Origin of the sequence: Bradyrhizobium sp. 134 (genome assembly GCF_023074155.1) — a bacterium.
Classification (GTDB): Bacteria; Pseudomonadota; Alphaproteobacteria; order Rhizobiales; family Xanthobacteraceae; genus Bradyrhizobium.
This window is the reverse complement of sequence record NZ_JADPKX010000074.1, coordinates 342,875-398,045: the sequence shown is the minus strand read 5'-3', so window position 1 is coordinate 398,045 and position 55,171 is coordinate 342,875. Positions and strand designations below refer to the sequence as shown.

General features: G+C 64.9%; 55 protein-coding genes, 1 other RNA gene and 1 riboswitch (2 of these 57 cut by a window edge). Of the genes, 29 read left to right on the top strand and 27 right to left on the bottom strand.

What is annotated here, in order from left to right:
• From IVA75_RS32060 to IVA75_RS32045, 4 genes are all read right to left on the bottom strand, one after another.
• Positions 1-562: the 5' portion of a thiazole synthase gene (locus IVA75_RS32060; protein ID WP_247287939.1), read on the bottom strand. Its footprint begins 221 nt before the window's first position; 562 of the gene's 783 nt are visible here — the first part of the coding sequence; the start codon lies at positions 560-562; its stop codon lies beyond the left edge, outside the window.
• Between the two features lie 151 nt (positions 563-713).
• Entirely contained in the window at positions 714-911 is a 198-nt protein-coding gene (thiS, locus tag IVA75_RS32055; protein WP_135175802.1) for a sulfur carrier protein ThiS, read from the bottom strand.
• Positions 902-1,921 (bottom strand): FAD-dependent oxidoreductase, encoded by a 1,020-nt coding sequence (locus tag IVA75_RS32050; RefSeq protein ID WP_247287940.1) that lies wholly within the window; start codon positions 1,919-1,921, stop codon positions 902-904. The genes thiS and IVA75_RS32050 overlap by 10 nt, the downstream gene beginning before the upstream one ends.
• Positions 1,909-2,037, bottom strand: a riboswitch (TPP riboswitch). Its footprint overlaps the gene before it by 13 nt.
• Before the next feature lie 52 nt (positions 2,038-2,089).
• The gene (locus IVA75_RS32045; protein WP_247287941.1) at positions 2,090-2,638 is read right to left on the bottom strand and encodes a lytic transglycosylase domain-containing protein; all 549 of its coding nucleotides are present in this window, start codon (positions 2,636-2,638) and stop codon (positions 2,090-2,092) included.
• Between the two features lie 245 nt (positions 2,639-2,883).
• On the opposite strand from IVA75_RS32045, the gene IVA75_RS32040 reads away from it, so the two are divergent.
• Complete coding sequence (locus IVA75_RS32040; RefSeq protein ID WP_247287942.1) at positions 2,884-3,114, top strand: hypothetical protein; 231 nt, start codon at positions 2,884-2,886, stop codon at positions 3,112-3,114.
• A gap of 294 nt (positions 3,115-3,408) precedes the next feature.
• The gene (locus tag IVA75_RS32035; protein ID WP_027570651.1) at positions 3,409-3,954 is read left to right on the top strand and encodes a PRC-barrel domain-containing protein; all 546 of its coding nucleotides are present in this window, start codon (positions 3,409-3,411) and stop codon (positions 3,952-3,954) included.
• A 176-nt stretch (positions 3,955-4,130) separates the two neighbouring features.
• On the opposite strand, the gene IVA75_RS32030 is transcribed toward IVA75_RS32035, so the two are convergent.
• From IVA75_RS32030 to IVA75_RS31990, 9 genes are all read right to left on the bottom strand, one after another.
• Positions 4,131-5,345: an ABC transporter substrate-binding protein gene (locus IVA75_RS32030; RefSeq protein WP_247287943.1), complete on the bottom strand. Its 1,215-nt coding sequence runs from the start codon at positions 5,343-5,345 to the stop codon at positions 4,131-4,133.
• Positions 5,346-5,510: 165 nt separating this feature from the next.
• Positions 5,511-6,341: an ABC transporter permease gene (locus IVA75_RS32025; protein ID WP_247287945.1), complete on the bottom strand. Its 831-nt coding sequence runs from the start codon at positions 6,339-6,341 to the stop codon at positions 5,511-5,513.
• Positions 6,338-7,600 (bottom strand): ABC transporter permease, encoded by a 1,263-nt coding sequence (locus IVA75_RS32020; protein WP_247287947.1) that lies wholly within the window; start codon positions 7,598-7,600, stop codon positions 6,338-6,340. The genes IVA75_RS32025 and IVA75_RS32020 overlap by 4 nt, the downstream gene beginning before the upstream one ends.
• 33 nt (positions 7,601-7,633) lie before the next feature.
• Positions 7,634-8,683, bottom strand: coding sequence for an ABC transporter substrate-binding protein (locus tag IVA75_RS32015; protein WP_247287949.1), 1,050 nt, complete (start codon positions 8,681-8,683; stop codon positions 7,634-7,636).
• A gap of 87 nt (positions 8,684-8,770) precedes the next feature.
• Complete coding sequence (locus tag IVA75_RS32010; protein ID WP_247287951.1) at positions 8,771-9,910, bottom strand: ABC transporter ATP-binding protein; 1,140 nt, start codon at positions 9,908-9,910, stop codon at positions 8,771-8,773.
• A gap of 134 nt (positions 9,911-10,044) precedes the next feature.
• The gene (locus IVA75_RS32005) at positions 10,045-11,613 is read right to left on the bottom strand and encodes a DUF4403 family protein (RefSeq protein ID WP_247287953.1); all 1,569 of its coding nucleotides are present in this window, start codon (positions 11,611-11,613) and stop codon (positions 10,045-10,047) included.
• Between the two features lie 57 nt (positions 11,614-11,670).
• Positions 11,671-12,321, bottom strand: coding sequence for a LysE family translocator (locus tag IVA75_RS32000; RefSeq protein WP_247287954.1), 651 nt, complete (start codon positions 12,319-12,321; stop codon positions 11,671-11,673).
• A gap of 216 nt (positions 12,322-12,537) precedes the next feature.
• A complete protein-coding gene (locus IVA75_RS31995) occupies positions 12,538-13,176 on the bottom strand; it encodes a PQQ-binding-like beta-propeller repeat protein (protein WP_247287956.1) in 639 nt (212 codons plus the stop codon).
• A 30-nt stretch (positions 13,177-13,206) separates the two neighbouring features.
• Entirely contained in the window at positions 13,207-14,427 is a 1,221-nt protein-coding gene (locus IVA75_RS31990) for a helix-turn-helix domain-containing protein (protein ID WP_247287957.1), read from the bottom strand.
• A 147-nt stretch (positions 14,428-14,574) separates the two neighbouring features.
• Between IVA75_RS31990 and IVA75_RS31985 the strand changes: the two genes are divergently transcribed.
• Entirely contained in the window at positions 14,575-15,369 is a 795-nt protein-coding gene (locus IVA75_RS31985; RefSeq protein WP_247287958.1) for a DUF899 domain-containing protein, read from the top strand.
• Entirely contained in the window at positions 15,362-15,619 is a 258-nt protein-coding gene (locus IVA75_RS31980) for a hypothetical protein (protein WP_247287959.1), read from the top strand. The genes IVA75_RS31985 and IVA75_RS31980 overlap by 8 nt, the downstream gene beginning before the upstream one ends.
• A gap of 11 nt (positions 15,620-15,630) precedes the next feature.
• On the opposite strand, the gene IVA75_RS31975 is transcribed toward IVA75_RS31980, so the two are convergent.
• Complete coding sequence (locus IVA75_RS31975) at positions 15,631-16,041, bottom strand: c-type cytochrome (protein WP_247287960.1); 411 nt, start codon at positions 16,039-16,041, stop codon at positions 15,631-15,633.
• A gap of 113 nt (positions 16,042-16,154) precedes the next feature.
• Positions 16,155-16,862, bottom strand: coding sequence for a L,D-transpeptidase (locus tag IVA75_RS31970; protein WP_247287961.1), 708 nt, complete (start codon positions 16,860-16,862; stop codon positions 16,155-16,157).
• Between the two features lie 274 nt (positions 16,863-17,136).
• On the opposite strand from IVA75_RS31970, the gene IVA75_RS31965 reads away from it, so the two are divergent.
• From IVA75_RS31965 to IVA75_RS31955, 3 genes are all read left to right on the top strand, one after another.
• A complete protein-coding gene (locus tag IVA75_RS31965; protein ID WP_247287962.1) occupies positions 17,137-18,189 on the top strand; it encodes a glycosyltransferase family 1 protein in 1,053 nt (350 codons plus the stop codon).
• Between the two features lie 35 nt (positions 18,190-18,224).
• Positions 18,225-18,914, top strand: coding sequence for a methyltransferase domain-containing protein (locus IVA75_RS31960; RefSeq protein WP_247287963.1), 690 nt, complete (start codon positions 18,225-18,227; stop codon positions 18,912-18,914).
• A 119-nt stretch (positions 18,915-19,033) separates the two neighbouring features.
• Positions 19,034-19,693: a hypothetical protein gene (locus IVA75_RS31955; RefSeq protein WP_247287964.1), complete on the top strand. Its 660-nt coding sequence runs from the start codon at positions 19,034-19,036 to the stop codon at positions 19,691-19,693.
• Between the two features lie 146 nt (positions 19,694-19,839).
• On the opposite strand, the gene IVA75_RS31950 is transcribed toward IVA75_RS31955, so the two are convergent.
• The gene (locus tag IVA75_RS31950; RefSeq protein ID WP_247287966.1) at positions 19,840-21,504 is read right to left on the bottom strand and encodes an aminotransferase class III-fold pyridoxal phosphate-dependent enzyme; all 1,665 of its coding nucleotides are present in this window, start codon (positions 21,502-21,504) and stop codon (positions 19,840-19,842) included.
• 35 nt (positions 21,505-21,539) lie between these two features.
• Here IVA75_RS31950 and asd point away from each other — a divergent pair, with 35 nt between their 5' ends.
• A complete protein-coding gene (gene asd / locus IVA75_RS31945; RefSeq protein WP_247287968.1) occupies positions 21,540-22,403 on the top strand; it encodes an archaetidylserine decarboxylase in 864 nt (287 codons plus the stop codon).
• A 67-nt stretch (positions 22,404-22,470) separates the two neighbouring features.
• Positions 22,471-23,037 (top strand): NUDIX hydrolase, encoded by a 567-nt coding sequence (locus IVA75_RS31940; protein ID WP_247287970.1) that lies wholly within the window; start codon positions 22,471-22,473, stop codon positions 23,035-23,037.
• Positions 23,038-23,193: 156 nt separating this feature from the next.
• On the opposite strand, the gene IVA75_RS31935 is transcribed toward IVA75_RS31940, so the two are convergent.
• Positions 23,194-24,657, bottom strand: coding sequence for a FecR domain-containing protein (locus tag IVA75_RS31935; protein ID WP_027570671.1), 1,464 nt, complete (start codon positions 24,655-24,657; stop codon positions 23,194-23,196).
• A 271-nt stretch (positions 24,658-24,928) separates the two neighbouring features.
• Positions 24,929-25,702 carry a DUF2147 domain-containing protein gene (locus tag IVA75_RS31930; RefSeq protein ID WP_247287971.1) on the bottom strand — a complete coding sequence of 258 codons (774 nt, stop codon included), beginning with the start codon at positions 25,700-25,702 and terminating at the stop codon, positions 24,929-24,931.
• A 195-nt stretch (positions 25,703-25,897) separates the two neighbouring features.
• Between IVA75_RS31930 and IVA75_RS31925 the strand changes: the two genes are divergently transcribed.
• Positions 25,898-26,746 (top strand): DUF2147 domain-containing protein, encoded by an 849-nt coding sequence (locus IVA75_RS31925; RefSeq protein ID WP_247287972.1) that lies wholly within the window; start codon positions 25,898-25,900, stop codon positions 26,744-26,746.
• Between the two features lie 31 nt (positions 26,747-26,777).
• Here IVA75_RS31925 and IVA75_RS31920 read toward each other — a convergent pair whose 3' ends face one another.
• Positions 26,778-27,014, bottom strand: a complete 237-nt coding sequence (locus tag IVA75_RS31920) for a hypothetical protein (RefSeq protein WP_247287973.1) — start codon at positions 27,012-27,014, stop codon at positions 26,778-26,780.
• A gap of 39 nt (positions 27,015-27,053) precedes the next feature.
• Here IVA75_RS31920 and IVA75_RS31915 point away from each other — a divergent pair, with 39 nt between their 5' ends.
• From IVA75_RS31915 to IVA75_RS31890, 6 genes are all read left to right on the top strand, one after another.
• Positions 27,054-28,244, top strand: a complete 1,191-nt coding sequence (locus tag IVA75_RS31915) for an extensin family protein (RefSeq protein WP_247287974.1) — start codon at positions 27,054-27,056, stop codon at positions 28,242-28,244.
• 318 nt (positions 28,245-28,562) lie between these two features.
• Entirely contained in the window at positions 28,563-29,861 is a 1,299-nt protein-coding gene (locus IVA75_RS31910) for a M20 family metallopeptidase (protein WP_247287975.1), read from the top strand.
• A complete protein-coding gene (locus IVA75_RS31905; protein WP_027570676.1) occupies positions 29,858-30,697 on the top strand; it encodes an ABC transporter permease subunit in 840 nt (279 codons plus the stop codon). Before IVA75_RS31910 ends, IVA75_RS31905 begins: the two co-directional genes overlap by 4 nt.
• Before the next feature lie 29 nt (positions 30,698-30,726).
• A complete protein-coding gene (locus IVA75_RS31900; RefSeq protein ID WP_247287976.1) occupies positions 30,727-31,734 on the top strand; it encodes an aliphatic sulfonate ABC transporter substrate-binding protein in 1,008 nt (335 codons plus the stop codon).
• A 61-nt stretch (positions 31,735-31,795) separates the two neighbouring features.
• Positions 31,796-33,175, top strand: a complete 1,380-nt coding sequence (locus tag IVA75_RS31895) for an amidase family protein (protein ID WP_247287977.1) — start codon at positions 31,796-31,798, stop codon at positions 33,173-33,175.
• A gap of 47 nt (positions 33,176-33,222) precedes the next feature.
• On the top strand, positions 33,223-33,951 hold the full coding sequence (locus IVA75_RS31890; protein WP_027570679.1) for a Crp/Fnr family transcriptional regulator: 729 nt from the start codon (positions 33,223-33,225) through the stop codon (positions 33,949-33,951).
• Positions 33,952-34,083: 132 nt separating this feature from the next.
• Here the strand turns inward: IVA75_RS31890 and IVA75_RS31885 are convergent, their stop codons facing one another.
• From IVA75_RS31885 to IVA75_RS31870, 4 genes are all read right to left on the bottom strand, one after another.
• Positions 34,084-34,461, bottom strand: a complete 378-nt coding sequence (locus IVA75_RS31885; RefSeq protein WP_027570680.1) for a response regulator — start codon at positions 34,459-34,461, stop codon at positions 34,084-34,086.
• A 15-nt stretch (positions 34,462-34,476) separates the two neighbouring features.
• Positions 34,477-34,911: a response regulator gene (locus IVA75_RS31880; protein WP_247287979.1), complete on the bottom strand. Its 435-nt coding sequence runs from the start codon at positions 34,909-34,911 to the stop codon at positions 34,477-34,479.
• 306 nt (positions 34,912-35,217) lie between these two features.
• Entirely contained in the window at positions 35,218-35,559 is a 342-nt protein-coding gene (locus IVA75_RS31875) for a DUF6665 family protein (protein ID WP_027570682.1), read from the bottom strand.
• A gap of 52 nt (positions 35,560-35,611) precedes the next feature.
• Entirely contained in the window at positions 35,612-36,247 is a 636-nt protein-coding gene (locus IVA75_RS31870) for a TetR/AcrR family transcriptional regulator (protein ID WP_247287981.1), read from the bottom strand.
• A 195-nt stretch (positions 36,248-36,442) separates the two neighbouring features.
• Here IVA75_RS31870 and IVA75_RS31865 point away from each other — a divergent pair, with 195 nt between their 5' ends.
• The 5 genes from IVA75_RS31865 (at position 36,443) to IVA75_RS31845 (ending at position 44,456) form a co-directional block, all read left to right on the top strand.
• Complete coding sequence (locus tag IVA75_RS31865) at positions 36,443-37,762, top strand: HlyD family secretion protein (RefSeq protein WP_247287982.1); 1,320 nt, start codon at positions 36,443-36,445, stop codon at positions 37,760-37,762.
• 25 nt (positions 37,763-37,787) lie between these two features.
• Positions 37,788-39,374, top strand: a complete 1,587-nt coding sequence (locus IVA75_RS31860; RefSeq protein WP_007613582.1) for a DHA2 family efflux MFS transporter permease subunit — start codon at positions 37,788-37,790, stop codon at positions 39,372-39,374.
• A gap of 473 nt (positions 39,375-39,847) precedes the next feature.
• Positions 39,848-41,647: an ABC transporter ATP-binding protein gene (locus IVA75_RS31855; RefSeq protein WP_247359602.1), complete on the top strand. Its 1,800-nt coding sequence runs from the start codon at positions 39,848-39,850 to the stop codon at positions 41,645-41,647.
• A gap of 64 nt (positions 41,648-41,711) precedes the next feature.
• On the top strand, positions 41,712-43,118 hold the full coding sequence (locus IVA75_RS31850; protein WP_247287984.1) for an MATE family efflux transporter: 1,407 nt from the start codon (positions 41,712-41,714) through the stop codon (positions 43,116-43,118).
• A gap of 69 nt (positions 43,119-43,187) precedes the next feature.
• Positions 43,188-44,456 (top strand): O-antigen ligase family protein, encoded by a 1,269-nt coding sequence (locus IVA75_RS31845; RefSeq protein WP_247287985.1) that lies wholly within the window; start codon positions 43,188-43,190, stop codon positions 44,454-44,456.
• Here the strand turns inward: IVA75_RS31845 and IVA75_RS31840 are convergent.
• Entirely contained in the window at positions 44,453-45,196 is a 744-nt protein-coding gene (locus tag IVA75_RS31840) for a sulfite exporter TauE/SafE family protein (protein WP_247287986.1), read from the bottom strand. The genes IVA75_RS31845 and IVA75_RS31840 overlap by 4 nt on opposite strands.
• Positions 45,197-45,427: 231 nt before the next feature.
• On the opposite strand from IVA75_RS31840, the gene IVA75_RS31835 reads away from it, so the two are divergent.
• The gene (locus IVA75_RS31835; RefSeq protein WP_247287987.1) at positions 45,428-45,688 is read left to right on the top strand and encodes a hypothetical protein; all 261 of its coding nucleotides are present in this window, start codon (positions 45,428-45,430) and stop codon (positions 45,686-45,688) included.
• Positions 45,689-45,695: 7 nt separating this feature from the next.
• Here IVA75_RS31835 and IVA75_RS31830 read toward each other — a convergent pair whose 3' ends face one another.
• Positions 45,696-47,066 carry a PLP-dependent aminotransferase family protein gene (locus IVA75_RS31830; RefSeq protein WP_247287988.1) on the bottom strand — a complete coding sequence of 457 codons (1,371 nt, stop codon included), beginning with the start codon at positions 47,064-47,066 and terminating at the stop codon, positions 45,696-45,698.
• 49 nt (positions 47,067-47,115) lie between these two features.
• On the opposite strand from IVA75_RS31830, the gene IVA75_RS31825 reads away from it, so the two are divergent.
• Entirely contained in the window at positions 47,116-47,580 is a 465-nt protein-coding gene (locus tag IVA75_RS31825) for a DUF983 domain-containing protein (protein WP_256465193.1), read from the top strand.
• Positions 47,581-47,652: 72 nt separating this feature from the next.
• On the top strand, positions 47,653-48,366 hold the full coding sequence (locus IVA75_RS31820; protein WP_247287991.1) for an alpha/beta hydrolase: 714 nt from the start codon (positions 47,653-47,655) through the stop codon (positions 48,364-48,366).
• A 112-nt stretch (positions 48,367-48,478) separates the two neighbouring features.
• Here IVA75_RS31820 and rnpB read toward each other — a convergent pair.
• An RNA gene (rnpB, locus tag IVA75_RS31815) (RNase P RNA component class A) lies at positions 48,479-48,909 on the bottom strand.
• A gap of 149 nt (positions 48,910-49,058) precedes the next feature.
• Here rnpB and IVA75_RS31810 point away from each other — a divergent pair.
• Together IVA75_RS31810 and IVA75_RS31805 are read left to right on the top strand one after the other, a co-directional pair.
• Entirely contained in the window at positions 49,059-49,412 is a 354-nt protein-coding gene (locus IVA75_RS31810) for a YciI family protein (protein WP_007600836.1), read from the top strand.
• 22 nt (positions 49,413-49,434) lie between these two features.
• The gene (locus IVA75_RS31805) at positions 49,435-50,667 is read left to right on the top strand and encodes an RNA polymerase sigma factor (RefSeq protein WP_247287992.1); all 1,233 of its coding nucleotides are present in this window, start codon (positions 49,435-49,437) and stop codon (positions 50,665-50,667) included.
• Positions 50,668-50,729: 62 nt separating this feature from the next.
• Here the strand turns inward: IVA75_RS31805 and IVA75_RS31800 are convergent, their stop codons facing one another.
• Positions 50,730-51,512, bottom strand: coding sequence for an N-acetylmuramoyl-L-alanine amidase (locus tag IVA75_RS31800; protein ID WP_035963407.1), 783 nt, complete (start codon positions 51,510-51,512; stop codon positions 50,730-50,732).
• A 523-nt stretch (positions 51,513-52,035) separates the two neighbouring features.
• On the opposite strand from IVA75_RS31800, the gene rsmH reads away from it, so the two are divergent.
• The 3 genes in view from rsmH to IVA75_RS31785 are tightly spaced (at most 3 nt apart) and all read left to right on the top strand, a layout consistent with a single transcriptional unit that may run on beyond the window.
• On the top strand, positions 52,036-53,025 hold the full coding sequence (gene rsmH, locus IVA75_RS31795) for a 16S rRNA (cytosine(1402)-N(4))-methyltransferase RsmH (RefSeq protein ID WP_247287993.1): 990 nt from the start codon (positions 52,036-52,038) through the stop codon (positions 53,023-53,025).
• 3 nt (positions 53,026-53,028) lie between these two features.
• Positions 53,029-53,421 carry a hypothetical protein gene (locus IVA75_RS31790; protein ID WP_027570696.1) on the top strand — a complete coding sequence of 131 codons (393 nt, stop codon included), beginning with the start codon at positions 53,029-53,031 and terminating at the stop codon, positions 53,419-53,421.
• A protein-coding gene (locus IVA75_RS31785) for a penicillin-binding protein 2 (protein ID WP_247287994.1) crosses the window boundary here: on the top strand, positions 53,418-55,171 show its 5' portion. 1 nt of this gene lie beyond the right edge of the window; only the first 1,754 of its 1,755 coding nucleotides appear in the window; it begins with the start codon at positions 53,418-53,420; only part of the stop codon is in view: it crosses the right edge, with 2 bases visible at positions 55,170-55,171. The genes IVA75_RS31790 and IVA75_RS31785 overlap by 4 nt, the downstream gene beginning before the upstream one ends.

The window sequence follows — 55,171 nt, the reverse complement described above, 5'->3', positions numbered from 1 at the left end:
CGCCGATGCCGGCATCGACCACCAGCGTGATATCGGGCAGCCGCTCGCGCATCAGCTTGAGCGCGTCGCGGTTGGTGATGCCTTTCGCACTGCCGATGGGCGCGGCCCACGGCATCACCACCTTGCAGCCGGCATCGACCAGGCGGTTCGCGACCGAAAGATCCTCGGTGCAATAGGGGAACACCTCAAAGCCATCCTTGATCAGGAGGCTTGCTGCTTCCACGAGTCCGACCACATCGGGTTGCAGCGTGTCGTTATCGGCGATGACTTCGAGCTTGATCCAGCTCGTGCCAAACAATTCGCGTGCGAGCTTGGCGGTGGTCACTGCCTCGCGCACGCTGCGGCAGCCGGCGGTGTTCGGCAGCACGGTGACGTCGAGCTCGCGGATCAGATTCCAGAACGCATCGCCGGTCTTGCCGCCGGCGGATTCGCGCCGCAGCGACACCGTGACGATGTTCGAGCCGGAGGCGCGGATCGCCGACTGCATGATCGCAGGCGAGGGATAGAGCGCGCTGCCGATGAGGAGGCGGGAGGGGAAGGTCTTGCCGTAGAAGGTCACCATGTCGGTGTCTCCTCGATTGACGCAGTCATCCCCGCGAAGGCGGGGATCCAGTACGCCGCGGCCGTGCGGCTGGAGCCGAGACGCCGCGGCGTACTGGATCGCCCGGTCAAGCCGGGCGATGACGGCGGAGTGTTTGGCGAGCGCACCATCTTCACCCTCCCTGCCGCGGCGTGATGATCTCGATCTCGTCGCCGGCCTTCAGCGCCGTCTCGGCCCAGCGGCTCTTCGGCACGACGTCGTAGTTGAGCGCGATCGCGAAATGGGTGCCTTCGTAGTCGAGCTCGCTGAGCAGCGCGTCGACGCTGGCCGAATTCACCTCGCGTTGCTCGCCGTTCACGATCACGCGCATTGCATCACCTCATTGTCGATCTGGCCGCGCTCGACAAAGCTCAGCGTCAGCTCGGCCAGAACAGGCGCGATCAGGAAGCCGTGGCGGTAGAGGCCGTTCACGCTGATCGTGCCGTCACGGATGCCGATGCGCGGCAGATTGTCGGGAAAGGCGGGGCGCAGGCCGGAGCCGAATTCGACGATACGGGCCTCGCCGAAGGCGGGATGAACGGCATAGGCCGCGCCCAACAGCTCCAGTGCCGAGCGCACGCTGACGCCGGTGTCCTCGGCCTCGATCGAGGTCGCGCCCAACATGAACAGATTGTCCTCGCGCGGGATCACATAGAGCGGCCAGCGCGGATGGATCAGCCGCACCGGGCGCGCGAGCTGCACCTCGGCGGTCTCGATCAGGATCATCTCGCCCTTGACGCCGCGAAGCTCCGGCTGCTCGTCGCGCGCAGAAAGGCCGCGGCAGTCGATCACGATGCCGTCGAGGCCTTGCAGATCCTGGGCGGTGACGTCGCTGTCGAACTTGATGGTGCCGCCGGCCGCAACGATGCGCTCGTGCAGTTTCGGCAGCACGCGGCGCGGCTCGACATGGCCCTCGGTCGGGAAGAACAGCGCGTCGCGGAAGCGGCCTTCGAGCGACGGCTCGAGCTCCGCAAGGCCGGCGGCATCGAGCCGGCGATGGCCTTCGGTCATCCGGGCGAAACGCTCGAAGTCGTTGCGCTCGCGCGGGTGGGCGACGACCAGCGAGCCGTTGAAAGGCGTGTCGGGCAGCTCGCGCCGCCAGATGTCGAGCGAGCGCAGGCCGAGGCGGCTGATGATGGGTTCGGAGACTTCCGCCTCGCAATAGGGCGCGAGCATGCCGCCGGCCCAATGGCTGGTGGCATCGGTCATGTCGGCGTCACCGCGCTCGTGCAGGGTGACGGCGTGTCCGGCCTGCGCGAACAGCAAGGCCTGCCAGGCGCCCGCAATGCCTGCGCCGATGATGGATACCGGGGAATCCGGTCGCTTGGTCGTCTGCAACATCCCTGTCCCTTCGCCGGCATGACCCGGATCAGGTTCAAAGGGTCACCGCGGTCCTGGGCGGATTTGCCCATTTAGCGGTATCTCAGCTCCTCCTCGGAGCACCCCTCGGAACGGCTCTAATGTATGCCAGCAGGGCTGGGTGGTCAACGCGCTTGGTGCGAACCGCGCTTACCTGGGCGCCTGCGCCCGGGCGTTGCGGACGCGCTGGGCGAGCTTCCGGTGCGGGACGCTGCCGAACATCGGCTGCGGATTGCCGTTTGGCTCGAGCCAAGGGGCGCCCATATTGGCCTCGCCCATGTTGGCGACCTGCACGGCCTCCTGCCGTTGCCGCTTTGCGGCGTAGTAATAGCCACCGGCGAAATAGCGAACGGCCCGGGCGTGATCGCCATTGGCGGCGTGATAGGCGCCGGCGAGATATTTCACGGCATAGGTGAGGTTGGTGTTGGGATCGCGCAGGCCGGCGGCGTCGCCGGTGTAACCGACCCCGCGGGCGGTCGCGAGCTTGATCTGCATCAGCCCGATGGTGCCGCCATGGCCGACCAGGCCGGGCTGGTAGCGGCTTTCGCGCATGATGACGCGATGCACCAGCGCCTCCGGCACGCCGTTGGCGCGCGCATGGGCCGCGACCATCTCGGCGTACTCCGCCTGGCCCGCGAATGCGGCCTGCGGCAACGTCAGTCCGGCCGCGAGCAGCGCGGCGACATGTAAAATTTTCATCAGATTTCCCGGAGGTCCCTGAGACTGATTGAAGGCCTGCGCCCGGCTGCCGTTTAGGCCTCCCGAACGCGGCGATGATGTGACCAAACGCCGCCGCTAATTTTTTGGCGGCGTCGAGCCGCAGTGACGACTCAATGCTGGCGCCAGAGTTCCCTCAGGCGGACAAACTCGCGACAGCAGGCCTGTCTATTCGCATGGGCGGACGAAAGCGAGTATGTCACGGCCAGCGAATCGGGAGAGGTGCCATGACAAAATCAACCATGGTCAAAGCCCACAGTGGCGACATGTCAGAACACGATTTGCCCAGAAACAACCCGTGTGCCCAATGCGGCACGCTGATCCCGAGGCCCGACTGGATCGAGCCGGGCGAAGGGCGCGTCTCCTATCTCTGGATGTGCCACGCCTGCAATTATCGCTTCGAGGCGATTGCGATCTTCGACGAGGCCGCCCTCGAGCACCCGCCGCTCGCGGCCTGAGTTTTGTTCTTCGGGCATGATCTTTGGGGCATGATCTCCGCGCAAACGCGTTCCGAGTTTGTCGCGAGGGAAAACCGCTGCACAGTTTTCCGGATCTCGCCCCATATGCGATCGCGCGCGCCGCGTGATCGTCGAGGGGAATCGTGCGCTGCAAAATGTTCCTGAGTGACTTAGGAACAAACGCACGCGGCTTCGATACTCGCGCAGCACGCGACGAAATTGCAGCACGCGCGGAACTGGGACTGATCCGAGCTGTTTTCTCCGCACGAGTTTTCTGCTGAAGGAGAGGACAATATGTTGATGAAATCGATCGCGGCCGGTCTCGCCGGTACCGCACTGCTCGCAACCGTTGCGTTCGCGCAAAATCCGACCGCCACCACCGACAAGGCGCCGGCTGCCGCCGCCTCGACGACCACCACGACCGCGTCGGGACAGTGGCGTACGTCCAAGATGGACGGCATCAAGGTCTATAACGACGCCAACGAGAACATCGGCTCGATCAACGATCTGCTGATGGACAAGAGCGGCAACATCAAGATCGCCGTGATCGGCGTCGGCGGCTTTCTCGGCCTGGGCGAGCATCTGGTTGCCGTGCCCTATGAGAAGCTGAAGTTCGTCAACGAGGCCGTCGCCTACACCGGTGCTGCCGGGAACAACCCGAACAGCGCAGCCAACCGGCCCGCGGCGACCACCACGACGGGTGCCGCGACCGGCACCGACAACAAGCCCGCGACGACAACGACCGCCACGTCCTCGTCGAAATGGTATCCGGACCACGCCGTGTTCAATGCGAGCAAGGATGAGCTGAAGAACATGCCCGAGTTCAAGTACTCGGAGTAACGCGGCTCTGAACTGCTAAACGAAGCACGCCCGGTTTTTGCCGGGCGCGCTGTCGTGTGTTTTTTCGCCTCCGGTCACTGCGAGGTGCTGTCATTGCGAGGAGCTCTTGCGACGAAGCAATCCAGGCTGCCACCGCGGAAGCATTTCTGCTTCGCTCGCAATGACGGAGAATGCCCCTAGTTTCCCTTCACCAGCGGGCAGCCGCCCTTGTCCAGCGGACGGAAGGCTTCGTCGCCGGGCACGGTGGCGATCAGCTTGTAGAGGTCCCACTCGCCCTTGGAGTCCTCGGGCTTCTTGACCTCGAACAGATACATGTCGTGGACCATGCGGCCGTCGATGCGGATCTTGCCGTTCTTGGCGAAGAAGTCGTTGACCGGCGTTTTGCGCATCTGCTCCATCACCTTCGGTGCCTCGTCGGTCTTGATGGCGTCGATCGCCTTCAAATAATGCATGGTCGCCGAATAGAGCCCCGCCTGGATCATGGTCGGCATGTGGCCGACCTTCTCGTTGAAACGCTTGGAGAACGCGCGCGTCTCCTCGTTGGTGTCCCAGTAGAACGCGTCGGTGATGATCAGGCCTTGCGTCGACTTGATGCCGAGCGAATGAACGTCGGTGATCTCCATAAGCAAGGCGATCATCTTCTGGCCGCCCTGTACCAGGCCGAACTCGGCCGCCTGTTTCAGCGCATTGGTGGTGTCGCCGCCGGCATTGGCCAGCGCGACCACCTTGGCCTTGGAAGCCTGGGCCTGGAGCAGGAACGAGGAGAAGTCCGACGAGTTGAGCGGATGGCGGACCTCGCCGAGCACCTTGCCGCCGCTCTCCTTGACGACGTTGGCGGCGTCGCGCTGCAGCGCCATGCCGAAGGCGTAGTCGGCGGTGACGAAGAACCAGGTGTCCTCGCCGCGCTTGACCATGGCCTTGCCGGCGACGTTCGACAGCGCATAGGTGTCGTAGGTCCAGTGCACCGTGTTGGGCGAGCAGGCGACGCCCGTGATATCGGATGAGCCGCCGCCGGAATTGATGTGGATCTTGTTCTTCTCGCGCGTCAGCGCCGAGATCGGCAGCGCCACCGACGAGGTCGGCACGTCGAAGATCGCGTCGACCTTGTCGTTGTCGTACCAGTTGCGGGCGATGTTGACGCCGACGTCGGGCTTGTTCTGGTGATCGGCGGAGACCACTGCGACAGGCTTGCCCGCGACCTTGGCGCCGTAATCGGCGACCGCCATCTCGACGGCAGCGAGCGAGCCTTTGCCGGTCGCGTCCGCATAGAGGCTCGACATGTCCGTGAGCACGCCGATCTTGACGACGTCGTCGGAAATCTGCGCCTGGGCGGCGCCTGACGTGGCGGCGAGAGCGAGTCCGGCCGCGACCGCGGCGATGAGTTTTTGCATTTTGTTTTTCTCCCTCAGCGTTGTTGTTTGGGCTTTGTTGCGGGAGCCGTTCTAACGACAATCGGTCGCGGGAGCAAAGCCCGGAATGCGCGAGGAGGGTTGAGAAATAAGCAGGGCGCTGCGGTGTTTTTGCCCTCTCCCCGCAAGCAGGGAGGGGGAGAAGTCTCACGCGCTGCTGCCCTTGAGCCGTTCGTTGCGTCGGCGCAAGCCTTCCAGGGTGGCGAGCAGGATGACCGAGACCGTCGTCAGGATCACCGCCGCGGCCGTGATGGTCGGGCTGATGTTCTCGCGGATGCCGCTGAACATCTCGCGCGGCAGGGTCCGCTGTTCCGGACCTGCCATGAACAGCACGATCACCACCTCGTCGAAGCTGGTCGCGAAGGCGAACAGCGCCCCCGATGCCACGCCGGGCAGGATCAGCGGCAGGATCACGCGGCGGAACGCGTCGAGCGGCGAGGCACCGAGCGAGGCGGCGGCGCGCGCCAGATTGGTGTCGAAGCTCTGCAGCGTCGCGCCGACCGTGATCACGACGAAGGGCGTCGCCAGCGCGGTGTGGGCCAGGATCAAGCCGAGATAGCTGCCGGTCAGTCCGATCGGCGCGAAGAAGAAATACAGGCCAACCGCGGTGATGACCCCGGGCACGACGACCGGCGATAGCACGAAGGCCAGCACGAGCGGCTTGAACCGGCTCTTCCACTGCGCCAGCCCCAGCGCCGCCAGCGTGCCAAGCACCATCGACAGCAGGGTCGAGGCCACACCAATGATCATGCTGTTCTTCAGCGAATTCATCCAGCGCGGCGAATTGATGAAGTCGTCATACCAGCGCAGGGAGAGGCCCGGCAGCGGATAGGTGAGGTACGAGCCCGAGCTGAAGGACAGCGGCATGATCGCAAGGATCGGCGCGATCAGGAAGATGAACACCAGCGTGGAGATCACGATGGTCGCGGTCCACGCGATACGCTGGCTCGGTGTGCGGATGGAGGAACTGTCGCTCAATTCTTCATCCCTCCCGTGACCTGCTGTCCCTGCACCAGCTTTCCATAGACGAGCGCGAGCAGAACAGTAGCGAGCAGCAGCACCGCACCCAGTGCCGACGCAAGGCCCCAATTGGCCGTCTCGGTGGTGTAGAGCGCGATGAAGTAGCTGATCATTTGATCGGCGGCGCCGCCGACGAGTGCCGGCGTGATGTAATAGCCGAGCGCCAGGATGAAGACGAGCAGGCTTCCCGCGCCGATGCCGGGCAGGGTTTGAGGCAGGTAGATCCGCAGGAAGGCGGTGAGGGGTGGTGCACCGAGCGAGGCGGCGGCACGCATGTAAGCAGGCGAGATTGCCTTCATGCTGCTGTACAGCGGCAGGATCATGAACGGCAGGAGGACGTGGGTCATGGCCACGCAGACACCGAAGCGGTTGTAGATCAGGCGCAACGGCGCATCGATGAAGCCAAGCCAGAGCAGGCTGTCGTTCACGACGCCTTTGCCCTGCAACAGAACGATCCAGGCGCAGGTGCGGACCAGCAGCGACGTCCAGAACGGCAGCAGGACGAAGATCATCAGCAGGTTCGACCGGCCGGGCGGCAGCGCCGCCAGCAGGTAGGCGACCGGGAAGCCGAGGATCAGGCAAAGTGCCGTGACGCTGAGGCTGATGAGGAAGGTGCGGGCGAACACGTCGCGGTAGATGGCCTGATCCGGCGGGGCTGCGATAATCGCGCCGTCCGCGTTCCGCGTCAGATCGAGCGCCGACAAAAGGTAGAAGCCAGTCATGGGACCACTGGCATCCTTGATCGTGGTCCAGGTGGCGCGTTCGCGCCAGGCCGGGTTGATCTTGCCGAGCGTCTCCCTGGCCGTGCCGGGCTCGGGCGCAGTCTTCAGGTTGCGTGCGGTGGTGGTCAGGATCGTGCGGAAGCCGTTCAGTGCGTAATTGAGCCGCTTGGCCGCAATCGCAATGGTGCCGGAAGCGCGCGCCGCCATGATGTCGCCCGCCAGCGCCGCGTAGGCCTTTTCGTCCGGCAGATCCCTGCCGTCCCAACTGGCGAGAGCCGCGATGGTCTGAGGCAGAACCAGACGCACCTCCCGGTCATCGACGGCGCGCCACAGCATGCCGGCGATGGGCCCAGCGAAGGTGAAGAGCAGGAAGACGAGAAGCGGCAGAATGAGTGCCAGCGCCTTGATCTGGCGCGCGCGCTCCGCCCGCCGCAATCGGCGCTTGAGCGGCACCTCGGTCGACGCATCGGCGCCGGTCAAGAGCGCATCCGTCATTCGTGTTACCTTCGGTCGAGCCCTGCGGGCGCGCTATTTCGCGGCCCATTTGTTGAAGCGCTCGGTCAGGCGGTCGATGTTCTCAAGCCAGAAGGCAACGTTGATCTCGACCGCATTCTTGATGTTGTCAGGCGCTGTCGGCAGGTCCTTCAGAACGGCAGGCGCGAGCAGGGCGGCTGCGTCCTTGTTCGAGGTGCCATAGGCAATGTTCTCCGACAGTTTCGACTGGTTCTCCGCTTTGCCGACGAAGTCCAGGAACTTGTAGGCCGCGTCCTTGTTCGGGCTGCCTTTCAGGATCACCCAAGTGTCGATGGTGAAGAGGGCTCCGTCCCACACCATGCCGAAATTCTTCTTCTCGTTCTTGTTCGCGGTGTCGATGCGGCCATTGTAGACCGAGGTCATCGCCACCTCGCCCGAGGCGAGCAATTGCGGCGGCTGGGCGCCGGCCTTCCACCAGACGATGTCGCCCTTGATGGTGTCCAGCTTCTTGAACGCGCGCTCGATGCCCTCGTCGGTCGCCAGCACCTTGTAGACGTCCTTTGGCGCGACGCCGTCGGCCATGAGGGCGATCTCCAGCGTCGTCTTCGGACCCTGACGCAGGGCACGCTTGCCCGGGATCTTTTTGGTGTCGAAGAAGTCGGTCCAGCCCTTCGGGGCCTCCTTGAGCTTGTCCTTGTCGTAGCCGAGAACGAAATCGTAGAGGATGGCGCCGACGCCGCAAGCGTTGACCGACGGCGGGATATAGGCGGCCTCGCCGCCGATCTTCGAATAATCGAGCTTTTCGAACAGGCCTTCCTCGCAGCCGACCGCCAGTTCGTCGCTCTCGACCTGAACGACGTCCCAGGTGGCGGCACCACCCTGCACCTTGGCGCGCAACACGCCGACGCCGCCGTCCCAGGACTCGTCGTTCATGGGCACACCGGCCGCTTTCTTGAACGGCTCGAAATAGACCTTCTTCTGGGCATCCTGATACGCGCCGCCCCACGACACGACGGTGAGGTCACGCGCCTGCGCGACCGTGGCCAGCGCCGCGCTGGCGGTGAGTGCCGCGGCGAACCCCAGGACAATCTTGCGCTTCAGCATGGTCTTTGTTCCTTCTTCTTCACGTGACTTGCGTTGAGCTTGGTCGGTGCAGGCCCGCCCGCGTTGGCGAGATGCTGCATGTTTGGATCAGACGGGATCGAGGGCCAGGCAGTCCTCCGGGCGGAAGGTGATGAACACGTCATCGCCGGGTGTAAGGCTGCCAGCTCTTACGTTGCCATGTCTAAGGCTGTCATGCGTCCCCGGCTGAAGCTTGACCATGAACTCCTTGTTGTCGGCTACGTCGAGCACGGCCAGCGCGTGGTCGCCGAGATAGATGGTGTTCTGCACCTTGGCTGGCAGTCGGTTGGGTTCGTCGCTGGAGGTGCCATCCGGGATAATGGCGATCCGCTCCGGCCGCACCGACAGCGAGGTCGATGCGCCCGTGCCCGATACGTTTACCGCGCGTGCGGTCACGGCGCCGCCGCCCGCCAGCGCAACGCGGCAATATTGTTTTTCGACCGTCTCGACGGTGCCGGACAGCACATTGTTCTCGCCGATGAAATGGGCGACGAAGCTGTTCACCGGATGCTCATACAGCGCGTCGGGCCTGTCGATCTGCTGCACGATGCCGTCGTTGAACACGGCGATGCGGTCCGACATCGTGAGCGCTTCACTTTGATCGTGGGTGACGTAGACGACGGTGATGCCCATCGTCTCGTGCAGTTGCTTGATCTCCAGTTGCATCTGCTCGCGCAGGCGCTTGTCCAGGGCGCCCAGCGGCTCGTCCATCAGCACGAGTTGCGGATTGAAAACCAGCGCGCGGGCCAGCGCCACGCGCTGCTGCTGGCCGCCGGATAGCTGCCCGGGCCGCCGCTGCGCCAGGGTTTCCATCTTGATCATGCGCAACGCCGCTCTCACGCGCTCCTGCGCTTCGGCCTTGTTCGTGTTGCGGACGGATAGCGGGAAGGCGATATTCTCCGCAATCGTCAGGTGCGGAAACAAGGCATAGTTCTGGAACACCATGCCGATGTCGCGCTTGTGTGGCGGCACGTTCTTGATCGGCCGGTCCGCGAGGTAGATCTCGCCCTGGGTCGGAACCTCGAAGCCGGCCAGCATCATCAGCGTGGTCGTCTTGCCCGATCCGGACGGGCCGAGCAGGGTGACGAACTCGCCCTTCCTGATGTCGAGATCGAGGTTCTTCACCACGAGGTGCTCGCCATCGTAGGTCTTTTGAATGCCGGAAAAGCGCACCAGTGCCGGCGCAGGGGGGACCGTGCCGGCTTCCATGTTGTCCTCGCGTTATCAGCTACGATGCTGTCAGGACCTCGTCTGAGGTTGTGAAGAGCAGCTTAGCATCCTCCGACCAGAATGCCAGCGGCGCAAGCGACGACGCGAACGGATCCGTTGAGGAAAGGCGCGCGCTACATTCCCGACAGCTTGGTGACATACACATTGAGCGAGCCGCCGGCTTCGGCGACGATGCGCAGCGTCTTGGAATCGAAGGCGATGTCGGCGAGAGTGAGGCTGTCGATCTTGGCATCGACCTTGAGGCCGTCCTCGTTCTTCTGGTAGTCGGCGATCGCGGCCGCGATCTTCTCACGGGCGTTGGCGGCGATCGGCTTCAGGTCGAGAGACGCCTTCTGCACCAGCGCCTGCTGCATCTGCGGCACGACCGCGCGCGCCGCCGCGCCGAGCAGGCCGAAGGCCGCCTCGGATTCCACCGCGAGCTGGATATCGGCGAGTCGCAGCGTCTGCTGCGCCTGGTCGAGCATCGGCCGGCCCCAGATATGCACGGTCGCCTCCGCGCCGAGACCGAGCCAGCTCTTCTTCTCCTTGGCGCGGACCAGGAGCGAGATCAGCAACCGCTCGCCCGACGGGACCACGTTGACGCTTTTCACGGTGACATCGACCGGACCGGAGCCGTCCTCGGGATAGGTGTGGCCGACCATCTGCGCCGCGATCAGCTTGTTGATCTCGGTGAAGGGCACGTCGATCGGCACGCCGATGTTCACGCCGGTGCCGGTCGGCGGCACGATCGAGATCTTGTCGGGGAACGGACAGTCCGGCTTGGACGGTGTCGAGATCACGCGCGTCTCGAGCTCGAGGCCAAGCAGCAGCGTCACGTTCTGTGCGTCGACGCGCGGCTGCGCCGCGGTGGCGCGGGTCGGCTTCATCTCGAGCCAGAGCGGCGGCAGCGCGGCGGAAGACCCCGAGCCTTGCAGCGGAATCGAGCGGCAGGCCTTGGCCCATTGTAGCTTCGCATTCTCCCGCAGCGACGGATCGTTGCGGATGCGCTCGGAGACGATGTTGATCTGCTCGCCGACGTTCTTGTCGATCAGCGGCTTCACCTGCGCCGGCACGTTGACCTTGGCGCCGGCGACGTTGAGGTTGGTGTCGCCGAGATTGACCTGGGCGCCGAGATTGGGCTCGAGATGCCAGTTCGCGGCGAGCTTCGGGCGCGAGGTGATGACCACGTTACCCTTGATCTCGGCGCTGGCATTCAGGTTCTTGATGTTGACCGCGCCGATTCGTTTCGCCGCGTCACCGCCGAGCACGCCGCTGAGCGCGTCGCCGAGCGCGCCGGTGGCCTTCGAGGACAGCGATCCCGTCACGTTCAGCTTGCCGCTGAGTGGCGTCGAGATCGTCAGCACGTCCTTGTCGCCGGCAGCCGCCATCGGCCCGCGTACGGCGGACCAGCCGATGTCGGCGTTCTCCAGGATCTGCGAGATCGGGTTCTCGGCCTTCCCCGCGAAATTACGCGGCGCGGCCTTCTCGGCCTGCTCGCGGATCGCCGACACCGCGATGGCGACCGGTGCGATCACGATCGAGCTCTTGGAGGCGGGCGGCAGCGGCGGCAGTTGCGCGACCGGAGGCGCGGAATTGGTCGCGCGCGGCGACAGCCAGTCCATCGCCTTCAGGCTGATGAAGAACGACGCCGCGAGCACCGCGATGGCGATCAGGATAGTCTTCAAGTTCAGCGTTAGTCGCATCAATCCCCCAGGCCGCCCGGAGCGGAAGTCTACAGGGCAGGCGAGGAGGGCGCTAGCCTAGCGCGTGGGCGCCGGGGCGCTACGATCAACGAAAAGCAACCCTGCAATGGCAAGCATGACAGCGCCAAGGATGCCTTCTTGTAGCTTGGCAAACCAGGCGTTGCGGGAAAGCCAGCCGCCAATGCTGGAAGCGCCAGCGGCGATGCCGACATAGACGACGCAGCCAAGGGTCTTCGAGACTACTGCAAGAATCAACAGTTGTTCCCAGACCGGACCAACAGTGTGATCAGTGAATTGGGGCAGGAACGCCGTCATAAACAGGAAGACCTTCGGGTTGAGCAGGTTCGTAGTGAAGCCCTGTATGAAAGCAGCTCGGTGTGCGCCTGCCGGCGCCGCGCGTGCTGTATTCTTATCGAGGCGAATACTCCGCCAAAAAGCGCGAACACCAAGGTATGCTAGGTAAGCCGCACCGAGCAATCTCACGGCGGAGAACAGTTCCGGTGAATGCTGGAAGATTTCGGCGAGACCTAGAACAACAAGCGGTATTTGGATGAATCCGGCAAAGAATGTCCCCAAGACGCTCATGAAGGCAGCTCTAAAGCCTTGCGTCATGCCGCGCGTGAGCGTCAACATCATGTCCGGACCTGGAGTAATGTTCAGCACCAGCGATGCAAGGGTGAACGCGAGCAGAACGTGAGCGTTGAACATAGAAAGGGATACCGTGAAAAGGAATGAGCAGTATGAGATAAGTAGTGCGGAGGCCGACTGTCAATCCATTCATCGGTTCAACCCGCATTGGGGCGAGCGTCTTTCGTACGCCCCTTAGGAATGTGGCTAGGCACTCACGTCCGCATGATCGCAGCGAGCGCAACAGCCAAGTGTCGGCAAGCCATCTTGAACAAAGCTGTGGGGCCCATCCTGAGATTAGCCGCGCCGGGGACGGCGGACGGCTCTCACATTGCCGCGATTTCCCCCGCCGCAGAACAAGTGATCGCCGCCGTCGGACTCGAGCCCTGAGACCATGGTACCTGAAGGCAGGTCGAGCTGCTCCAGCACCTTGCCCGTCTCGGGGTCGATCCGCCTAATGTCGCTGTCCTCGCCTTCCCAGGTGCCGTGCCAGAGCTCCCCGTCGACCCACGTCACCCCGGTGACGAAGCGCTTGCTTTCGATGGTGCGGAGAATCTTTCCCGTCTGGGGATCGACCTGATGGATCTTGCGCTCCCGATACTGTCCGACCCAGAGCGAGCCCTCGGCCCAGGCCAATCCGGAATCGCCGCCGCCGCCGGGGGCAGGGATGGTGGCGAGCACCTTGCCGGTCGCAGCGTCAATCTTCTGGATGCGGTCCTCGGCAATCTGAAACAGGTGACGGCCGTCGAACGCCGTTCCGGCATGCGCGGCGACATCGATGGAGCGGGCGATCTTGCCATCGGCCGGATCGACCGCGTTCAATCTGTCGCCGGACGCGAACCAGACATGGGTGCCGTCATAGGTGACGCCATGCACGGCTTCGACGCCCGCAAAGGGCCCGTATTCCCTGACGATCTCGGCGGCTGAACGTTTCATCTGCTCGGTCCCTGTGGCGTGAATCCCACCTTACGTCTTCAGGAGCGGTCCGGGGAGTAACAAGCCTGTCGGGAAACCCGGGACGGGCGGCGTCATCCAGCGCCGCGCCCGTCCGTGGCCGAAGGACTGCACCTTGTTCGATCGCGCCAGCTCTTCGAGAGCGCGTTGCACGGTGCGCGCGCTCGTTCCCAGCGTCAGCGCGAGCGCCGAGCTCGACCAGGGCTCGCCGTCGGAAAGGAAGGCGAGCACATTGGCGTGCTTCTCCTCGACGGGCCGTGCGAGGACGAGAACCTGCCACGTGTTGTGCGGCGTCAGCGCAAAACCTTGGCTGGTCGCGCTGACATCGGCGAGGGGCTTGAGCTTGGTGCGGAGCCGCCCGATTTCGACACGCAGGCGGGCGCGATGCGATTCATCGACGTGCCTTGCCTGAAACGCTCCCGTGATCAACGCTTCGCGCGAGACATCGGCGGGCCAGGCCTGCGCCAGGATGCGGGCGAGCGCGAACAGCACCGGCCGCCTTCCGAGCGGCACGAGGATGCCTCGTCTGCGAACCGCGTGATGGAACGTGTCCACCACGAGCGCCTCCGATGTCGCGAGGTCCTCGACCTCGTTGAGCAGCAACTGCCGTTCGTGCCCGCGCGTGATCAGGCGCGCTGCGGGCGTGTCGAGCACGTGGCTCGCGCTTTCGACCTCGGCTGCAAGCGCTGGAATGCCGGCCTGCCGTGCTGCGCTCGCCGCGCGCCCGAGCGCCGCGCGCGCGTCTTTGGTTCGGAGCCGCCTGATGGCGATGCCGGCGATCACGAGCTCACGGGCGACCTGCGAAGCCGGGGACGACGGCGTGGAGTTGATATCGGCCAGCGTGCGTTCGGCGTCATCGAGGCGCCCGAGAAGGAGAAGTCGGCGCGCCTCGATGTGACCCGCATGGGCGGCGTTGGCGAGGTCACCGTGGCTTGCGAGCGTCGCTCGCGCGGCCGCGAGCGTGTTGGCCGGCCAATTCAGGTCGCGCGAGACGAGTGCGATCTCGGCCTCCGCCACCACGCACCTGGCCCGCGCCACCGCCTCTCTCGGGCCGAAGGCGCGTGCGGCGCTGCGCAGCAATGTCTTTGCCTTTGCGAGATCGCCGAGCTGCGCCATCGCGATACCGCGCAGCGCCAGCGAAGGTGCATCGTTGCGCAGTGCGACGCGGTTCAGCGCGCCCAGCGGATCGCCGGCTTGGAGCGCGCGGGCCGCCGCCGTGATCAGCGACTCCATTCAAATCCCGCCACACTTGTTACTCCCACCACGCAACCGTCCGGTGCGAGAGATCGTTGACGGCCGACAATGTGCGGCGAGGGACGAGCGGTTCCGGATCTCGCATCGCGAGATACGGAACGGCCGCCCGGGAAAAGTTGGAGAGCCATGATGACATCAGCTGACAACGCAGGAAACCAAGGACAGGCCGCCATGCAAACACCGCCGGTGGTGTCGCCGCAGGACTGGGAGGCCGCCCGTCAGCAACTGCTCGTGAAGGAAAAGGCGCATACCCGTGCCCGCGACGCCCTGGCCGCCGAGCGCCGGCGCATGCCGTGGATGGAAGTGACGAAAACCTATGCTTTCGAGGGGCCCGGCGGCAAGGTCAGTCTGCACGACCTGTTCCAGGGCCGGCGGCAGCTGATCGTCTACCGCGCCTTCTTCGAGCCGGGCGTGTTCGGCTGGCCGGATCATGCCTGCCGCGGCTGCTCCATGGTGGCCGACCAGGTCGCCCATGTCGCGCATCTGAATGCCCGCGACACCACGCTGGTGTTCGCCTCGCGCGCACCGCAGGCCGATATCATCAGGCTGAAGCAGCGGATGGGCTGGACCATGCCATGGGTCACCGTCACCGACAGTTTCGATGCCGATTTCGGCGTCGACGAATGGCACGGGACCAACGTGTTCTTCCGCGATGGCGACCGCATCTTCCGCACCTACTTCGTCAAGAGCCGCGGCGACGAGCAGATGGGCGGCACCTGGAATTACCTCGACATCACGCCGCTGGGACGGCAGGAGGTCTGGGAGGATTCGCCGAAGGGCTATCCGCAAACGCCCACCTACAAATGGTGGAACTGGCACGACAGCTACACCGAAGGTGCGGCACCCGACAAGAAATGGGTCGAGATCTCGACCGCCGGCGAGAAGGCTTTTCGCGAGGAGGCCGCGGAAGGACGTGACTAGTCCCGTCAGCGCAACTGTCGGCGCGAGCCGCAACGGCGTGGTGGCCGCGCGCCACCTCGCCAGATGGCTGGGGCTGGTGGCGACCCCGACCTTCGCGATCATGGCCGTGCTGACGGCCATGCTCGATGGTCCGGCCGACATGCTGTGCGGCTCCGGACATGGGGCGATGCTCGGAGGGATGGTGCCGATGTATCTTTTGATGAGCGCGTTTCATTCGGCGGCGTGGCTGAGGCTGATTGCAGAGCGGTGAAGTCGGTAGCTCTACCGCGAAGCCGCCTGCAAATAGGCAACGACCTTCGCCGCTTCCTCCGCCGAGACGCCGCCATAGGGCTGCATCTTGTTGCCGGATACGACTTCGTCCGGCTTGACCATGAAGCGGGTCAGTTTGTCCTGGTCCCAGACGAAGCCGGCTTCCTTCATCGACGAGGAATAGTTGTAGTTCGGCAGCGAGCCGGCCTTGCGTCCAACGATCTTATTGAGGTTGGGGCCCAGACGATTGTCGCCCTCCTTCACCGAGTGGCAGGTGCGGCAGGAATTGTTGAAGGCCTGCTGGGCTGCGTCGGCACTCCCAGGCTGCTGTGCGAGCGAGGCGGGCGCGGTCAACAGCAGTGCCACTGCGCCGGCGATCGCGCGGAGCCAAGTGCCTTGCGGCGATTGCGGACGTGATTGCATTCGCGCCTCCATCGGGGATCGCGCCGCAGCACGCGCGCGCATCGGGATGCCGAGGGCAAACGAAGACGGCCCCGGTGGGTTCCGGGGCCGTTTGCGTCACAATGTCCTGTCGCTTACCGCGTCGCGGCGCCGAGATCCGCGCGGCGTTCCGTCATCGGCAGCACGATCACCTTGGTGCCGACGTTGACGCGGGAGTAGAGGTCCGCGACGTCGTCATTGGTCAGGCGGATGCAGCCGGAGGAGACGTGCTTGCCAATGGTGTCGGGCGCGTTGGTGCCGTGGATGCGGTAGATGGTGCCGCCGAGATACATGGCGCGGGCGCCGAGCGGGTTGCCGGGGCCGCCGGCCATATGGCGCGGCAGATAGGGCTGGCGGGCGATCATTTCCGGCGGCGGGGTCCAATCCGGCCACTCGGCCTTCTTGGTCACCGACTGGGTACCGGACCAGGTGAAGCCGTCGCGGCCGACGCCGATGCCGTAGCGCATCGCCTGGCCGTTACCGAGCACGAGATAGAGGTAGGTGTTGGGTGTATCGATGATGATGGTGCCGGGCGCCTCGCGCGTCGCGTAGGAGACGGACTGGCGACGGAAGCGGGCCGGCGTTTCGACGGCGTCCTGATCTTCGGACGGCGCGGCCTGATAGGGCGTGGCTTGATAAGGCTGATACGGCTGCGGCGCCGCGATCGGCGGCAGCGGCTGGAAGAACGGGAAGAGCTGCACCGGCGCGGCCTTCACCGGGCCGGCGAACGCGATCGCGGTCACAGCCACTGCACCAAACGCAACGGCGCGCGAATAAGTCTTCAACGTCTCCAGATTGATCATTGGTCGCCCCTGTTTGCGCCGTGTTTCTTGGTCGCCCCGGCACCGTTTCGGTGCTCTGTTGCCTAGATCACTAACGACAAGAAGTTTCGGGACGTTTGCGCGGAAAACCGAAAACGGTTTCATGGCGGAAAGGATTGTTTCATGACGGTTTCGTGGCTGAGCGGACCCGTTAACGAACAAAACAGCGGGCCGACACTTCCATGACGTCACACGCCTGAAATATCCGTGGTTGATGGTCCTAAGCCGAGAATCATAAAAATCTCGGAATTTCCCCATGCGGGTATTAATCGCGACTGACGCCTGGCATCCGCAGGTCAACGGTGTGGTCCGGACGCTGACCTCGCTGGCTGGCGCGGCCAAGGCATTGGATGTCGAGATCGACTTCCTCACGCCGGACGGCTTTCGGTCATGGCCGTTGCCGACCTATCCGGGGCTGCGCGTTGCGCTGCCGAGCGGCAAGGAGATTGCACGGCGGATCGAGAAGGCGGCGCCCGAGGCGCTGCACATCGCGACCGAAGGGCCGATCGGCTGGGCGGCGCGGGCTTATTGCCGCCGCAACCGGCTCGCCTTCACCACCTCCTACACCACGCGGTTTCCCGAATATGTCTCGGTGCGAACCGGCATCCCCGCGAGCGTCGGCTACGCCGTGCTGCGCCACTTCCACGATGCCGCCGCGATGACGATGGTGGCGACGCCCTCGCTGCGGCAGGAGCTCTCCGAGCGCGGCTTCAAGCGGCTCGGCTTCTGGACCCGCGGCGTCAACACCGAACTGTTCCATCCTGAGTCTCCGGCCAGGCTCGATCTGCCTGGGCCGATCTTCATGACAATGGGCCGCGTGGCGGTGGAGAAGAACCTCGAGGCGTTCCTCTCGCTCGACCTGCCCGGCACCAGGGTCGTCGTCGGCGACGGGCCGCAGAAGGCTGCGCTCGAAAAGAAATATCCCGATGTGGTCTTCCTCGGCGAGAAGAAGGGCGCCGATCTGACCGCGCATCTCGCCGCCGCCGACGTGTTCGTATTTCCGAGCCTGACCGACACGTTCGGCGTGGTTCAGCTCGAAGCGCTCGCCTGCGGCACGCCGGTTGCGGCGTTTCCGGTGACGGGTCCCAAGGACGTCATCGCCGATCATCCGATCGGCGCGATCGACCATGATCTGCGCGCCGCGTGTCTGCGCGCACTCACCATGTCGCGCCAGACTTGCCGCAATTTCGCGCTGGAGCGCTCCTGGGAAAACAGCGCGCGCCAATTCGTCGGCAACCTCACTTCACTTCAGCCCAGTCGCGTCCTGCGCGCTTCGCCCCGCATGGCGCGGCGTGCGGTGCGCGGTTGATCTCAAACGCTTGAACCACAGCGAGAACATCATCGATGGCTAAGATCATGAACCTTGACGGCACCCAGCAGCTCGACCTCACCCGTGGCACGGTCGAGCAGGCTTATGATCGTTGGGCACCGGTCTACGACCTCGTGTTCGGAGGCGTGTTCGCCAAAGGCCGGCAGGCCGCGATCGCGGCCACCAACAAAATCGGCGGCCGGGTGCTCGAGGTCGGCGTCGGCACCGGCATCTCGCTGCCGCTCTACGCGCCGCATCTGCGCATCTTCGGCACCGACATCTCGGAGGCGATGCTCGACAAGGCGCGCCAGCGCGTCGCCGAGGGCGGCCTAGAGCACGTCGAGGGCCTCGCGGTGATGGATGCCGAGAAGCTCGAATTCCCCGACAATTCCTTCGACGTCGTGATGGCGCAATACGTCGTCACCGCCGTGCCGAATCCGGAAGTCGCGCTGGACGAATTCGCCCGCGTCCTGCGTCCGGGCGGCGAGTTGATCATCCTCACCCGCGTCAGCGCCGATACCGGCATGCGCCGCTTCATCGAGCAGAAGTTGCAGCCGGTGGTGCGTCCGCTCGGCTTCCGCACCGCCGAGTTCGCCTGGTCGCGTTATGCCAAATGGCTCGCCGGCGCCGACGGCATCGAGCTCGCCGAGCGCCGCCTGATTCCGCCGCTCGGTCACTTCTCGCTGGTGCGCTTCCGCAAGATCGACGTCGCCAAAGCGGCGTAACCCAAGCTCACGCGTGCGTCACCGCGTCGCTGCACATCGTCACATGACAAAATGATGATGTCACACGGCCTACATCGAATCTCTGTAAATCCTGAACCCGAAAGCATTTGGGGGAGAGCATGATCAAGAACTATCTCGAGCAGCTGCGGATCCAGCGCTGGGACGACCATCGCTACTATCACCACAGCCGCATCAATCAGAGCCTGCATTTCGTGAGCGCGCTGAGCTTCCTGTTCGCCTATGTCTGGCTGTTCATCGATCCCATGATCTCGGCGCTAGTCGGCTGGCTGGTCTCGATGACCTCGCGCCAGGCGGGTCACTTCTTCTTCGAGCCGCACGGCTACGACCAGATCAACCAGGCGACGCACGAGCACAAGGAAGAGATCAAGGTCGGCTACAATCTTCGGCGCAAGGTGGTGCTGATGTCGATCTGGGCGGTGTCGCCGCTGGTGCTGCTGGTCGATCCCACGCTGTTCGGACTGTTCACGCCCTGGGCGGGCGCGACCGATTTCATGCGGCAGGTCGCCAAGGTCTGGCTCGTCGTCGGCGGCGGCGGTCTGATGTTCCGCACGGTGCACTTGTTCTTCATTCGCGACGTCGAGACCGGCCTCGTCTGGATGACGAAGATCCTGACCGATCCCTTCCACGATTTGATGCTCTACCGCAACGCGCCGCTGGCGCTGATGCGCGGCGAGCTGATGGACCCCGGCCTGCACCTCAACCCCGAGCACACGCTGGGCCTGATCGGCGAGCCCACGCTTGAAGAGCGGCACGCCTGAGCGCCGCGATCTCACCAAGGCTTCCGATGTCTGGCGGTTGCGTCATGCCCGGGCTCGTCCCGGGCATCCACGTCTTGCGGCTTTCGCGCGGAAGCGCGTGGATGGCCGGGACGGGCTCGGCAATGACGGCATTGGCGGACTTGGCCTCAGCGCGCGAAACGCCTGGCCAGCATCTCTTTCAGGATCTGCCGCTTGATAGCCTTGTTGGTGAAGACGCCATCGTGCCACCAGAAGCCGTCGGCCTTCATCTTCTCGGCCGCGCGGACGAAACGCTCGGCGACCTCGGTGAAATCGGCATCGGTGTAGTTCAGGCTGAAGATCAGCCGGCCGGTGCCGACCCAGCTCAGGGACAGGCCTTCGGCGCGCAGGTAATACTGCAGCATCCAGTTGTAGCGGGATGGCGTGGTGTATTTCACCGTCCAGATCGAGGAGAAGTTGGCGAACCGCACCGGCAGGTCCGCGCCCTCCATCATCCGGTTGAGCTTTTGCGCGCGCTCGTTCCAGGTCTCGTCCAACCCGTCATAGACGGCGCGGAAGTTCGGGCTGGCGAGCCGGCTCAGAAATTCGTCCATCGCCGTCATGACGTAGGGGTGCGAGTTGAAGGTGCCGCGGGCGAAGCAAACGTCGGCGGGGCGATCGTCGCGGAAGCGGCGCATCAGCTCGCGTCGGCCGCAGACCACGCCGACCGGCAGGCCGCCGGCGAGGCTCTTGCCGTAGGTCACCATGTCGGCCTTGATGCCAAAGTATTCCTGGGCGCCGCCTGCGGCGAGGCGGAAGCCGACGAAGACCTCGTCGAAGATCAGCACGATGCCGCGTTGGTCGCAGACCTCGCGCAGCTTCTTGAGCCATTCCGTATAAGCCGCGCGATCGAAATTGCCGCCGCGGGAGGAATCAACCAGCGAGGAGTCGCCGGGCGCGTTGCCATTCGGATGCAGCCCCTGCAGCGGGTTGACCAGCACGCAGGCGATGTCCTTGCGCGTCCGCAGCACGTGCAGCGTCTTCTCCGACATCTCGGCGAGGGTGTAGGTCTCGTGCGCGGGAATCGGATTGCCGACTCCGGGCTGCACGTCGCCCCACCAGCCGTGATAGGCGCCGGCGAAGCGGACGAGATGGGTGCGCCTGGTGTGGTAGCGCGCGAGCCGCACCGCCTGCATCACGGCTTCGGTGCCGGACATATGGAAGGAGACTTCGTCGAGGCCCGAGATCTGGCACAGCCGCGCCACGTTCTCGAGGATGACGGGATGGTAGGGGCCGAGCACCGGTCCGAGCGCGTGCGCGCGCTTCTCGGAGCCCTCGATGCATTCCTTGTAGAAGTCGTTGCCGAAGATGTTGACGCCGTAGGACCCCGTGAGGTCGTAGGAGGTGTTGCCGTCGACATCCGTGACCGTGACGCCGCGCGACGACTCCACGAAGGTCGAGGTGCCCAGATGCTCGCGAACGAGGCGCGAGAACTGGAACGGCACGCGGTAGCTCTCGGTGAAGTGCAGGTCGGAGATCTTCTCCGCCGCCTCCCTCGTCATCGCGCGGCCCTTGGGGTAGCGCTCGGCGTAGAGACACGCGAGACGGAAGAAGCCGTCCTTGCGCTGCGTTGCGACGTTCGCCGGCGCGCCGTCGCAGGCGAAATACGCATCGCCTTCGAATTCGTAGAACGGGAGCAGCCTCGCCACCCGGCGGGACATCTTGGAATGTCCCGCGAGCGAGCGGTGCTTGGCGCGGGACAATTCGAGCCGCGCCTTGATTTTCGGGAAGGCGGCGGCAGCGGACGCTGCGGCGGCCACGGACAAAGAAAGAATCGGGAGTGTCGTTTCCATGACAACAAGCGCTAATACTGCGAGCTGACAGATTCATGACAGTCAAAGCCCTCATCGCCTCTTTCACCCAGCAGGAAGACCTCAACTTCCTGTTGACCAACCGCATCCCCCGCGCCGCGCTGACCCGCTTCATGGGCTGGTTCTCCAAGATCGAGAATCCGCTGGTGCGGGACGGCTCCATCGCGCTGTGGAAGCTGTTCTCCGACCTCGATCTGTCGGAGGCGCGCAAGACCCATTTCAGGAGTCTGCACGACTGCTTCACCCGGGAGCTCAAGCCCGGCTTGCGGCCCTTTGATCCGGACCCCTCCATTGTCGCCAGTCCGTCCGACGGCATCGTCGGCGCCCATGGCCGGATCGCCGACACCGAGCTGTTCCAGGTCAAGGGCGCGCCGTACTCGCTGCTCGATTTGCTCGGAGACTCCGTGCTGGTCGACCAGCACCGCAACGGCTCCTTCGTCACGCTGCGGCTGACCTCGAGCATGTATCACCGCTTCCACGCGCCCTTTGACGCGCATATCGAACGCGTCACGCTGATCCATGGCGATGTCTGGAACGTCAACCCGATCGCGCTGAAGCGGGTCGAGCGTCTGTTTTGCAAGAACGAGCGCGCGGTGATCCGCACGCGTTTGCCGACGGGCGAAGCCGTGACGCTGGTACCGGTCGCCGCGATCCTGGTCGCAAGTATCCGTCTGCACTTCCTCGACATGGTGCTGAATGCGCAGACCACGGGGCCGGTCAATTTCCCCTGCGACGTCAACGTGAGCAAAGGCGAGGAGCTCGGCTGGTTCGAGCATGGCTCGACCATCATCATCCTCGCGCCCGGCGATTTCACCTTCTGCGACGGCATCGCCGAAGGCACGCGTATTCGCGCAGGTCAAGCGCTGCTGAGGAAAAACTAGCCTTCAATCTGCCGCGTCGGCTGCCTATATCGTTCGTGGGGACGTTTCTGCGACGACGGATTGGGTGATGGCACGGGCGCCGGTCATGGCGGCGGGTGGTATTGTGCTGCGGCGAGGTGCGCCGCCGCTGATTGCCGTCGTGCGCCAGCGCAAGCGCAACGAATGGGTCTTGCCCAGGGGCAAGCTCGACGACGGCGAAACGCCGAGAGAAGCCGCGCATCGCGAAGTGCTGGAAGAGACCGGTCACGACGTCACCATCCACGAATTTTTGGGCACACTCGTCTACCAGTCGGGCGGACGTTCAAAGGTCGTGCATTTTTGGCGCATGGAGGCCGGGGACGGTCCGGTCCGCAAGCTGATGAACGACATCAAGGCCGTCGACTGGCTGACGCTGGAAGACGCGCTCGGGCGCCTGTCGCGCGAGGACGAGCGCGTGTTCCTGACCCAGGTTGGCCCGATCGCGCTCGCGGCCGCTGGGCTTGCGCCGGGGGATGCCGACGTCAGATCGCCGCTCGCGACCGAGGATGTCGATGCAGCCTTGCAGACGCTGACGCCAGCCGAAGCGGCTTCGGTCGGCGAGTTGCGGCACGGTCTGTTGCAGAAGGTGAAGGCCTGGCTGCGCGGTGAGGCGTGAGTTTTCTTCACCTCGCCCCGCGTTGACGGTGCACCCTCTCCCACAAGGGGCGAGGGGTGTCTCTCCACGCGCGAAGCTGTCGCAATGGATTCGCGGTGAGAACCCCTCATCCGGCGCTTCGCGCCACCTTCTCCCACAAGGGGAGAAGGAAGAAAGTCATCGCCGCTCCTTCTCCTTCGGAACTGGCGCTGGCCTTCGCGGCGCTACGGGACGTTGCGCGGCGGGGAGGCGCTGCTGGAATCCGCCCGGGCGCTGCATGCCCGGAGGTTGAGCGGCGGGCGGCTGCCCCGGCTGCATGCCGGTGCGCGGAAGTTGCGGCTGCACGTGGGGCTGCTGCTGCGTTCCGGCCGGCTGCTGCGGCGCGACTCCGCCGGGCTGCGTCGGAATCTGTCCACCGCGCTGCGGCTGGTTTTGTGGCCTGCCGTCAGGCTGCGTGCCTTGACCGGCGCGCGGTAGGCCTGCCGGACGTCCCGCGCCTTGCTTCTGGCCTTGTTGCTGCTGACCCTGACCCACGCGCGGCGTACCGGGCTGCACGGCGCCGCCTTGGCCCGGCGCTTGGCCCTGCCGCTGCGGCGGCTGGCTGCCTTGACCGCCTGGCGTGCCTGGCTGTTGCTGCCCCGGACGGTTGTTCTGACCGGGCTGACCGTTCGGCCGCTGGGGCTGTTGCGGCTGTTGTCCTGGCGCCGTGTTTGGCCGCAATTGTTGCTGTTGCGGCGGCTGGAACGGCCGCGGAATGCGCGGGCTCGCGGTCGGATTGGCGCGGCGGAAGTCGCGCTGCTCGGTGACGATCTGCCGGCCCGTGGTCTGCGCCAGATGCACCTGGCTGACGAAGCCGCGGTCGCGCGCGATCTGCTGTGGTGCGATCGTGATCGGCACCGCGGCAAAGCGCATGACGCCGGCCGCGGCTGCGCCCGGCCGGATCGCAAAACCGCTCGCGCCTTGCGTCAGCGCGCCGAGCCGCGTCCCGCTCGTGCGGTCGTCGACGTCGATGTGTCCGACCCGGCCGTCGGCGTCGGGATAGAGCTTGATGTTGACGTTGTTGGTCTTGTTCGCGGCCGCGCCTTCCGGCACGTCGACGACGCCCGTGGTGCCGCGGATGCCCAGCGTCGCCGTCGGCGTCGTGATCTTCATGTTGCCGGTCTTTGCCACCGCCGCCGCGACGAAGGCGACCGTGCCCTTGCCGATGTCGAAGATGCCTGCGTTCTGCTTGCCGCCGTCCTCATAGACGTAAGTGTCGATGGTGATTTTTGCGCTGGCCGAGAGGTTGAACGTGGTCGCGTCGTTGAAGGTGATGCCGAGCGATGAGTTCGACGAAGTCTGCACGACGTCGTTGAGAAAGATGTCGTCGCGCACGCGCAGCGGATAGGAATTTTTGTCGCGGATCACGGTCGCGATGCCCGTCACCGTCGCGACGTTGCCGATCGGCTCGACGGCGGCGGGCTGCGCGTCGGTCGGGGGAGCGGGTGAAGCCGATGGCGTCGGCGAGGGGGCGGGCGACGGCTGCGCTTCTGGCTGCGCCTGCGCAAGCTCGATCGCATCGGATGCGAACGCAACGCTCGCCCCGGCCGGCGGCAACGCCAGCAGCGCAAGCGCGAACATGAAGCGGCGCCAGGCTACGATAAATGTCACGAAGAGTCCCGGTGAGAAACGCGAGGCGAGATCGACCGATATCAGCCGCGTACAGCTGAACGGCGGATGAATGTCTATCGCACGGGGGCGGCGAACGTTCAAATGGTACGCGACGTTAGCTTGTGGCCAAGCCTCTCCACCGTCATGGCCGGGCTTGTCCCGGCCATCCACGCCTTTAAGCGCGGGACTAAGAGCGTGGATGCCCGGGACAAGCCCGGGCATGACGAAGAATGTGCATGTGTTGGAGACGACATCTGCGGCGTCAGCTCACGCGCTTCCAGGTCTGGCCGCCGCAGAACATGCCGCCGAAGGCGCAGCCCTGCACACGCATTGCATTCGGGCCCTTCATCGCGATCGTCGAGTCGTAATTGCGGCCGGAGTCGGGATCGTGGATGCGCCCGCTCCACTTCGCGCCGTCGGGCTTCATGTTGATCAGGATGCGCTCATTGGTCTTCGCGGCGTAGCCGCAGAGATTGACGCCGCACTGTTCGACGCGGACATTGCCCTTGTTCTCTTCGGTGGCCCAGACGCCGATCGGCGTGTTGGCAACCGCAACAGGCGCGGCGGCGACCGGAGCCGGAGCGGGGGCCGGAGCAACCGCGACGGCCGCGGGCGCAGCAGCGGGCGCGGTCTGCGTCGTGGCGTCGTAGCCGGTGGACGGAGCAGCGGCAACCGTCGTGCTCGGTGCCGCGATAGCGGGCGCTGCCGGCGCGGTCGCCTGCACCGGGGCCTGCTGCACGGGCTGCTGCACCGGAGCCGGCGCCGGCTGCGCGGTCGTGGCCGGAGCCGGCGTGGTGTCGACGTCGTCGTCCTTGGAGCTGGAGCCAAGGCCCTTGAGGTTGATGTTGTTCAGCTTGATCGGCTTGTCCGACAGGCCCGGCGCCACGATGGTCACGCAATTGAGCGAGGCGCAGTTGCGCGGCGTCTCGATGCGGATGTTCTGGCCTTCGATCTGGAACGAGATCGCATTGCCGGCATGCGCGGCGGCCGTGGACGCGAGGAAGAGAGCGGTGGCGGCGATGGTGAGCTTGTTCATGACAACCTCCGAAGAATGTGTGGGTCTCGATGGGACTGAAGTCGCGGGTGGATGAAGCGTGGTTCGACCCTACGCCGGGCTGGTCGGGCGTTCTGTGATAGACGTCACAACGGCTCTCCTCTGCTGGGTGAGGCAGCGCACATTCAGCCGCGATTCCATCTGTGTAACGTCGTCGCCACACAGAGGGAGGCGCCGATGATGCGGCTTGTGACTTCGCTTGGCACCTTGATCGCGCTGATGGCGATTGCGCCCGCAGCCGAGGCCGGATCCTACGCGTTCTCGATCGGCGGTCATCGATTCCAGGTCGAGTCGCCCAGGAATTGCCGATCGGCTTCCTGTGTCGCGGTTTCCTCCCATCGCAGCTTTCGGCCGGTCGTCGATACGACACCGGCGCCGACGCCGGTGCTACCGCCGCCGCAGCCGCTCTATCCCGTGGCTCCGGTCAGGCCGGCGCCAGCCATTGCGGTCGCGCCTCCACCGGCGCCGGCGGCTCCTGTCCTTGCCTCGACGACGTCGCAGCCAGTTGTCCTGCCGCCGGCGCCAAGCTCCAATCCGCCACGGGTCGAGCTACCGCGGACGGATCCGCCGAAGACCGTCGCGCTCGATCCGCCGCGCATGGAGGCGCCGGTCGTTGCGCCGAGGCCGGTGCTCGAGCAGGCGGTGACGAGCCCTGAGCGCAGCGACGACGAACTCGCCTATTTGCCGCTCGGCGAATGGGAGAGCGCAGGCGCCAAGGGCACGGTTCGCATCGAACGCTGCGGACCGGCACTGTGCGGCTTCGCGCTGACGGAAGCATCGACCAGGGGCGAAAGCGTGCTCGTCAACATGAAACCGAAAACGCACGACGTCTGGACCGGCAACATCTACAGCCGCTCCAGCGGCAGCACCTATTATGCGACGATGACGCTGAAGGGCTCCGGCAAGCTTCACGTCGAAGCCTGCGCACTGGGCCATTTCTGGTGTTCCGGCAACGACTGGACGCGAGCCGAAGAGCGGCCGGAGAAGCTGATCACGACGTCGCGGCAGTGGAGCGCGCGGTCGTAAGGGAAACGTTCGATACCTCCGGCTGAAGCCGCTAGATCATGCCGAGCACGATGGCGCCGACAAAGGCCATGGCGAGGTACGCGGTGATAACGCTCAGTCTCCCGGCGAACGTCATGAGGTCGCTCCCGCTGCTCGCGCCGCCTTGCGCGAGGACGTCATGGTTAACAGAGTGTCTCTTTTCGGAAAAGTCAGCCTTGCTGTCGCTCGTCACCGGCAGGCGCTCCTGCTGGCGCGGGCTGACATGGTTAAAGAACACTGAAATCAACACGTTGAAGAGTCTTTAAGTAAATTCACCGAACGTGCGTGCATGACGCGCGGAGTTCGTTTGTATCTCGTCGGCTCCATCGTCCTTGTTTCGTTAGCGGGTTGCGGACGCGGCGTCTTCCAGGCCGAACGTGAACCGTGGCGGGCCGAGGCCGAAGCCGCATGCCTGAAATCAGGCGCGGTGAAAGAAGGGCCGGATCTCGTCCGCATCGACCCGATCTCCGGGCCAGGCATGTGCGGCGCGGAGTTTCCGCTCAAGGTCGCCGCCCTCGGCGAAGCCTCGAGCAGTTACGGCTTTGCCGATGAGGATTTGCGACCGCCCGGGAGCATCGGCAACCAGCCGCGCTGGCCGGTGACGCAGCCGCGATCGAATTACCCGCAGAGCCAGAACTATCCGCAACGCTCGAACTATCCCGAGAGCGCGGTGCGCCAGCCCTCCGGCTATGGCGCTTCCCCTGGTCCAATGCCTCTGAACGCGCCGGGCGTGGCGCAGCAGGAGGACGAGATCGACCTGCCGCCCGAGGGCACCGATGCCGCGGGCGCGTCGCGCTACATGAATGCGCCGAGCTATCCGGCACGGCCGGCGCCCTTCTCGCAGGGGCCCGCGCAGCAACCGCCGCCGCGTCTAGGTCCGGCACGGGGCGATCCCGTCACCGCCGTCGGCCCTGTTGCGATCAAGCCGGTTGCGACGCTGGCCTGTCCGATCGTGTCCGAGCTCGACCGCTGGCTTGCTGACACCGTGCAGCCCTCGGCTATGCGCTGGTTCGGCACCCGCGTCGCGGAGATCAAGCAGATCTCCGCCTATTCCTGCCGCGGCATGAACGGCAATTCGCATGCCCATATTTCCGAGCACGCTTTCGGCAATGCGCTCGACATCGCCGCCTTCGTGCTCGCCGACGGCCGCCGCGTCACCGTGAAGGATGGCTGGCGCGGCATGCCGGAAGAGCAGGGATTCCTGCGCGACGTGCAGTCGGGCGCCTGCGTGCATTTCACCACGGTGCTGGCGCCGGGCTCGAACGTCTATCATTACGATCACATCCACGTCGATCTGATGCGCCGCGCCAGCCGCCGCCTGATCTGCCAGCCCGCCGCCGTCTCCGGCGAAGAGGTTGCCGCGCGAGCGGGCGGGCGCAATCCCTATGCGAATGCGCGCGATCCCTCCGTGACCGGCTCGCTGGGGACGCGCAAGAGCATGGCGCGAAAGCACGAAGAGGACGAGTACGCCGACGACTGAGGATTGCGCGTGGCCCGTAGCCTGGATTACGGGCAGCGCAATAGGGAAGGTGTTCCCGCATTCCGCTTCGCTGGATGCGGGCTACGATCCCACGCCGGCCGGCTTCGCGCTGACCCCAGCCTGTTCAGCCGGCGTCGCGTCTTCGGCAGAGCGCATCTCGGGCGCAAAAATTTGCGCATGCGCAAATCTCTCCTAAGCCATTGAAGTCAGGAAGACAATTCTGCCGCCGCGGGGTTTTCCAGCAGTTGGCACGGTCGCTGCAATGAGGAAGCTGCCACGAAGCGGCGCTGCCGGCGCCGTGAGCCAGCGGATCCCGTCATGCAGATGCCTGTCACCCCTCCTTATTCGGATCTCGAACAGCGCGTGCTGTCGCGCATCACGGAGGAGCGCTGGCTTGAGCTCGCGTCCGAGCTGATCCGCACCGGCCAGCCCCGTTCCGGCAATCCGCTGGATCCCGATTTGCCGCCTGCCGAGGAAGAGGCGATCTCGATGCTGGTCGCGGGCAAGCTCGAAGCGCTCGGCATGGAGGTCACCAAGCACAGCGCGCAGCCGCATCGGCCGAACGTGCTCGGCGTGCTCAAGGGACGCGACGGCGCGCCTTCGCTCATTCTCAACGATCATCTCGACACCTATCCGGCCGTCGAGCCGGAGAAATGGCACATGACGGATTTCGATCCGTTCAAGGCGACGCGCCACGGCGATCTGCTCTACGCGCGCGGCACGTCCGACACGCGCGGAAATCTCGCTGCATCGTTGCTCGCAGTGCAGGCCCTGACCGAAGCGGGTGTGAAGTTCGATGGCACCTTGATGTGCTGCTACACCGTCGATGAGGAGCGGAACGGCACCGAGGGCTCCGTCTACATGCTCAACAAGGTCGGCCTGACCGCCGACTACGAGATCACCGCCGAGCCGACCGCCTGGGGTGACGTCAACAAGGATTGGGGCATGAACCTGTCGGTGGCCAATTCCGGCCACTGCCTAATCGAGCTCACCGTTCACGGGATCAAGTCGCACATCTGGCGACCGGACATCAGCGTCAACGCCATCATGGAAGCGGCAAAGCTGTTGCCTAAGTTGAAGGACATGGCGTTCACGCATGTCCCCAGCAAGTTCATGGGACATACGCCGCCCTGCTGCGCCGTGGTGCGCATTCGGTCCGGCCTGCCTGGCGAGATGCAGTTCTCGCCGGATGCCTGCACCATCACGCTCGCCGTGGTCGGCATCGTGCCCGGCATGACGTTGTCGAGCGTGATTGCGGACATCGAGCGTCTCGGACGGGACACTTTTGCCGGCGTGAACGACGTCAAGGTCGAGGTGCGCCAGGTGCCGGGCTCGCTGTTCGTCAACGCGACCGAGCCGGTGCCGGTCGAGGAGGAGCCCTGCCGCTCCCTGCGCGCGGTTTACCGGCGTCTGATGGGCCGCGAGCCCGGGGTCAACCGCAAGAACGCCTTCAATGACACGATCCGCTTCCGCGAAGCCGGAATCAATGCGGTGACGTTCGGTCCCGGAGAAGACGGCTGGGCCGTCGACAACGAGAACATCTCGATCACCAAGTCGGTGATGGCGACGCGGATCTACGCGCTGACCATCATGCAGATCCTGGGAGTGCGGACATGAGCGTCGAGGCGACCCACATGACGATTCCAATCTCGCCGGATCGCACGCGACGCGGCAGCTTGCGGCTGCGGCTTCCGAAGGTCTCGCGATCGGTGCTGCTCTCGACGTTGACCGTCGCCGTGCTGCTGGCCGGCTGGGCCATTGTCACGGAGAGAGGCTGGGCCAACGAGCTGTTCCTGCCGAAGCCGCAGGCGGTTTGGGCCGCGTTCGTCAAGACGATGACGAAGGGATATCAGGGCGCGACCCTGCTTCAGCATCTCGGCGCAAGCCTCTATCGCATCCTCACCGCCTTCACGCTGGCCTGCTTGATCGGCATTCCGCTCGGTGTCCTCATGGGCGTGTCGCGCAACGCACGCGCGCTGCTCAATCCGTTGATCGAGTTCTACCGGCCATTGCCGCCGCTCGGACTTTATACGCTGCTGGTGATGTGGCTCGGCATCGGTGAGAGCTCGAAGCTGTCGCTGCTGTTTCTTGCCGGTCTTCCGGGCATCGTCATCTCGACGATCCAGGCCGTCACCAGCGTGGACCCGGTCTATGTGCGCGCCGCCCAGTCGCTCGGCGCGACCCGGCGACACCTGCTGTTTCACGTCTATTTGCCGGCGGCGGGACCGCTGATTCTGGCCGGCATGCGCATCTCGCTCGGATTCACCTACACCGTTCTCGTCGCCGCCGAAATCGTCGCGGCATCCGCCGGCATCGGCTGGATGATCTGGGACGCCGCAAAATTCCTGCTGTCCGACGTCGTGATCATGGGGCTGATCGTGCTCGGTCTCACCGGCGTCGTGCTCGACCTCATGATGCGCGGCATCGCGAAACTGTTGATGCCGTGGGCCTGAATCCAATTCTGATCGTAGGGGAGACCTCCATGAAGAGACTGATTGCGACGCTCGCGGTTACCACGTTGGCGCTCACGGGTGCAGTCCGCGCCGAGGACAAGCCGGCGAAGGTGACCGTCGGCTATCTGAACCTCGTCAACGCGCAGCTGGTCACCAAGCATCTTGGCCTGCTCGCCAAGGAGATGCCGGGCGTCGACATCAAATACGTCAAGATCGGCGGCGGTGGCGACATGCTGCGCGCGATCGCTGGCAACGACGTCGATTTCGGCGGCCTCGGCAACCCGCCGACCGCGATCGGCGCGACGCGCGCCCTGCCGATCAAGGGCATCCTGGTGATCAACATGCTCGACTACGTCGAGTCGATGGTGGTTCGCGCCGACAAGAACATCACCTCGCTCAAGGACCTCAAGGGCAAGACCGTGGCGGCGCCGTTCGGCTCAACGACGCACTACCTCCTGCTCCAGGCGCTCAAGGACGAGGGTGTCGATCCCGCCTCGATGAAGATTCTGGACCTCGCGCCGTCGGACATCGCGGCGGCCTGGCTTCGCGGCGACATCGACGCGGCCTGGTTCTGGGAGCCGAATCTCGGCAAGGCTGTGAAGAACGGCGGCAAGATCCTCGTCACCTCGGGCGAGATGGCCAAGCGCGGCTACCCGACCTGGGACATCGGCGTCGTCATGAACACGTTCGCGGAGAAGTATCCGTCCTACGTCGACAAGTTCATCAAGGCCGAATGCGAAGGCATCGACTTCTGGCTGAAGAACCCGGAGAAGACCGCCGAGATCATCGCGGAGGAGCTTTCGCTGCCCATCGAGGACGCGCAGCGAATGATGAAGGGAACCGGGATGATCCCCTGCAACAAGCAGCTCACGGAGGAGTATCTCGGCACATCCGCGAAAAAGGGCAAGTTCGTCGACACGCTGATCTCGACCGCCGATTTCCTGGTGAAGCAGGAGCGCCTGCCGAAGCTGCTGCCGCGCGCCGACTTCGAAGCCTTCATCCAGCCCGCCTATCTGGAGAAGGTGATCGGCCGCTAGGTCGGTGCCGGCGGGTCTGCCTCGCCGGCACATTGCCAATTCCCGCAAGCACGTGACCGACATGAATCTCGCACCTGGCCATCTCCGTGCCGCCTATCACAGCGGTGAGCTCACGCCGTCCGATGTCGCCGCGCATGTGTTGTCGCGCCTTGACGACGCCGACCAGAGCGGCGTCTGGATCTCGACGGCAAATCCAGACGGCGTCATGGCGAAGGCCCGCGCGCTCGATGCGCGCATTGGCGAGATCGGCGAGCTGCCGCTCTACGGTCTCGTGTTCTCGGTCAAGGATTGTATCGACGTGGCCGGCGAGCAGACCACCTCGGCCTGCCCGGAATTCGCCTACACCGCGAAAGACACCAGCCCGGTCGTCGCCGACGCCATCGCCGCCGGCGCGATCTATCTCGGCAAAACCAATATGGATCAGTTCGCGACCGGCCTCGTCGGCGTGCGCTCGCCCTATGGCATCGCCCGCAACCCGCACAACCCCGACTACATCCCCGGCGGCTCCAGCTCGGGCGCAGCGGTGTCGGTCGCGACGGGCACCTCGTCCTTTGCGTTCGGCACCGATACTGGCGGATCGGGCAGGGTGCCGGCGTCCTATTGTGGCGTGACCGGCTTCAAGCCGGCGCCCGGCGCCTTCAGTCAGCGCGGCATGGTCTACGCGTGCCGTAGTTTTGATACCATCTCGCTCTATACGCGCGACCCCCGCGATGGCCACGAGATCTATCGCGTGTTGGCGCGGTGCGATGCCGGGGACTGCTTTTCACCGGAAGCTTTCGCCGGATGGACGGAGCAGGCTCCTCCAGCGCGGCCGCTCAACATCGCAACGCTGCGTCCGGATCAGCTCAGGTTCTTCGGCAATGCGGAGACGGAGGCGCTGTTCGGCGATGGGCTGCGCAAGCTGCGGCAACTCGATCTGTCGGTGGCGTCGGTCGATTTCTCGCCGTTCATTTCGGTCAACGATCTGATGTTCTTCGGACCCTTCCTCGCCGAACGGGACGTCTCGGTCGGCGCATTCCTCGACGCCAACCCGGACGCGGGCGTGAAGATCGTGCGCGACCTCGTCATCGGCAGCCGGAAGTTCACGGCGGCCGACGCCTATCGCGCGCTCTACAAGGTCAAGGAGGTCCAGCGGTCGCTGCGCGATTTCTGGCAAGTTCACGACGCGCTGGTCGTGCCGACGGTCGGCACCGTGCTGAGCATCGACGACGTCGCGCGCGATCCGCTGACGGCCAACTTCAACAACGGCTATTACACCAACTACGCAAACCCGCTGGGCCTGGCCGCCATCGCCGTTCCGAACGCCGTCACCGCAGCCGGCGTGCCCTATGGCGTCACGTTCCTGGCGCCGGCTGGCCGGGAGCGTCTGCTCACCGATCTGGCCTGCGCTTTCGTGGAGGCTTCAGTCGGGCCCGACCATCTGCGCCGCGTTGCAATCTGAGCGGAGACCTCCTAGCCTTCGAGCCGTCACTCGAAGGGAGACCGATCGTGGAGCGCAGCGATGCGCATGAGGTGGCCGATCCCGCTGAGCCGCGCGCCGAACTGTCACGGCCCGGGACCGGACGTTATGTGCTGAAGGCGTTGGACAAGCCCGATCTGGAGCTGGTGATGCGAACCGGCCGGCTCGCGACCTACCAGAACCGCGAATATCTGCTGCGGGAGGGCGAGCCCGCAAACGGCGTCCACATCATCCTGAACGGAATCGTCGAAAGCACCCATGCCGGCACGCAGGGGCGCGAATTGATGCTGTCGACCTGGGAGGCAGGCGACTTCGTCGGGGCGCCCTATATCCTCGGCGATCACCGCCACAGCTGGTCGGCCCGCGCGCTTGGGCGCGTCGAAGCACTGCATCTCGACCAGGATGCGGTCCGCCGGTTGATCGCGCAGTCGCCGTCGTTCGCAGTCGCGCTGATCGAGTGTCTCGGCTTCAAGGGCGAGACCTATTCGATGCTGGCGCAGACGCTGGCGGGACAGAAGGCGGCGGAACGGCTGGTGCTGCTGCTGGTGAAGCTGTGCGAGAACGCGGCCCAGGACGAGAGCGGCCCGATCTCGCTCGGCCGCATCACGCAGGCCAATCTCGCGCGCATGATCGGTGCGACGCGCCAGTCGATCAGCCTGATCCTCAGCCGCCTCCAGGACGACGGCATCATCTGGACCGGCCCGACCAAGATGGTCGTCAACGATCTCGCTGCGCTCAGGAAGCAGGTGGCGGACTAGGTGTGGTCTTATAAGGTCAGCCCACCGTTGCAAACGGAAGTCTTCCGCGTTGAGCATGATGGACGGCTTGTGACCCGTTGCGGACGATCGCAGCAATGCACATCGACTACGATACCAGGCCGAGGCAATCGGCTAGATCGGCCCAAGGTTTTTACTCGGCACTTGCGCCAGTGCGGCATCGATGGCGGTTTGCAACTCTGCCAGCAAGCAAGGCTTTCTCACGACCGGGGTGCCCCTGAAGGCATCAGGCACACCCGACGATCCGTAGCCGCTCACGAAGAAAAAGGGCTTGCCGCGTCCCGCAACTGCTGTGGCGATTGGCTCGATGGTGTCGCCGCCGAGATTGATGTCCAGGATCGCGAGATCGAACTCGGCATCCGTCGCAAGAACGGCACCCTTGGTGACGTTTCCCGCTTCTGCAACAACTGAATGACCCGCTTCCTCGATCATCTCGACCAGCATCATTCGGATGAGCGCTTCATCTTCGATGAGGAGGACTGATGCAGACACGGATCTCGCCGTTTCTCAGGCGGGACCCGTCTGCTGCGACGCCGCGTTCAGGAGCTGGGAAACAGCCGAAACGACTTGCGCGGGCGCAAATGGTTTCTGAAGCAGAATGCTGTTCGGTACACCGAAGATGGGCCATTTATCGGCCGCGCCGCCGGTCATGTAAACCACGGGAAAATGCGGGTCGATCTCACGGGCGGCCCTTGCGACCTCCCAGCCGTCGAGGCGCCCCAGCAGATTGACGTCAGTGACGAGCGCCCGGTAGGGCTGACCACCCTTCAGGAGCGTGACGGCTTCCTCGCCCGTCTTCACGGTCGCGATCTGAAAGCCTCCCTCCGAGAGAGCGTCTTCGACGATGAGCTGGAGCGCATCCTCGTCTTCGATCAACAGAATGGTTGGAAGTTCCGCCGTATTCACATCTTCCCCTGCTTCGCCCAACGTTACAAAGTGCACATAAGGTTCTTTGTTCCATCGGTGGAACGAACAAAGCGAAGCAGTTCAAGCTACGCCGGGCACTTAGAGACCAGTACGTGCCATTCCTCCCGCGGCGCCAATTCCTCTTCAAAATTAATGGAGGAACATTCCTGCCATTGCCAAGTTTTCCCGATACCCTTCCCCAAGGGTGACCCCAATGGCCCCAGCTCAATGCCCCCCCCGCGAGCTGGGGCCTCTTTTTCCCTGACGATTGAGCTGACATCGGGAAGCACAACCGCTTCTTGTCAAAGGAGTGCACGCCCGAGCGCCGGGCGCCGTAGCAAATCATTTTCGGGCCGACTTCGACGGTGCTGGGACCAGCCCCATACACAGCTGCACCTCGGCCGGGACATTGTAGGTCCGCATGATGTGGCGGCTGTCGCGCAAGCCGGATGCCTCACGCTGCACCACGAACATCCAGAGCGCGTGACCGGCTTCCATCACCAGCTTGCGCCTTGCCGGTTGCATCGAGTCCGGCACCTCGGGGAGGGCATGGGCGGCGTCGAACTCGCGCAAGCGCGCGAGCGCCTGCTCGAGCGTGCGGCCCATCCGTCCAAGCGCGGAGGCCTGTTCCTGAACGATCTCATAATGGAGGATATCGACCGGCGGCCGAAGATCACGGGACATGAGGCCCAATATAGGAGCGCCGGAATGGCCTGCAACGCATGCCCGCTTGGCGCTACTTCGCCCGATAAGCCGCCAGGAACATCCGCGTCGCGCTGTCGACGACCTCGCTCATGCGTTCTTCCGACGGTGCGGGCGCGGCCTGGAAGACGAAGGGCAGGAAGAGCGAGGCCTTGCACAGCTCCATGAACTGCGACGCCGCCAGATCGCAATCGTCGATCTCGAGATCGCCGGAGGCGACATGGGTGTTGAGATAGTCGGAGAGGCGGTTGATGGATTTGTCCAGCACGCGCGCATAATAGCGGCGGCCGAGATCGGGCATGCGCTCGGCGATCGCCATCACGGTGCGGATCGCGGACCCGCCGCCGGGCCGGCACAGCAGACGATTGTAGGCCCGGCCGAAATCCTTCAGCGTGGTTTCAACATCGCGTGCCGGATCGAAATTGAACGCGACCTGCCCGTGCTGGAGCGCCTCCTGCTCAAGGATGGCTTCGAACAGCGCGCATTTGTCAGCGAAGTAGACGTAAAGCGTGCCTTTGGAGACCTGCGCCGCGCGGGCGATTTCGCCCATGCTGGCACCGTCAAACCCGAGATCCATGAACACCTTGCGGGCCCCGTCCAGGATCTGGCGGCGTTTGGAGCTGTCCTCCTCTTGGATGACGTGCAGATGTTCGCGGCCGGTTACAACCATTGGTTCAGGGTCTCGGAAAGTTTTTGCTTCGGTCGAGGGTCATGAAACCGAAATAAAGGATTCGGGCCAGTAGGGTCTGTCCGGGAATATTGTCTATATTGACCGAACCGTTCGGTCAATGATATTTGGGATCGGCGAGAGGGACCCGGCCGCACGGCGGCCGTCCCTCATTGCGCTTTTTTGGGGGAGGCCTCCATGGCCGTAGTGAGAGATCAGGCTGCGCGCGTCCTTCGCCCGGACGCCGCGGAGACGCCGACGCCCGCGGGTGGTGACGCTGCCACCGAGACGTCTGTAGCTCTCGCCGAGCAGTTGCGCTCTCATGTGGCCGAGGAAACCAAGCGCCGCCCCAGCGAGGCGCCGGAGACGCCCGTGACCGACAAGCCGGCCGCAGCCCCCGACGCGCCCGCCGCCGCCGGCGCGCCGAAGTCCGGCAAGCGCAAGTTCATGATGATGGGAGTAGGGCTGGTGCTGGCGCTCGCGGCCGCGAGCTATGCCGGCTATTACACGCTGGTCGGCCGCTTCTACGTCGCGACCGACGACGCCTATGTCCGCGCCAATAACACCATGCTGGGCGCGCGCGTTGCCGGCCACGTCTCCTCGATCCTCGCCGGCGACAACACGACGGTCCGCGCCGGTGACATCGTCTTCCGCATCGACGACGGCGACTACAAGATCGCGGTCGACGCCGCCGCGACCAGGATCGCGACCCAGCAGGCCACCATCGATCGCATCGGCCGCCAAGTCGCGGCGCTCGACAGCCAGGTCGCACAAGCCAAGGCGCAGCTCGTCTCCGCCGAAGCCGGCCTCAAGCGCGCCGACCTCGATTATGAGCGCCAGCAAGCGCTGAGCAACAAGGGGTTTGCCTCGCGCGCCACCTTCGAGAGCTCCGAAGCCGGACGCGACCAGGGCGCCGCCGCGGTCAAGGCTGCGCAGGCCGCCTACGACGTCGCGCTCAGCAATGTCGACGTCGCCAAGGCGCAGCAGGCCGAAGCGCAGGCGCAGCTCGCCGAGCTCAAGACCACGCTGGCCAAGGCCGAGCGCGATCTCGCCTTCACCGCGGTGCGCGCGCCGGTCGACGGCACGTTCTCGAACCGGCTCGTCAGCGCCGGCGACTTCGTCGCGGTGGGCCAGCGGCTCGGCAACGTCGTGCCGCTCGACAACGTCTATATCGACGCCAATTTCAAGGAGACCCAGCTCAAGCGCATCCGCCCCGGTCAGCCGGTGACGATCAAGGTCGACGCCTACGGCATGCGCAAGTTCTCCGGTGTCGTTGACAGCATCGCGGCGGGCGCGGGTTCGGTGTTCACGCTGCTGCCGCCTGACAACGCCACCGGCAACTTCACCAAGATCGTGCAGCGCGTGCCGGTCCGCATCCGCGTGCCGAAGTCGGTCGCAAAGCAAAACCTGCTTCGCGCCGGCATGTCGGTCACTGCGACGGTCGACACCAACAAGGGCGCGGCCGACGCCGACAGCGAGGTCGATCTCGACGACGCCACCATGATCCATCCGCAGTAGCGCGCCTGCGCCGCGAGGTCAGACCATGGCGAACGCCACGACCGCTTCACCTGCCATGATGGCGGACCCCGCTTCGGAGCGCATTGCGCCGAAGCGGTTGTTCGCTTTCATCATCATGGTGTTCGGGATGTTCATGTCGATCCTGGACATCCAGATCGTCTCGGCGTCCCTGAGTGAAATCCAGGCCGGCCTGTCGGCAAGCTCCAGCGAGGTCTCCTGGGTTCAGACCGCCTATCTGATCGCCGAAGTGATCGCGATTCCGCTGTCGGGATTTCTGTCGCGCGCCTTCGGCACGCGGCTGTTGTTTGCGATCTCGGCGGCCGGCTTTACCGCATCGAGCCTGCTCTGCGGCTTCGCCACCACCATCGAGGAGATGATCCTCTGGCGCGCGCTGCAAGGTTTTCTCGGCGCCGGCATGATCCCGACGGTGTTCGCTTCGGCCTACACCGTCTTCCCACGCACCAAATTCCACATCGTCGGTCCCATCATCGGGCTCGTCGCGACGCTGGCTCCGACCATCGGGCCGACCGTCGGCGGCTACATCACCGACCTGATGTCCTGGAACTGGCTGTTCTTCATCAACATCGTGCCCGGCATCGGGATCACCATCGGTGTGCTGGCGCTGGTCGATTTCGACGAGCCGCATTTCGAATTGCTCGATCGCTTCGACTGGTGGGGGCTGCTGTTCATGGCCGGCTTCCTCGGCACGCTGGAATACGTGCTGGAGGAAGGCCCGCAATATGAATGGATGCAGGACCCCTCGGTCGCGATCTGCGCCTGGATCTGCGGCATCTCCGCGATTGCCTTCTTCTGGCGCGTCTTCACGGCGGCCGAGCCGATCGTCAATCTACGCACCTTTTCCAACCGCAATTTTGCGATCGGCTGCGTCCTTCAGTTCTGCATCGGCATCGGCCTCTACGGCCTCACCTACATCTATCCGCGCTATCTCGCCGAAGTGCGCGGCTATAGCGCGCTGATGATCGGCGAGACCATGTTCGTCTCGGGCATCACCATGTTCCTGGTCGCGCCGGTGGTCGGCCGTCTCATGGCGAAGTACGACATGCGCTACATGATCGCGTTCGGGCTCGTCGTGTTCGCGCTCGGCTCCTACCAGATGACCTGGATCACGCGCGACTACGATTTCTACGAGCTATTGATTCCGCAGATCCTGCGCGGCATCGGCATGATGTTCGCGATGGTGCCGACCAACAACATCGCGCTCGGCACGCTCGCACCTGACCGGGTGAAGAACGCCTCGGGCCTCTTCAACCTGATGCGCAATCTCGGCGGCGCGGTCGGTCTTGCCGTCATCAACACCGTGCTCAACGACCGCACGGACCTGCACATCACGCGCCTGCAGGAGCGCGTCACCTGGGGCAACGCGACCGCGACCGAAACCCTGACCATGTTCATGCAGAAGTTCCAGGGGCTCGGCGATTCCACGCTGATGGCGATGAAGCAGCTGTCGCAGCTCGTGCATCGCCAGGCCGTGGTGATGGGCTTCGGCGATGCCTTTTTCATCCTGACGCTGTTCTATCTCGGCCTCACCCTGCTCGTCACACTGTTGAAGAGGCCGGCCTCGCCGTTCGGCGCCAGCGGCGACGCGCACTAAGCCAGCCACTCATTCGGTGTCATCGCCCGGCTTGACCGGGCGATCCAGTATTCCGAAAAGCCTGTAATAGAGCCGAGGCGCCGCGGCGTACTGGATGCCCCGCCTTCGCGGGGCATGACGGAGGAGAGCGCGGCGACGCGTACTAATTTGCAACACTCGTGCGTGATCTCGCGCGAGCCCCGTTGCAAATCACCAATGACACATCTATAAAGCGCACCTCATTCCATCGAACCGGGAGGATTTGCATGATTTCGTCGCATTCGCAGATCGCACGCCCGCGCTCGATGATGTTCTGGCTCGGTATCTGCTCGGCCTCCTAGAGGCCTCTTCCGCCAGCTTCGATTGGGCTTCCAGTCCCGATCGCTCCGCTCCCCAAGTCCAAAACCAACTTCAAGTGACGCCGTCTCGGCCCTGGCGGCCGACCTGCGTCCATCAATGGAGCCGGCCCGCGGCATAAGCGGCCGGATGATGCCATGACCGCTCTGTCAAAAAGGCCCGCGGCGATACGCGTGGTGCTGCCCTTCGTGTTCCGGCACTGGCTGAAGCAGCCGGGGCGTACCCTCGTCGTGGCCGGCGGCTTGTTGGGTGCGACCATCGCCGACCTGTTCATGCCAGTCTTCTCCGGACATCTGGTCGACGCCCTGACGCGCGGCCCATCCGATCCCGCCGCGCGTCACGCGGCGCTGATGGCATTGGGCGGTATCGTGGCGCTGGGCGCAGCGTCCATGGTGCTGCGGCTGACCGGCCTCCAGGCCATCGTGCCGTTCTCGCTGAAGATCATGTCCGAGGTCGCGCAGGAAGCCTTCATGCGCGTGCAACGGTTCTCGACCGACTGGCACGCCAACTCCTTCGCGGGATCCACGGTGCGCAAGGTCACCCGCGGCATGTGGGCGCTCGACCTGTTGAACGACACCATCTTGATGGCGCTGGCGCCGTCGCTGCTGGTGCTGATCGGGTCGATGATCCTGCTCGGCGTGCACTGGGCCTCGCTTGGCGCGGTGATCGCGCTCGGCGCGCTGGCCTATGTCACGATGACGGTGCTGTTCTCGACGCGCTACATCGCGCCGGCCGCGCGCGTCTCCAATGCCTGGGACACCAAGGTCGGCGGCACACTGGCGGATGCGCTGACCTGCAACGCCGTGGTGAAATCTTTCGGCGCGGAGGCGCGCGAGGATGCGCGGCTTGCCCATGTCGTCAACCGCTGGCGCGTGCGCGTGCGGCGGACCTGGCTGCGCTACAACTACACCAATCTGGCGCAGCTCTCGGTGTTGCTGGCCCTGCGCGCCTCCGTGATCGGCGGTGCCGTGCTGCTGTGGATGTCGGGGCAGGCCTCGCCCGGCGACGTCACCTATGTGCTGACGAGCTATTACGTCATCCATGCCTATTTGCGCGACGTCGGAATGCACATCAACAACCTGCAGCGCTCGGTCAACGACATGGAGGAGCTGGTGGCGATCCACGACGAGCCGATCGGGATTGCGGATGCGACGGACGCGCGGCCGATCGCGATCGAGCGCGGCGAGCTCGTGTTCGACGACGTGACGTTCCATTACGGCGGCCATCACGCGCCGCTCTATGACGGACTGTCGGTCACGATCCGCGCCGGCGAACGCGTCGGTCTCGTCGGCCGCTCCGGCTCCGGCAAGACCACCTTCGTCAAGCTGGTGCAGCGGCTCTACGACGTCACCGGCGGCCGCGTTCTGATCGATGGGCAAGACATCGCCAAGGCCACGCAGCACTCGTTGCGCAGCCAGATCGCGATCGTGCAGCAGGACCCGATCCTGTTCCACCGCTCGCTCGCCGAGAACATTGCCTATGGCCGGCCCGGCGCCAGCCTGGAGGCGATCGAGCAGGCGGCACGGCTGGCCAACGCGCACGACTTCATCGTGCGCCTGCCTAAGGGCTACGGCACGCTGGTCGGCGAGCGCGGCGTCAAGCTCTCCGGCGGCGAGCAGCAGCGCGTGGCGCTGGCGCGTGCCTTCCTGGCCGATGCGCCGGTGCTGATCCTGGACGAAGCGACCTCGAGCCTCGATTCGGAATCCGAGGCGCTGATCCAGCAGGCGATGGAGCGGCTGATGAGAGGCCGGACCTCGATCGTGATCGCGCACCGGCTGTCGACGGTGAAGAGCCTCGATCGCATCCTGGTGTTCGACCGCGGCGAGATCGTCGAGCAAGGCACCCATGCCAAGCTCGCAGCCAAGCCCGGCGGCATCTATCGCGGGCTGTTCGAGCGCCAGGTGGTGGAGCTCGGACAGATCGCAGCAGCGGAATGAGTGACGCGCGGCCGGCGGACCAATGTCGGCCGCGTCGCCGAAGAATCGGTCAAGGATGGGTGACATGAAAGACCTGACCAACGGCTCCATCGCGAAGCACATTCTGGGCATGGCGCCGCCGATCATGGTCGGTATGGTCACGATCATGCTTTGCCAGCTGGTCGATCTGTACTTCGTCTCGGGCTTGGGCGATGCCGCGGTCGCGGGCGTGGCGGCGGCCGGCAATGCCGGCTTTCTCATCAACGCGCTGATGCAGGTGCTCGGCGTCGGCGCGGTGTCGTTGATCGCGCATGCCGTGGGACGCAAGGATCGGCCGGATGCCAATTTGATCTTCAATCAGACGATCGTGCTGTCGGTGCTGTTCGGACTGTTGACCCTGGTCGCAGGCGCGGCGCTGTCGCGCGCCTACATGCATGCGATCGCCGCGGACGAAGCCACGATCGAGGCGGGGACCACGTATCTGCTGTGGTTCATGCCGGCGCTCGCGTTGCAATTCGCGAGCCAGGTGATGGGATCCGCGCTGCGCGCCACCGGCATCGTGCGTCCCACGATGCTGGTGCAGGCGCTTGCGGTGGCCATCAACATCGCGCTGGCGCCGGTTCTGATCGCGGGCTTGGGCACGGACCATGCGCTCGGCGTTGCCGGTGCGGGGCTGGCGAGCTCGATCGCGGTGTTGATCGGCGTCGTGATGCTGCTTGCCTATTTTCGCAAGGTCGAACGCTATGTCGCCTTTAATCCGGCGCAGTGGCGTCCGCAGGCGCAGCATCTGAAGCGCATCCTCAATGTCGGTCTGCCTGCCGGCGGCGAGTTCGCGATGATGTTCATCCTCATGGCGGTGGTCTATTTCGTGCTGCGCGATTTCGGTGCGGCGGCGCAGGCCGGTTTCGGGATCGGACAACGGGTCCTGGGCCTGATCCAGATGCCGGCCCTTGCAGTTGCGCTCGCCGCCGGGCCGATCGCCGGCCAGAACATGGGCGCCGGAAAAGGCGAGCGCGTGCGCGAAACCTTCGTCAAGGCGGCGCTGATCACCAGTGTCGTGATGATCGGCTTCATGTGCCTCGCGCAGTCGAAGCCGCAGCTCCTGCTCGCGGGGTTCTCGAACGATCGGGAAACCATGGAGATCGCGTTCCTGTTCCTGCGGATCATCTCGCTCAACATGGTGGCGCAGGGCGTGATCTTCACCTGCTCGAGCATGTTCCAGGGCCTTGGCAATACCAAGCCGGTGCTGTGGAGTTCGGCAACGCGCGTGCTCACCTATTCGCTGCCGGCGATCTGGCTGTCGACGCGGCCGGGTTTCCGGATCGAGCACGTCTGGTACCTGTCGATCGCGGCAACCACGCTGCAGGCGGCCCTGAGCTTGTGGCTGCTACGGCGTGAATTCAGGAAGCGCCTTGTCATGCTCCGACACGAGGAATCCCCGGAGCAGGCTGCGCCGGAGCCCGTGGCGTCTCCTGTACGCGCGCCGGCGTAGCGATCGCTTGTCCCCGCCCCACGGCTCCGGCAAACTTGCCGCGCCGTGGGGATCGCCTGCAGGGGCCAAATGACCGGAGTGTTGTACGAGCAGCGGCCCAATTCCTGGCTCTCCGCGATCTGGGCGGCACGCTATCGCACGCCAGCCCGCTTCGTCGCGCTGATTGCGTTGCTGTTGCCATGGACCACGACCGGGCTCATTTTCGCGCTCATTCCCTGGCTGATCGCGTTCGCGTTCCTCGACCTTCGCGAATTTCCGCGTTCGCTGCTTCGGCCGATCTGCCTGCTGCCGATTGCGCTGGTCGCACTCGCCGCCATCGGCACGCTCTGGTCGGATGCGCCGTGGCCGGACCGAATCCATGCGATCGGCCCGGCAGCGAAGCTGCTGGTGATTCCGCTCCTGATCTACCAGTTCGAGCGCTGGCCGTTTGGCGGCTGGGTGTTTTCCGCGTTCCTGGTGTCGTGCACGGCGCTGATGCTCTATTCCTTTGCCGTCGCCGCCGATCCCGCACTGTCGCTGAAACTCTATCTGTCGCGCGGGCCTTACAAGGTCGAAAGCGGGATCGCGGTGCGCAATTATATCGACCAGAGCCAGGAATTCGCGCTCTGTGCGATCGCGCTGGTTTATCCCACCGTGTCGCTGCTACGACGAGGCCGCTACCGTAGCGCGGCGCTGTTCGTGGCGCTCGCGATTGGATTCCTCGCCAACATGATGTTCGTCGTGGTCTCGCGCACGGCGCTGGTGACGCTGCCGATCCTGATCGTGGTCTTCGCGCTCTTGCATTTGCGCCGCCGCACCGCGCTGCTCGCCGTCGGTGCGATGGGGCTGTTGGCCTTGACGTTGTGGAGCGCCTCGCCGCATCTGCGCACGACCGTCGCCAAATTCAGCGGAGACTACGAGGTCAGCATCGTCGGCAACGACGTCAGCGGCATGGGATCGCGACTGGAGTTCTGGCGCAAATCGCTGGCATTCACCGCGGACGCGCCGCTGCTCGGTCACGGCACCGGCGCGATCCGCGGCCTGTTCGCGCGCGCGGCTGTCGGCGAGAGCGGGGTTCGGGCGGAAATCGTCGGTGATCCCCACAACCAGACGCTCAATGTCGCCGTGCAATGGGGCGCGTTGGGCGTCGTGATCCTCTACGCGCTCTGGTTCGCGCACCTCTCGCTGTTTCGCGGCGAGGGGCTGGCGTGCTGGGTCGGCCTCCTGGTCGTGGTGCAGAACATGCTGTCCTCGCTGCTCAACTCGCATCTGTTCGATTTCGCCGAGGGCTGGATCTACGTGCTTGGCGTCGGAATTGCCGGCGGCATGGCGCTCGCCGCGAAGACAATACGAAGCTAGTGCGTGCCCAAACTGTTCCAGACCAGGCCGAGGCCCGACAGGAACAAGAGACCGAGCACGACATCGCCAAAATGCTTGTCGCTCAACGCGTGGTAGACGCGCGCGCCGGCCCATGCGCCGATCAGCGTGCCCGGAAATGCGATCACCGCAAGCCAGACGACCTTGAACGCGACGAGGTCCGAGGCCGTCTGCAACACCAAAGCGGCGGCCAGCACGGTGAAATTGAAGAGCTGGAAGATGCCGCGCCGCTCGTGCTTGTTCCAGCCGCGGATGTTGGCCCACAGGATCGGAAGCGGCCCCGACAGTCCGGCAAGGCCACCTAATATGCCGCCGGCAAAGCCGATCGCGCCGTCGGCAATGCGGCCGCCGAAGGTGACGGCGAGCGGCTGCTTGTTCAGATAGAGAGCGGTTGAAAACACCAGGATCAGCACGCCGACGCTCAGCTTGAACACTTTTGGATCGGCGGAGGCGACCAGCATGGTGCCCAGCGGCACGCCGATCAGTCCTCCAATCAGGAACGGCCAGACCAGCGAGAGATCAAAGCTCTTCCACATCGACGGCAGCGTCGAGCTCTGCGCGATCACCGAGCAGATCAGCACCAGCGGCACCGCGAGCGAGGGCGGCAGCACGTAGAGCCAGATGCCGAGTGCCATCAGCGCCGTGCCGAATCCGGCAAGGCCCGAGACGAAGCCCCCGGCCAGTGCGCCGAGCAGCAGCAGCGCGTAGGTGAGTATTTCCAACAGATTGTCCCTGTCGCCTGGGCGATCCCGAACTGTTGATCGCCGTCGCTCGCATAGCACAGCTGCGGCCGTGCAGGTCAATTTCAAAACCGCACGCAAGCGTGATCCCCAGCGGCGGGCGTTCGCGAAAGACAGGGCTACATGATGCTCGTACTTCAACCTGGGGGCCCGCTCGACGCCATCATGCGGTTCGATCGGCCAGACTCCCGAATGAGCATATGGAGAAGGACGATGACCCGCACGAAGATTGCCGTCGCGGCCGCGCTGATGTCGGCGGCGGCCTTGATGCCGACAATGGCGCAGGCCCAGTTTTCCGAGCCTGCGGCCTATCAGGCTGCCCATCCGGACCGCGACGTTCTGAATGGCGGCCAGCTCACGCCCGCCGCGCGCGGGGCTCGCGGCCAGTCCTTCGCGCCGAGCGAAGCCTATGCGGCCTATCCGTCTCCCGTCGCGCCGGTCGTGCGCTCGCGGCATCGCCGCCAGCATCAATAGGCTATTGCTAGACGATCTGTCTGGTGTCGGCGGGCCTGTGCAGCGCGCCGACCAGGATGCGCAGCGCCTCCGTCAATTCCGCCCTGTTGCGCGCCGCGCCTAGCGAAACGCGTGCCGCGTGTGGCGCGGTCCCGTCGACGGTGAAGGCCTCGCCGGCGACGACTGCCAGTCCATTCCGCAGCAGATGTGCCGCGACGTCGGGACGGTCCTTGGGCAGCCGCAGCCATAGATGGTGAGCGGCGGACTTGGCCTGGAACTCGAAGCCTTTGAGCGCGCGTTGCGCGAGCTGCTGCCGGCCGACGGCCTCGCTCCTGATCGCGGTGATGATGCGGTCGGCGATGCCGGTCTCGATCCAATGCGTCACCAGCGCGACCATCAGTGGTGCCGGCATCTGCACCGTCGCCTGCAAAGAGCTGCGCATCTCCCGCTGCGAGCTGCTGTCGGGCGTCACCAGATAGGCGACTCGCAGCGCGGGCGCGATGCATTTTGACAGCGTGGTTGCGAGATATGTCCGTTCCGGAATGAGATTGGCGATCGGCGATGCCGACCGATCGAGCAGCCCGTAGGCGTCGTCCTCGATCAGAATCGTATTGGAATCGTTGATGATCCTTGCGATGGCGCTGCGGCGCTCGGGGAGAAGCGTCGCGGTGGTCGGATTGTGCAGCGTCGGAATGAGATAGACCGCTTTCGGTCTATGCGTGCGGCAGGCCTTCGCCAGCGCGTCGGCCAGGATGCCGCCGTCGTCCATGGCGACGCCGACGAGCTTGACGCCGAGCCGCGCCGCGGCGGCCTTGATGCCGGGAAAGGTGAGCGCCTCCGTCAGCACCACGTCGCCGGGCCGGGCGAGGTGGGCGAGCAGGCTGAACAGGATCGTCTGCGCGCCGGGAAAGATCACGAGCCTGTCGGCATGCGCATGCGGCACGCGTGCGCGCATCCATCGCGCGGCGACCTCGCGCTCGTGTGCGCTGCCGCCGGGCGGCTGGTAGTTGAGATGCGCCGTCAGGCCCGATTGCGCGCGGATGGCTTCCATCCCGGCGATGATGCGCTCGTCGAGTTGCGCTTCGAGAGGTTGCGGCGGCACGTTCATCGAGAGGTCGATCGCGACGGGATGCGGCAGATCGACCGCGCGGCGCGCGCTGGTCTCCGACACGAACGAGCCTTGGCCGACCCGGGCCTCCATGATGCCGCGGCGCCGCGCCTCGGTGTAGGCGCGCGTCACCGTGGTGAGATCGATGCCGAGCGCCTTTGCCAGCGCCCGCTGCGTCGGCAATTGTTGGCCGCGCACCAGCCGGCCGGCGGCGATGTCGGCCTCCATGGCCTCGACGATGCGCTGATAGCGCGGCCCGCTCAGCTCCGAGATTGTAGGAGTCCAATCCATGCAATTAAGGTCCATATCCTTTGAATGTATGGATGCAAGATCTTATTGTATGGATCGTAGAAAAGGAAGAGGTGGGGTCATGGCGACCGGTTCAGTCTCTCTCACGAAAGCGATGTGGCGCGGTTTCTTGGGCAAATGCCCCAATTGCGGCGAGGGGCACGCGTTCGGCCGTTTCCTGAAGGTGGCGGATACCTGCGACCATTGCGGCGAGGAGCTGTTTCACCAGCGCGCCGACGATTTCCCGGCCTATCTCGTGATGGTCGTCGTCGGCCATCTCGTGGTGCCGGCAATCCTCGCGGTCGAGACCGCCTATGCGCCGGCCGTCTGGCTGCAACTGGCGGTGTGGCTGCCGGTGACCTTGTTCGCTTCGCTTGCGCTGCTGCAGCCGACCAAGGGCGCCATCGTCGGGCTGCAATGGCAGATCGGCATGCACGGTTTTGAGGCGGGCAAGCTGCGGCGCGAAGCTGGTCAGGGTGCACCCGTTTTCGTCGAGGTGAACACGCGCGCGGCTTAAGGGGCCGTAGCGTTTACATCGCGAGACCGGCCGCTACACTCCATCGTACAAACAAGAACGATGGAAACGCCGATGGTCGCACGCTCAAAAACCTTCCTGCTTTGTCACGGCGCGTGGTCCGGCGGGTGGGCCTGGAAGAAGATGCATCCGCTGATGGCGCAGGCCGGCCATCGCCTGATTGCGCCGACCTATACCGGCCTCGGCGAGCGCGCGCATCTGGCCAGTCCCGCGATCGATCTCGATACGCATATCCAGGACATTCTCAATGTCATCAGGTTCGAGGACCTGGAGGACATCGTGCTGCTCGGCCACAGCTATGGCGGCATGGTCGCCACCGGCGTCGCCGATCGCGCGCGCGAGCGGGTGACGCAATTGATCTACCTCGACGCCTTCGTGCCGCGTGACGGCCAATCGCTGTTCGATCTCCATGAGGGCGGGCGCGAGCCGATGCGCAAGGCTGCAAGCTCAGGCGACGGCTACCGCATCCCGCCGAACCCGCCGCCGCCGGACACGCCGCAGGCCGATCTCGACTGGCTCAACGCGCGCCGGATCAACATGCCGATCAAATGTTTCGAGACGAAGCTGAAGCTCGAACATGGCGAGCCGGTGATGCCGCGCAGCTACATCTATTGCACGCGCATTCCGCCGGGCGACGTGTTCGGGCAGTTTGCGAAGCGCACCAAGAGCGAGGATGGCTGGCGCACTTTCGAACTCGACGCGAGCCATGCACCGAATGTCACGGCGCCGGAGGCGTTGATGGCGGTCCTGGAGAAGATCGTCGGATAAAGCCAAAATGGTGAGGGGCCCGATGCATTAACACCGAGCCCCTCGTCACTTCTTGGGAAGACACGTTTTCTTCACGCGAACCGGAAAACCACTTCGCTCGAAAACGCTTTAGAATATCAGCCGGCCTGTAAGCCGGGTTCTGTAAGGCACCGTCCGCTTGCGCGAACGACACGTGACGGCCATTCCTCTGGGACCATGTTCGCACAGGGCCTCGAGCAACCTACCCGGACGGCGGGCCTGACATCGCCCCGCGGCGTTATCGCTTTCGCGAACAGCCCGCTACGCCGTCCCTATTCGGTTTTGCTCCCGGTGGGGTTTACCATGCCGGCTCCGTTGCCGCAGCCGCGGTGCGCTCTTACCGCACCTTTTCACCCTTACCTGCCTACGCAGCTTGCGCTGCTACGGCGGGCGGTTCGTTCTCTGTGGCACTTTCCCTGGGGTCGCCCCCGCCGGACGTTATCCGGCACCGTATGTCAAGGGAGCCCGGACTTTCCTCCCCGGCGGCCTTTCGGCACTTGCCGGAGCGGCCGTCCGGCCGACTGACGGCTTACGCATGAAGCATTTGTGTCGGTTCCGCAAGCCGATAACGCCATGCACGGTTCGCCCGAAATAATTTATCCTGAAGATGTCGTTGGGCGCGTGTCCCGTTCGACTGGATGTCGGCGATCCAGCCGTGCAACAGGAGTTAAGCGATGCAGTATTTGCTGATGATCTACCAGAACGAAGCCGAGTACGCGAATATGCGTCCGGCGGCCGGCCAGCAGATGACGGCGGAATATCAGACCTTCACGCAAGGCATCATCCAGAGCGGCAATTTCAAGGCCGGCGACCGGCTGCAGCCGACCACGACCGCGACGACCGTGCGCGTGCGCGATGGCAAGACGCTGACGACCGACGGCCCGTTTGCCGAAACGCGCGAGCAGCTCGGCGGCTATTACCTCGTGGAGGCCAAGGATCTCGATACCGCGATCGAGATCGCGTCGCGGATTCCGTCGGCGCGCATCGGCTCGATCGAGGTGCGGCCGATCTGGGTCTACGACAAGTGAAGGCGCAGTCGCGCATCGACATATGACATTGTCCGAGATCGACAAGATCTTCCGCGACGAGGCGGGGCGGGCGCTGGCCACGCTGATCCGCCTCGTCGGCGATTTCGATCTTGCCGAGGACGCGCTCCAGGACGCCTTTGCGGTGGCACTGGAGCGCTGGCCGGCGTGCGAGGTCCCCGACAATGCGCGTGCCTGGCTGGTCAATGTCGCCAGGCACAAGGCGATCGACCGTATCAGGCGCCAGGCCGTTTTCCGTGGCAAGGAGCAGGCGCTCGTGCACGAGCTCGAGCTGAACGCGCAGGCGCCCGTCGAGCCGCCGGCGATGGTCGACGACGACATGCTGCGGCTGATCTTCACCTGCTGTCATCCCGCATTTGCGCCCGAAGTCCAGGTCGCGCTGACGCTGCGCACCGTCTGCGGGCTCTCCACGGCGCAGGTCGCGCGCGCCTTCCTCGTCACTGAGGAGGCGATGGGGCAGCGTCTCGTCCGCGCCAAGCAGAAGATCCGGCTCGCCGGCATTCCTTATGAGGTCCCCGAGCGCGACACGCTGGTGCCGCGGCTCGAGGGTGTGCTTGCCGTGATCTATCTGGTCTTCACCGAAGGCTATGTGGCGACGTCAGGTGCGGATTTGATGCGGCCCGATCTTGCGGCCGAGGCGATCCGGCTTGGCCGCTTGCTCGACCGGCTGTTACCCGATCGCGCGGGGATCAAGGGCCTGCTGGCGCTGATGCTGCTGCACGATGCGCGCCGCGCAGGGCGCCAGACCGCCGCCGGCGACATCGTGCTGCTGGAAGAGCAGGATCGTTCGCGGTGGGACCATGCACAGATCGAGGAGGGTCTCCGTCTGGTGGACGACGCACTGCGCGTGCCCGGCCGGCCGCAGCCCTATGCAGTCCAAGCCGCGATCGCCGCGCTGCATGCGCGCGCGCCGAGCTATGAGCAGACAGACTGGCCGCAGATTGCCGGGCTCTACGAAGTACTATTGCGCATCAACCCGTCGCCGGTGATCGAGCTCAACCATGCGGCGGCGGTGTCGATGGTCGATGGGCCGGCACGTGCGCTCGATCTCGTGGATGCGACTACTGCGCGCGGCGGGCTTCGTGGCTACGAGCTGTTGCCGGCGGTGCGGGCCGATCTATTGCGGCGGCTCGGCCGGAATGAGGAGGCGCGCGAGGCCTATCGCGCTGCGACGGAGGCGACGCAGTTGGAGCCGCTGCGACGACTTTATGCGCGAAGGATGAGGGAGATGGAGTAGTTGCCCAATACTCCTGGATTGCTTCGCTTCGCTCGCAATGACGGGGTGTGTGGCAGTCGTCGTCACTTCGTCGCGACGGCCGTTGTCTCCTGAGGGAGACTCCCCAACAGTGCCTGCAAGGTCGACAGCGTCGAGTGATCCGCGACCCCATCCAGTCGCGCCGGGCGGAAATGGCGCTGGAACGCGGTGACGACTTCCATGGTCGCGGCGTCGTATTTGCCGGTGAGGGGAACGCCGTAGCCGTATCTGGCGAGCGCCTGCTGCAGGCTCAGCACCTCGTCGCTGATGGTGCCGAGCATCAGGCTCTCGCCGCGCACCACCGGCGCGGGCGTGACCCAATGGCCGACGCCGGAATTGGCCAGCGAATGCCACGGAAATTTTTCGCCGGGATCCTTCTTGCGCGCGGGCGCCACGTCGGAGTGGCCGAGCACCCGGTGCGCGGGCACCTTGCGGCGGAGCATGATGCCGCGGCACAGCGCGATCACGGCGGCGATCTGGCGCAGCGGAAACTCCGGATAACCCCAATCGTGGCCGCGATTGACGATCTCGATCCCGATCGAGCAGGAATTGATGTCGTCCTCGCCGGCCCAGGCGGACACGCCGGCATGCCAGGCGCGCCTGGCCTCCGGCACGCATTGCACGATGCGGCCGTCTTCCAGCACGACATAATGTGCCGACACCTCGGTGCCTGCCGAGCAGAGCCGCGCCAGCGCACCTTCGACGTCGGGCATGCCGGTGTAATGCAGCACGATCATGTCGGGCTGCCGGCCCTTGTTACGGTCGCCATGGTTCGGTGAGGGGATGATGTCGGAGACGATCGAGGAATCCGGCTCGAACGTCCGCATGTTCGCGGCGGCCTTGGGAACCGGGAGAACACGTTGACGCTTCGAATCAGATCCAGACGGCGTGGACGAACCGGACGACATAAGCAGCTCGAGACAGACGGAGAGTGGGCCAAGCCCTTCTCTTTACTATTCCTTTACCCTCCAACGTGCGCAACCGCGCGACGAGGTTAACGGATGCATTTTGGCGCATGTGTGTGGATGAAGCATCACCGCCGCGTCAGCTTTTCGACTTGTCGCGAGCCGATCAACGCTTTCTTAACGCTAAGGGCCGTTACTGAGGGATGAAGAGCCGACCCGCGTCCGGAGGCGGCCAAAGCGTATTTTGGCTCGAAATCCCATGGCTGCCCGACAAATTCCAAGGGGAATACTGGGTTGGTGGCCCGGGACGGCCGGGCACGGTAACCATGTTGGACGGGGGTTGGGTCGTGGAACCGCCGCGACGCGGAATCATTCGAGGCGTTATGAGCTTGTTCGTCCCCGATCTCACTTGGGAGTCCGGCGGGGCGATCGGCAGGCCTGGCGCATGAGCTCGGTTCCGCACATCCCCGTTCTTGGCCGCGAGGCCATCGACCACCTCGCGCCACGCGAAGGTGGCACTTACATCGACGCGACCTTTGGCGCCGGCGGCTACAGCCGCGCGATTCTCGACGTGCCGGGAACCCGGGTGATCGCCATTGATCGCGACCGTACTGCGATCGAGGGTGGCGCCGAGCTGGTCGCCCGCTCCGCAGGCAGGCTGACCCTCGTTGAAGATCGTTTCTCCAACCTCGCCGAGGTCTGCGCGGCGCAAGGCCTCGAAGGCGTCAACGGCGTCGTGATGGACGTCGGGGTGTCCTCGATGCAACTCGACCAGGGCGGCCGTGGCTTCTCGTTCCGCCTCGATGGTCCGCTCGACATGCGGATGGGGCAGGCAGGCCCGACTGCGGCCGACATCGTCGCGCGCGCGTCGGAAGGCGATCTCGCCGACATCATTTATCTCCTCGGCGAAGAGCGGCAGTCGCGCCGGATTGCCCGCGCCATCGTCGCGGACCGTCAGGAGACGCCGTTCACGACCACGCGCGCGCTCGCCGATCTCGTCGGCAGGGTGGTTCGTTCCAAGCCTGGCGATATTCACCCGGCGACGCGGACGTTCCAGGCCCTGCGCATCTTCGTCAACGAAGAGCTCGAGGAACTCCAGAGCGCGCTCATCGCTGCCGAGCGTGTGCTAAAGCCCGGTGGTCGCCTCGTGGTCGTCTCGTTCCATTCGCTGGAAGACCGCATCGTCAAGAATTTCTTCGCTGAGCGTAGCAAGACAGGTGGCGGCTCACGCCATTTGCCGGAAGTGTCTCAGGCGGTGCCGAGCTTCCAGCTGCTGACGCGGCGGCCGGTGATCGCGGGCGAGGACGAAGTCGCGCATAACCCGCGCGCGCGGTCGGCAAAACTGCGCGCCGCCGAGCGCACCTCGGCTCCCGCGCATGGCGATCGCGAGCAATCGTCCTGGCCAAAACTCTCCGACGTCATGAGAGGTGGCTAGCGCATGCGCTTCATCCACCTCCTCGTCATCGGCGCGCTGATCTTCGCGGCGGCTCATGTCTACCGGATCAAGATGGACTCCACGGCGCGCACCGAAAAGGTATTGCGTCTGCATGCGGAGATCCGCGAGCAGCGCGATGCGATCGCGGCGCTGCGCTCCGAATGGGCCAAGCTCGATGCCCCCCTGCGCCTGCAAGGCCTGTCCGACCGGCATCTGCAGCTCAAGCCGGTCAACGGCACGCAGTATGACTCACTGAAGAATTTGCCCGAGCGTCCGCCGCGGATGTTCAGGCCGGGCGAGCCGGATCCGATCGGCGCCATGCTCAACACCATCGAAGCCGCGAGCGATCCCGATAATGTGACGGGCTCCGTGCCTCAGCCCGAGGACAAGCCATGAGTGCTGTGACCCCGGCCAAACCTGCAGAAAAGCCGACCGAGCCTTGGCGGCAACGGCTGATCCGCAGCCTGCTGTACGGGCGCAACGTCGATCGCGCGGCCAAGGCGCGGGCGCGCGTCGGCTTGGCGATGCTCGCCTTTGGCGCGGTCTACGCCCTGATCGGCGGCCGGCTCGTGATGTTCGCGATCGGCGCCGACGCCCACGGCGCGCGCCGCGCCGCGGCGCAGGAGGTGGTCGCGACCGCGCGGCCCGACATCGTCGATCGCAATGGCGCGATCCTCGCGACCGACGTCAAGGCGTCGAGCCTGTTCGGCGAGCCGCGCCGCATTATCGACAAGGACGAGGCAATCGAACTTCTGACCGCCACCGTGCCCGACCTCGACGAGGCCGAGGTGCGTGAGCGCCTGAAGACGCGCAAGGGCTTCGTCTGGCTCAAGCGGGAGATTACGGCGAAGCAGCAGCAGGACATCCACAAGCTCGGCATTCCCGGCATCGGCTTCCTGCGCGAGAACAAGCGCGTCTATCCGACCGGCAACGAGGTCGCCCACCTCATCGGTCTCGTCAACATCGACAACCAGGGCATCGCCGGCATGGAGAAGTGGCTCGACAATCAGGGGCTCGCCGATCTCCACCGCGCGGGCTTTGCCACCGACCGGCTGCAAAAGCCGATCGAGCTCTCGGTCGATCTGCGCGTCGAGCACGCACTGCGTGACGAACTGCTGAAGGCCAAGGAGAAATACCACACCAAGGCAGCCTCCGGCATTGTCTCCAACGTCAAGACCGGCGAGATCGTGGCGATGGTCTCGCTTCCGGATTTCGACCCCAACAATCCGAAAGAAGCGCACGACCCCGACCGCATCAATCGCCTGACCACCGGCGTCTACGAGATGGGCTCGACCTTCAAGGCGTTCACGCTGGCGATGGCACTCGATTCCGGCAAGATCAATTTGAACACGTCGTGGGATGCACGCGGAAACCTGCACTACGGCAAGTTCACCATCCACGACAGCCATCCGCTCGGACGCTTCATCAACACCAAGGAAGTGTTCACGTTCTCGTCCAATATCGGCGCCGCGCGGATCGCGCTCGGCCAGGGCGTCGAGGCTCACAAGGCATTCCTCGCCAAGATGGGCCAGCTGACGCGGCTGCGCACCGAACTGCCGGAAAGCGCGGCTCCGCTGATACCGCGCCGCTGGGGCGAGCTGAACACGGTGACCATTGCGTTCGGCCAGGGCATGTCGGTGGCGCCGCTGCAGGCGGTGATGGGCATCAACGCGCTGGTGAACGGCGGCTATTTGATTCCGCCGACCTTCATGAAGCGCAGCGAGTCCGAAGCGGCGGCGATGGCCAAGCGCGTCATCAGGACGGAGACCAGCGACAAGATGCGGTTCCTGATGCGGCTCAATGCCGAAATCGGCACCGCCAAGACCGCTGACGTCAAGGGTTACTATGTCGGCGGCAAGACCGGCACGTCCGAGAAGGTCATCAACGGCCGCTATGCCAAGAAGCGCGTGCTCAACTCCTTCACCGCGATCATGCCCTGCGACGATCCGAAATATCAGATCCTGATCATGCTGGACGAGCCCCAGGCGATTCCCGAAACGAAGGGTTTCATCACCTCGGGCTGGAACGCGGTGCCGACCGGCGGCAAGGTGATCGAGCGGATCGCGCCGCTTCTGGGCGTCGAGCCGCGGTTCGACCTGCCGCCGTCCGAGCGCCTTATTCTTGCAGCATCCAGGACAACCCAGTA

Bases quoted from the DNA above. Each gene is read 5' to 3' on its own strand.
- IVA75_RS31860 (WP_007613582.1), top strand. From the start codon at position 37,788: ATGGCGAACGCCACGACCGCTTCACCTGCCATGATGGCGGACCCCGCT.
- IVA75_RS31810 (WP_007600836.1), top strand. From the start codon at position 49,059: ATGCAGTATTTGCTGATGATCTACCAGAACGAAGCCGAGTACGCGAAT.
- IVA75_RS32005 (WP_247287953.1), bottom strand. From the start codon at position 11,613: ATGCGACTAACGCTGAACTTGAAGACTATCCTGATCGCCATCGCGGTG.
- IVA75_RS31850 (WP_247287984.1), top strand. From the start codon at position 41,712: ATGAAAGACCTGACCAACGGCTCCATCGCGAAGCACATTCTGGGCATG.
- IVA75_RS31900 (WP_247287976.1), top strand. From the start codon at position 30,727: ATGAAGAGACTGATTGCGACGCTCGCGGTTACCACGTTGGCGCTCACG.
- IVA75_RS31820 (WP_247287991.1), top strand. From the start codon at position 47,653: ATGGTCGCACGCTCAAAAACCTTCCTGCTTTGTCACGGCGCGTGGTCC.
- IVA75_RS31845 (WP_247287985.1), top strand. From the start codon at position 43,188: ATGACCGGAGTGTTGTACGAGCAGCGGCCCAATTCCTGGCTCTCCGCG.
- IVA75_RS31990 (WP_247287957.1), bottom strand. From the start codon at position 14,427: ATGGAGTCGCTGATCACGGCGGCGGCCCGCGCGCTCCAAGCCGGCGAT.
- IVA75_RS31830 (WP_247287988.1), bottom strand. From the start codon at position 47,066: ATGGATTGGACTCCTACAATCTCGGAGCTGAGCGGGCCGCGCTATCAG.
- IVA75_RS31960 (WP_247287963.1), top strand. From the start codon at position 18,225: ATGGCTAAGATCATGAACCTTGACGGCACCCAGCAGCTCGACCTCACC.
- IVA75_RS32020 (WP_247287947.1), bottom strand. From the start codon at position 7,600: ATGACGGATGCGCTCTTGACCGGCGCCGATGCGTCGACCGAGGTGCCG.
- IVA75_RS31955 (WP_247287964.1), top strand. From the start codon at position 19,034: ATGATCAAGAACTATCTCGAGCAGCTGCGGATCCAGCGCTGGGACGAC.
- IVA75_RS31910 (WP_247287975.1), top strand. From the start codon at position 28,563: ATGCAGATGCCTGTCACCCCTCCTTATTCGGATCTCGAACAGCGCGTG.
- IVA75_RS32000 (WP_247287954.1), bottom strand. From the start codon at position 12,321: ATGTTCAACGCTCACGTTCTGCTCGCGTTCACCCTTGCATCGCTGGTG.
- IVA75_RS31975 (WP_247287960.1), bottom strand. From the start codon at position 16,041: ATGCAATCACGTCCGCAATCGCCGCAAGGCACTTGGCTCCGCGCGATC.
- IVA75_RS32010 (WP_247287951.1), bottom strand. From the start codon at position 9,910: ATGGAAGCCGGCACGGTCCCCCCTGCGCCGGCACTGGTGCGCTTTTCC.
- IVA75_RS31995 (WP_247287956.1), bottom strand. From the start codon at position 13,176: ATGAAACGTTCAGCCGCCGAGATCGTCAGGGAATACGGGCCCTTTGCG.
- IVA75_RS31790 (WP_027570696.1), top strand. From the start codon at position 53,029: ATGCGCTTCATCCACCTCCTCGTCATCGGCGCGCTGATCTTCGCGGCG.
- IVA75_RS31870 (WP_247287981.1), bottom strand. From the start codon at position 36,247: ATGGTTGTAACCGGCCGCGAACATCTGCACGTCATCCAAGAGGAGGAC.
- IVA75_RS32040 (WP_247287942.1), top strand. From the start codon at position 2,884: ATGACAAAATCAACCATGGTCAAAGCCCACAGTGGCGACATGTCAGAA.
- IVA75_RS31905 (WP_027570676.1), top strand. From the start codon at position 29,858: ATGAGCGTCGAGGCGACCCACATGACGATTCCAATCTCGCCGGATCGC.
- IVA75_RS31805 (WP_247287992.1), top strand. From the start codon at position 49,435: ATGACATTGTCCGAGATCGACAAGATCTTCCGCGACGAGGCGGGGCGG.
- IVA75_RS32015 (WP_247287949.1), bottom strand. From the start codon at position 8,683: ATGCTGAAGCGCAAGATTGTCCTGGGGTTCGCCGCGGCACTCACCGCC.
- IVA75_RS31855 (WP_247359602.1), top strand. From the start codon at position 39,848: ATGACCGCTCTGTCAAAAAGGCCCGCGGCGATACGCGTGGTGCTGCCC.
- IVA75_RS31865 (WP_247287982.1), top strand. From the start codon at position 36,443: ATGGCCGTAGTGAGAGATCAGGCTGCGCGCGTCCTTCGCCCGGACGCC.
- IVA75_RS32030 (WP_247287943.1), bottom strand. From the start codon at position 5,345: ATGCAAAAACTCATCGCCGCGGTCGCGGCCGGACTCGCTCTCGCCGCC.
- IVA75_RS32045 (WP_247287941.1), bottom strand. From the start codon at position 2,638: ATGAAAATTTTACATGTCGCCGCGCTGCTCGCGGCCGGACTGACGTTG.
- IVA75_RS31940 (WP_247287970.1), top strand. From the start codon at position 22,471: ATGGCACGGGCGCCGGTCATGGCGGCGGGTGGTATTGTGCTGCGGCGA.
- IVA75_RS31875 (WP_027570682.1), bottom strand. From the start codon at position 35,559: ATGTCCCGTGATCTTCGGCCGCCGGTCGATATCCTCCATTATGAGATC.
- IVA75_RS31895 (WP_247287977.1), top strand. From the start codon at position 31,796: ATGAATCTCGCACCTGGCCATCTCCGTGCCGCCTATCACAGCGGTGAG.
- IVA75_RS31965 (WP_247287962.1), top strand. From the start codon at position 17,137: ATGCGGGTATTAATCGCGACTGACGCCTGGCATCCGCAGGTCAACGGT.
- asd (WP_247287968.1), top strand. From the start codon at position 21,540: ATGACAGTCAAAGCCCTCATCGCCTCTTTCACCCAGCAGGAAGACCTC.
- IVA75_RS32050 (WP_247287940.1), bottom strand. From the start codon at position 1,921: ATGTTGCAGACGACCAAGCGACCGGATTCCCCGGTATCCATCATCGGC.
- IVA75_RS31925 (WP_247287972.1), top strand. From the start codon at position 25,898: ATGATGCGGCTTGTGACTTCGCTTGGCACCTTGATCGCGCTGATGGCG.
- IVA75_RS31915 (WP_247287974.1), top strand. From the start codon at position 27,054: ATGACGCGCGGAGTTCGTTTGTATCTCGTCGGCTCCATCGTCCTTGTT.
- IVA75_RS31825 (WP_256465193.1), top strand. From the start codon at position 47,116: ATGGATCGTAGAAAAGGAAGAGGTGGGGTCATGGCGACCGGTTCAGTC.
- thiS (WP_135175802.1), bottom strand. From the start codon at position 911: ATGCGCGTGATCGTGAACGGCGAGCAACGCGAGGTGAATTCGGCCAGC.
- IVA75_RS32035 (WP_027570651.1), top strand. From the start codon at position 3,409: ATGTTGATGAAATCGATCGCGGCCGGTCTCGCCGGTACCGCACTGCTC.
- IVA75_RS31970 (WP_247287961.1), bottom strand. From the start codon at position 16,862: ATGATCAATCTGGAGACGTTGAAGACTTATTCGCGCGCCGTTGCGTTT.
- IVA75_RS31835 (WP_247287987.1), top strand. From the start codon at position 45,428: ATGACCCGCACGAAGATTGCCGTCGCGGCCGCGCTGATGTCGGCGGCG.
- IVA75_RS31950 (WP_247287966.1), bottom strand. From the start codon at position 21,504: ATGGAAACGACACTCCCGATTCTTTCTTTGTCCGTGGCCGCCGCAGCG.
- IVA75_RS31985 (WP_247287958.1), top strand. From the start codon at position 14,575: ATGATGACATCAGCTGACAACGCAGGAAACCAAGGACAGGCCGCCATG.
- IVA75_RS31930 (WP_247287971.1), bottom strand. From the start codon at position 25,702: ATGAACAAGCTCACCATCGCCGCCACCGCTCTCTTCCTCGCGTCCACG.
- rsmH (WP_247287993.1), top strand. From the start codon at position 52,036: ATGAGCTCGGTTCCGCACATCCCCGTTCTTGGCCGCGAGGCCATCGAC.
- IVA75_RS31800 (WP_035963407.1), bottom strand. From the start codon at position 51,512: ATGCGGACGTTCGAGCCGGATTCCTCGATCGTCTCCGACATCATCCCC.